The organism is Flagellimonas onchidii, from assembly GCF_004804315.1.
Taxonomy (GTDB): Bacteria; Bacteroidota; Bacteroidia; order Flavobacteriales; family Flavobacteriaceae; genus Flagellimonas; species Flagellimonas onchidii.
The window spans coordinates 344,433-402,103 of the sequence record NZ_SRXX01000002.1 but is presented as its reverse complement, the minus strand read 5'-3'; the positions used below and the strand labels follow the sequence as shown (position 1 = coordinate 402,103).

The following is a 57,671-nucleotide window of genomic DNA, read 5'->3' as shown; positions in this document are numbered from 1 at the left end:
GTTTTTCATCACTGATTGAGATTTTTTGTTCATCAGTTTGTTGTATTATGGTTTCTTGCGGACCTAGTTCTTTTATTGGAAGCACAATTTGAAAACATGAACCAACACCAACCTCACTTGTAACCGTGATTTGGGCATTATGAGCATCAAGTATCTTTTTCACGATCATAAGCCCAAGCCCAGTACTTTTCTCGCCTGCTGTGGATTTAACCGACGTTTGCGCAAAAGGATTGAATAGGATATCAATTTCGTTGTCAGGAATGCCCTGTCCTTCATCTGTGATTGAAATTACCAAATCACCTTTTTTCACAACAGCTTCAAGAAATATTTTGGTGTCTTTATGTGAGAATTTGACAGCATTACTAATCAAGTTATTGAGTACTTGGCTCATTTTATTTCTATCAAAGGCTGCTTTAAGGTCGTCTACTTTAATTTTTTTGACCAGTTCGATACTTTTTTTATTTGCAAAGACTTGATTGAATTTGATGTTGGATTCCAAAAATGAATTTACCCCAACCATCTCTTCAATCAATTCAATATTTCCAGATTCCATTTTGCTTATGTCAAGAAAATCGTTGACTAGGTTCTGGGCAAATTTGGTTGACACCACGATGTTTTCCAGTTCTTGGATTTTAGAGGAATCTTTTAAAGTCGGTTTTAGTTCCGTGAGCAATGATTTGGAATAAAATTCGATAATCGCCAATGGATTCCTTATATCATGGGCAGCTATTCCCAAAAACTTGTTTTTAAGATTGTTCAAAGCTTCGAGTTCTTGGTTTTGATGCTCCAGTGCTTTCTTTTGATTATAAAGAGTCACAAAAATATCGACCTTGGCGGATACAATGTCTGGGTCCAGAGGTTTGTATAGATAGTCCACCGCTCCCTCGGAATAACCTTTGATGACATATTGTTTCTCCTTATTTATTGCCGTGGCAAATATTACAGGAACATGTTGGTTTTCTTTTTTACTCCTGAAAATCTCAATGAACTCAAAGCCATTCATTTCTGGCATTTGAACATCGGTAATCACCAAAGCAAACTCGTTGGCCCTTGCTAATTTTAAGGCTTCATTGCCACTTGTTGCGGAAATTATTTCCCGATCTTCCTTTTCAATGATCTGTTCTAGGGAGTACAGGTTCTCGACAAGGTCATCAACAATAAGAATTTTGGCTTTGTCCATTTTAAAAATATTTTGCAACTGTGTTATGGATTTGGTTGGTTGGCACTATGTGATCTACTTTTCCCAGTGCCTCAATAGCGGCGTTGGGCATTGATTGGGCGAAGGCTTCTGAAGGGTCTTGAACAATGATTATCCCTTTTCTTTTTTGTACCCAGCGCACCCCGTCGGCGCCATCAGAATTTGCACCACTGACGATTATGGCAATAAGTCTATCCTTTAGATGATATGAGAACGATTCTAAGGAAACGTCCGCCGAAGGTCTTGAAAACTTAACTTTTTCACTAAGATCAAGGCTCAGGGTCATTTCTTTTTCCAGCATGCAATGGTAACCTGCGGGAACCATATAAATGGTTCCTTTTTCCAGATTTGTTCCATGTTCCACGGTCATAACTTTTACATTTATTTTTTTATCCAAGTATTTAGCTAGATGGTCCTGAACATCAACCTTTCTATGCAATACAACTACAATGGCAACTCCCATATCGGGTTCAAGGGACAACAGAAAATGCTCCAACACGTTTATTGCACCAGCCGAACCGCAAAAGAGTACCACTTTGAATGATTTCCGGTTATCTTTTTTTTCTGTATATCTTGAGTTTACCATTGATTATTTCCAATTCGTTTAAAATAGGTGAGAAGACCGCACTTTCCTTAGCTCCCAAAATCAAAAATCCGCGTGGAGCCAAACTGTCAACGAACAAGCGTAAAACTCGATTTTGCTGCTCTGATGTTAGATATATAAAAACATTACGACACATAATCACTTGCATTTGATTAAAGGAAGTGCCATTTACCAAGTTATGTTTTGAAAAAAGCATGTTTTGACCCAGCTCTTTGTTCATTTTGATTTTGCCATAGTGTGCTACATAATAATCTGATAGGGAAAATTCACCACCTGACCTTAAATAGTTTTTTGAGTATTCCTTGATTTCCTTCAACTCATAAATTCCTTTTTTTGCCTTGGACAAGGCTTCAGAATTAATATCGGTGCAATATTGAACTGACCTTTTCAGAAGTCCCTGTTCTTTTAAAAGTATAGCAAGGCTCAGGGGTTCTTCACCTGTAGAGCATCCGGCGTGCCAAATGTTGATTCTTGGGTAAGTTTCCAAAATTGAGAATACCTCTTCTTTCAAAAATTTGAAAACTTCAAAATCACGAAACATTTCTGTGGTGTTCACCGTAATTTCATTTAAGAGGTAATCATCGCTCACGCCATGGTTTGCCAAAACATATTTGAAAGATGTGAACGAATCACAGGTATTGAGTTTCATCAATCGCAACACTCTTCTTCTCAACGATTCTTGTGCGTATCCCGAAAAATCAAGACCGTACAAATTATTGGTGATTTGAATAAAATCTGCCAATTCGGTTTCTGTTATTTCCAGTAGTGCTTCCATTAATTATATAACCATACTTTTAATAGGGACAATAGTTTTTCTACATCCAAAGGCTTGGACATATAGTCGCTCACACCTGCTTCCAAACATTTCTCACGATCTCCTTTCATAGCTTTGGCAGTCAAAGCAATAATCGGAAGCTTTGTATTCCCCATGTCCCTGATTTTCTTGGTTGCCTCATAACCATCCATTACGGGCATCATTATGTCCATTAATACGGCATCAAACTCCCCATTTTGCACTTCTTCAACTGCTTCGGCCCCATTGGTTGCAACAGTTACCTGTACTTGTTCGGCTTCCAGAACCGTTTCCAATGCATAGATATTTCGCATATCATCGTCCACAATTAGGATTCGTTTTCCTTTGATGATATCTTCTGAATTAAATTCCTTTGGAGGTAAAACAGGATATTCTGTTTGTGTAGAATTGAGCATGTTCAAGAAAAGTTCGGTTTCCTCAGAAAGACGATCATAAGATTTGTTGGTCTTTAATACCACAGAGGTGTCCTTGTGGCGCTCAATTTGTTTCAACTCTTTTTTGGTCAATTCCCGACCTGTAAAGACAATGACCGGAGTTTCTTTTTTCTGTGTTTTTAATTCACTCAATAATTCAATTCCGTCTACATCTGGCAGGCCTAGGTCTAGAACAACCAAATCAGGTTGCTCATTTTTGAACAACTTTCGGGCATCTTTGGCGTTTTTAGCCGCTACTGCTTCCAAGCTCTTACTTTTTACCATTTCTTGAAGCGCTTGGTTGTTAGATTCATCGTCTTCGATAATAAGGACCTTCTTTACATCTGCTCCATCGGTCTTTTTTGATATCATGGAGAATGTATGTTCTAAGGTTTCGAGGGCAATGGGTTTTATCAAGTATTCAACAGCCCCCATTTCCAGTCCCAATTTGGTTTTATCCACTCCGGACATAATATGAACTGGAATATGAGCATGTTCTTCGCTTGCTTTTAATTTTTTGAGTACCGTCCAGCCATCCATTACAGGAAGCTGCATATCTAAAATGATGGCACTCGGATGGTATTCTTCAACATGTTCAAGGGCTTTATCCCCTTGATCCGTAACTAATACTTTAAAACCATTTTCCCGAGCTTGATCTAAAAGCACTTTCGCAAACTGTAGATCGTCCTCTACAACCAATAGGATTGTGTCATCCTTTTTGAGTTGGTCACGATCATCCGCGATGACTGCTTCAAGTTTTTTACCCTTTGGATTGGAATCCGTTTTGGTTTCCTCTACTTGTGACGTACTTTCCTTTTTAGAATCAGTGGTTTCCTCGGTTTCCATTTCGTTTTCGACCTTGTGTTCTTGTTGAATCGCTTCTGAGCTATCGAATGGAACGTACAAGGTAAAGGTGGAGCCTTTTTCCAATTCGCTTTCAACAAAGATTTCACCTCCTAAGAGCTTTACCAGTTCTTTGGAGATACTCAGGCCAAGTCCGGTTCCGCCATATTTTCTTTGGGTAGTTCCATCTTCCTGTACAAAGGCCTCGAAAATGGAACTTAGTTTTTCTGGCGCTATACCGATACCCGTATCTGTAACGGAAATCTGGAGTACACTTTCATTTTTGAGCAATGAAGGATTTGTGAATTTTGGAAGAGTTTTACTGTTCTTGAAATCCAATGTCACAGTACCTTTCTGACCTGTAAACTTAAAGGCATTGCTCAGTAAGTTTTTGATGACCTGATTTAAACGTTGTTTATCTGTGACAAATGTTTTTGGCAGTGAGTTGTCGACGTTTAAAACAAAATTCACTCCTTTATCCTCGGCAATGGCCATAAAAGCCTTTTTGCTTTCCTCTGCGTACCCAAACAAGTCCTGAGTTTCAATTTCCAGTTCAATTTTACCTGATTCCACTTTGGCCAGATCGAGTACTTCATTGATCAAACTGAGAAGGTCTTCTCCTGATTTATTTATGATTTGAGCGAACTCTATCTGCTTGTCAGTGAGGTTATCGGATTTATTGTCTTTCAACAGTTTTGAAAGTATAATGACGCTGTTTAAAGGAGTTCTAAGCTCGTGTGACATATTGGCCAAGAACTCGGATTTGTACTTTCCGCTTTTCTCAAGTTCTTCAGTTTTGATGACCAAAGCGGCTTGGGCTTGTTCCAAAGCGGCATTTTTTTCCACCATGTCCAAATGTTGTTCCTCAAGTTGTTGGGCCTTCTCTTCTAACAGTACATTGGCCTTTTCCAGTTCTTCTTGTTGTTGGCGCAATTCTTCTTCAGATGCTTGTAATTGGTTGGCCTGTTTGGTCAACTCTTCATTGGAGACCCTAAGTTCTTCCTCCTGGGCTTCAACAATTTCCTTTTGTTTTTGGACCTCAAACTGAATTTGTTTTTGTTCTGTAATGTCTACAGCTATTTTTAAAATTTTGTATGGACTTCCACATGGGGCAAGTATTGGATTGTATGATCCTTGAATCCATACGGGTTGTCTATCCTTTCTTCGTCTTTCAAATTCTCCTTGCTCAAACTTGCCATTTTTGAGTTCTTTCCAGAAATTCTTGTATTCCTCCGATTTGGCATAGTTGTTTCCTACAAATATTTTATGATGTTTACCCTTGATTTCTTCTAGGGTAAAACCCATTAAATCTAGAAACAAATCGTTGGCTGTAAGTACATGTCCATCCAAATCAAATTCAATTGCCGCATTTGACCGGTTTATAGCAGAAATTTGATTGTTTACCTCCACGGATAATTCCTCCGTTTTAACTCTTTCAACAACACCTTTTATGATAATGCCAATTGATGAGAATATTTCGGTGATAAACTCATGTTGAGCTTCATTGAACTTGTCCACCGTGCCAAATTCCATAACACCAATAACTTCTTTATTGTGTTTAATTGGTATTATAGCTATTTCATTAGGAGGTGTTTTTCCGCAACTGGAGTTAATTCCTAGGTAGTCTTCCGGAATTTCATTTAGGTAAAGTATCTCTCCTTCAAGTGCACATTGACCTGCTAATCCTTCCCCTATTTTCAAGCTAACGGGTAATTCTTTTGTGTTTTTAAAGGCATAACTCCCGTACAATTTCAATTCGTCCGAATCGTCTTCGAAAAGATGTTCAGCCAAATAAAAAGTACCGACAGATGCTTTAAGTAGTTTGCTGATTACACCACTCAATATTGTGGTAAGAGCGGTTATATCTTGCACGCCCTTTATAGAATCATATACTTGTGAAACCGAAGTTTTAACCCAGGTTTGTCTTTCGATTTCTACAGTTCTGTTTTCAATTTCTTTTTGTTGTTGAATTTCTTCAGTGAGATCTCGAAACACCCCCGTCCATATTTTAGTGTCATTTACATGGACTTCGGTGATGGACAAATGAGCGGGGAATAGGGTTCCATCTTTTCTTTGACATGTAACTTTTTGATTCTTGCTGGTATGTTGGATTTTTTCCAATCCTTCATTGTATACTTCAGATGGATTAGACAAAAGCATACCGATATTTTTACTTCTGATTTCTTTGAACTCATATTGAAATAGCTTCTCAGCTGTTCTATTATAGGATAAGATGGTCCAATCTTGTTTTAAGGTTACTATGCCATCTGAGGCATCTTTAAGAATGGCTTTGTTTTTGGCGTCATTTTGCAGGAGGCGTTGTCCTGCATAAAACATTTTAGTAATACTTCTATAAGCATAGGTTCCGGTAACTAATATAGAGACCAGCAGAAAAGACGCCACTATCCAGGTTGATGTGGTAAATGAGTCTTGACTCAACCATAAGATTAAGGTAGATAAAAGTATGAAGGCCGATAGGGAAGAACCCACAATCAAACCGACAGATTTTTTTAGCCTTTCTTGAGAGGAAATTGCTTTGTGCATGGAATACGTATTTAATGCTATTGTTTTTATTTTTCATATGTGTCTCGTAGTCCAATATGCTAGCAGAAACGGATGTATAATGTTATGTCATAATAGTATTATTTAAATGTAGGTTTTTACCTACAACGAAAAATATAGAGAATTTGTATGCCTCTACCCAAAATTTTAAACTTTTAAGAAACCTATTAACTATAGAAGAATGGATGATTGGATTGTAATTACGAAAAAAGAACGAAAACCTTTGCGAAAATTTTTCGCTAAAATCAAATCAATTTAAATAATTGATTTTCAGTAATTTAAAATAATGTTTGAATATGTGCTATTATTCATGAGGCTTTGTTGTTCGATTGATTTCTTTAACCAAACTATCATTTGGGTCTAACATTCTTTACATTTGAGTAAGTCCAATAACTTAGAAATCAATGTATTATTTAGGTATAGATTTGGGAAGCTCATCCGTGAAAGTAGCCCTTGTTGAAAAGTCTACAGGAAAAAGCATTGAGGTGGTCCAGAAACCTGAAAAAGAAATGGTCATTCACTCACCGCAAAAGGGATGGGCAGAACAAGCGCCAGAAGATTGGTGGAAATATATATGCGATGGTATCAAACAACTAAAAACCAACCATAATATTTCCAAAAAAAATATAGAAGGAATTGGCATAGCCTATCAAATGCACGGTCTTGTGCTACTTGACGAGAACGGAACTCCTTTACGAAAATCGATAATTTGGTGCGATAGCAGAGCTGTAAAAACTGGAAATACGGCGTATGATCAAATTGGAACTCGAAAATGTGATGAACACTTATTGAATTCTCCCGCCAACTTTACAGCGTCCAAACTAAAATGGGTTAAGGAGAATGAGCCGGAAATATTTGATAAAATCCATAAAGTCATGCTACCGGGGGATTTTATCGCGTATAAATTATCTGGAATGATGAATACTACTATTTCTGGATTGTCTGAAGGCGTTTTTTGGGATTTTATCAATGATGAAGTTTCGAAGGATGTTTTAAACTATTATGGTTTTAAAAAAGATTTAATTCCGGATGTTGTGGATACATTCGCCAATCAGGGAGAGCTTTCTAAGACTGGAGCCAACGAAAGTGGACTTTTGGAGGGCACACCTGTTTTATATAGAGCTGGGGATCAACCTAACAACGCTTTGTCCTTAAATGTCTTCAACCCTGGAGAGATAGCCGCTACCGGAGGAACTTCTGGAGTAGTTTATGCAATCACGGATAATCTTTCGGTAAAAGAAACTTCACGGATAAACAACTTTGCCCATGTCAATTATGCCATTGGCAAGACAAGAAATATAGGAAAACTACTTTGTATAAACGGAGCAGGTATACAATATAGATGGCTGTTAAATAATCTTCAGGCTTCCTCCTACAAAGAAATGAATCAACTGGCCAACGAGATAGAGATTGGATCAGATGGTTTATGCGTCATTCCCTTTGGGAATGGAGCTGAACGTATGCTTTTAAACAAAGATGTCGGAACGCGAATCGTTAACTTGGATTTGAACCGCCATTCCAAAGCCCATGCTTGTAGGGCAACCCTAGAAGGTATTGCATTTGCTTTTGTATATGGAATGGAAATCATGGAGTCGGATGGTATGGACTCTAAGATAATTCGTGCGGGGAATGATAATCTGTTTAGGTCAGGAATTTTTGCAAAAACCATTGCGACCTTGACCCAAAAAGAAATTGAAATATATAATACGACCGGGGCAATTGGAGCCGCAAGAGCTTGTGCAATTACGTTGGAAGGATTCGAAACCTTTTCAAAATTTATGAAAAATGATTATGTAAAAACCTATAAGCCTTTAGAGGATGTTACATCTTATAAAAAAGCGTACAATAACTGGAAACAAGAACTTGAGCTAATCATAAACAATAGTTAATCATGACACTTATTGGAGATAAAGAATTTTTTAAAGGAATCGGAGAAATCAAATATGAAGGCCGGGATTCGGACAACCCTTTGGCATTCAAGTACTATAATCCAGACCAAGTTGTTGCTGGAAAACCCATGCGAGAACATTTTAAGTTTGCCATGGCGTATTGGCATACCTTATGCGGAACCGGGGGTGATCCTTTTGGGCCAGGAACCAAAAATTTTCCATGGGTAACAAGCACGGACCCCATAAAGGCCGCGCAGGAAAAAGCGGATGCAGCCTTTGAATTTATGACAAAAATGGGCTTTGAGTATTATTGTTTCCATGACTATGATTTAGTGGATGAAGCAGATACTTTGGCAGAATCCGAAAACCGTATTCAAAACATAGTTGAATATCTGCAACAAAAACAGAAGGCCTCTGGGGTCAAGTTACTTTGGGGGACATCCAATTGTTTCTCGCATCCCCGATACATGAATGGAGCTGCCTCCAATCCAGACTTTAATGTTGTGGCGCGAGCAGGAGCACAAGTAAAGATTGCTTTGGATGCAACCATAGCCCTTGGTGGGGAAAACTATGTTTTTTGGGGAGGCCGTGAAGGGTACATGTCTTTGTTGAACACAGATATGAAACGGGAACAGGACCATATTGGTCGTTTTTTAAACATGGCAAAAGACTATGCCAGAGGACAAGGGTTTACGGGAACTTTCTTTATTGAACCAAAACCTATGGAACCTACAAAACACCAATACGACTTTGATGCCGCTACTTCTATAAATACGATTAGGGAATATGGACTGGAGAATGACTTTAAACTGAATATAGAAGTCAATCACGCTACATTGGCCCAACATACTTTTCAGCATGAGCTGCAGGTTGCCGCTAATGCCGGAATGTTAGGAAGTATTGATGCAAATAGGGGAGATTACCAAAATGGATGGGATACGGACCAGTTCCCCAATAACGTTCTTGAAACGGCCGAAGCTATGCTTGTATTTCTTAAATCAGAAGGACTCCAGGGTGGAGGGATCAACTTTGATGCTAAAACAAGAAGAAACTCAACCGATTTGGAAGATATCTTTTTAGCCCATATTGGAGGTGCTGATACTTTCGCAAGAGCTCTTTTGGTTGCAGACATGGTATTGAAGGAATCACCATACCAATCTCTTTTGAATAAAAGATACGCATCTTTTGACTCGGGAAAAGGAGCAGAATTCTCAAGTGGTAAATTAGCATTGATGGATTTGTATGATTATGCAAGTGAACAGGAAGAGCCTGAACAAATAAGTGGCAAACAAGAATTGTTCGAGAACATTTTGAATCAATATACCTAAGAAGTTTTTATGGAATCAATTTTGGAAACAGCCGATTGGTGGGTGTTGGCTGCCTATCTTTTGGCACTTATAGGAGTAGCAGTTTGGGTAGTGCTTCAGAAGAATAAAAACACTGAAGATTATTTTTTAGCTGGACGAAATGTAGGTTAGTTTGTGATAGGGGCTTCTATTTTTGCTTCCAATATTGGCTCGGAACATGTTGTGGGGTTGGCCGGAACAGGAGCTGAATCGGGGATGCCCATGGCTCATTATGAGTTGCACGCTTGGATTGTATTACTCTTAGGGTGGCTGTTTTTGCCATTCTATTTCCGCAGCAAGGCCTTTACCATGCCAGAGTTTCTGGAAAAACGATTTGACAGTCGATCAAGATGGTTCCTTTCCGTTTTTTCATTGGTGGGTCATGTGATTACCAAAGTATCCGTGACCATATATGCAGGGGGCATCGTAGTTTCCGAACTTTTGGGAATTCCATTTTGGTATGGTGCCATAGGTATCGTTGTTTTCACAGGAGCTTATACAGTTATCGGCGGTATGAAGGCTGTCATTTATACCGAAACCTTACAAACCGTTATTCTAATTGCTGGATCGCTGATTATTACTTATTTGGGATTGCAAGAAGTTGGAGGGTGGCAAGAACTTCGTTTAACCGCTGGAAGCGAACATTTTAATATGTGGCGACCTATTTCCGACCCCGATTTCCCTTGGACAGGAATGCTGATTGGGGGCACTATTGTGGGGGTATGGTACTGGTGTACCGATCAATATATTGTACAACGCACATTAGCGGCCAATAACATAAAAATAGGCAGAAGAGGTGCCATTTTTGGGGCCTATCTTAAACTGCTGCCCATTTTTATCTTTTTGATTCCTGGAATTATTGCCTTTGCTCTTGCAAAGCAAGGCGTACTGACTTATGAAAGAAGCGACGAGGTTTTTCCAGTTTTAGTGAAAACACTGCTCCCGGTTGGGCTTAAAGGCTTGGTTGCTGGTGGGTTGATGGCTGCATTGATGAGTTCCTTAGCTTCCGTTTTTAACTCATGCTCCACAATTTTTACCATAGATATCTATAAAAAGCTAAGACCATTCACGGAGGAAGTCAAATTGCTCAGAATAGGTAAGATTGCTACCTCAATTGTGGTTGTTTTGGGAATTATCTGGATTCCTATAATGGAAAAAATAGGGGGAGGCGTACTTTATCAATATTTACAAAGTGTTCAATCCTACATAGCACCGCCCATTACAGCGGTCTTTTTACTTGGGATTATATGGAAAAGGGTAAATTCCAAGGCGGCCATAGTTACGCTGTTCTCTGGTTTGGTGGTGGCAGCATTGCGAATTCTGGCTGAAATTTATCAAGAGGAACTATCAGGGGCTCTTTTATCCTTCGCAACTATAAACTTTGCCCATATGGCCATTTTCATGTTCATTTTCTCGGTCACAATTTGTGTTGGGGTAAGCTTGGCGACTAACCCGCCTGATTATTCTTTAATCAAGGGATTAACCTTTGGAACATTATCAGAAGAAGATAAACAACTAAATAAAGAAAGCATAACAATGATTGATATAGTACTTTCGTTGGCCCTTGTTGCTGTTGTTGTGTTTATCCTTTCTTACTTTACTGGATAAAAACGCGTTTTTGGATTGTAAAATCAAATGGTTATGAAAAAATTGACGTTGAAAGATATTGCTTCGCACTTCGGAGTATCCATATCCACCGTTTCAAAATCATTAAAAGACAGTCCGGAAATCAGTAAAAAAGTTAAGCTAAAAATAAGAAGGTATGCAAAAGAGCATCACTACAAGCCCAATCGTGTTGCTCTTAATCTATTGAGTAACAGCACAAAAACCATCGGAGTAATCGTCCCGAATATATTAAATTACTTTTTCACTCAAGTTTTTTATGGAATAGAGCAATCCGCCAATGCTAGGGGGTACAATATAATAAGTTGTATTTCAGACGAATCGTATAAAAAAGAACTTCAAACAGTTGAGTTATTGGGGTCTGGCATTGTAGATGGGTTTATTTTATCACTATCGGAAGAAACCCAAGCCAAAGATAATGTTAAACATATTAAGAATATCATGGAAAGCCGGATTCCTATGGTACTGTTTGACAGGGTGACAGACAAAATCAATTGCGATAAAATAGTGGTTGATGATTTTGAGGCAGGATATAACACCACCCAATTCTTGTTGAAAACTGGATGCAAAAAAATAGCTATCATCTCTGCCATTTATAACTTAAGTGTAGGACGTTTACGGGTAGAAGGATATAAAAGAGCATTGGAGGAAAGAGGTATGGTCTATGACGAAAAAAACGTGGTGAAGGTGGGTAAAAATGATGACCTTCAGCTTTTAATTTCACTTTTACTGGATAATAATGATGTGGATGCTATTATAGCCTTGGATGAGATTACGGCAGTAGACACATTGAATATTTTAAAACTAAAAGGGGTAGATGTCCCTGGTAAAATATCCATAGTGGGGTTTACTAACGGAAGATTGTCTAAATACGTGTCACCTGCATTGACCATGGTAAGTCAACATGGCAAATACATCGGAGAACTCGCAGCCAATATTCTTATAGATCGCATTGAATACGATGGGGAGATGTCTTATACTACTAAGTTGGTAAAAACCAGTCTCATTGAGCGGGATTCTACTAAAAAGATGGGTTAACTTTCGATTATCTTTATCGATAACAATTTGTAATTACCTTATTTTTTTATTCCTTCGACCCTTAAAATCTTTGGTATGACCTTGTTTGTAGATATGGACGAAGTACTGGCAGATACTTATTTGACCCACTTGGACCTATATGAAGAAAAATATGGCGTACGGCTAGATCTCGCCAATTGTAAGGGTAAGGAAGCTTGGGAAAGCGTGCCTAGTGAACATCATGATGAAGTTATGAAACATGCTTGGCAGGTTGGTTTTTTCAGAGATTTGAAACTTGTCGAAGGAAGCCAAGAGGTAATGGCCGAACTCGATAAAAAATATGAGGTATATATTGCTTCAGCGGCTATGCAATTTCCCAATTCACTAAAGGAAAAATCGGATTGGCTGGATGAATTTTTTCCTTTTATTCCTTGGCAGAGAAGAATATTGTGCGGACATAAATACATATTGAAAGGGGATATTCTGATTGATGACCGAGCTTATAATTTGGAGAGTTTTGATGGGCGTTCCATTATGTTTACTTCCCCGCATAATATGAACATGAACGGATTTGAACGCGCAAATACTTGGGACGAAATCGCAGATAAACTTTTGTAACTTGGGGCATGCGATTATTTAGGATGTTCAAAGTCTTCACTCTTTTCATAATATTTTTTTTATTGGAGGGGTGTACTGCCCAATCTCGACTTATAGAGGATGAGGTCAGGACAGTAAATAAAGAAGACCTAAAATACTACCTGTATTATCCCCAAGGATATGACTCGGAAACAGATAAAGACTTCGGTCTGCTACTTTTTCTTCATGGAGGTGGCGAGTCTGGTGGGAATTTGGAGGAAATCAAGGAAAATGGCCCTCCGAAATTGTTGGTAGAAGGTAAGCAATTTCCATTTTTGGTTTTAGCTCCGCAGAATCCCCACAAGAAGAAGTGGTGGAATACCGTGGCAGTCATGACATTATTGGATACTGTAATTCGGTCCAATCGAGTAGATAAAAAAAGAATATACTTAACAGGGTTGAGTAGGGGAGGAAGTGCAGCCTGGGAGCTTTCCACCCAATACCCCGATAGATTTGCCGCTATGGCAGTTGTCTGTGGAATGGCACCCTTACCTTATGCTCATTGGATTGATAAAAAAATGCCGATTTGGGTGTTTCATGGAGATGAAGATGAAGTGATTTCTGTGGAAGAATCCGATAAGATGGTGGCTAAACTGAAACAGATGAACTACAATGTGAAATATACCAGATACGAAGGAGTTGGACATAATTCGTGGAGTAGGGCATACACCAATGATTCACTGTATACATGGTTCAACAAGCAAAAACAGGATTGATGAAAAAGTTATTTTTGGTCATTTTAACAGTGATTTTTTGCTCCTGTAAGCAAAAAGCTGACAAACCTGTTAATGCCGCTGCAGCTGTTACAAAATCCATTGATGAAGTAGTTGCGGATAGCATCTCCGTAGAACCTGTACATAAAAGAGTTTTAAAATCATTTGAAGGTTTGGCAGATACAACTTTCGTAAGATTGGCCGACTATTCGGATGACTTTGTCTACGATATGAGATATGCCACAGAAAACAACTTTTTAAAGGCAAAGGTGTATGATTGTGCCGAATGTTATACTCGTGTAAAAACTGCAAAAGCACTCATAGAGGCCAACAAGGCCTTTATGGGCAAAGGGACAAAAATTAAGTTTTTTGATTGTTATCGCCCAAATTCAGTACAGTATAAAATGTGGGAAATCGTGCCTAATCCCCAATATGTGGCAAATCCGATCAAGGGATCAATACATAATAAAGGTGGAGCCGTTGACATCACATTGGTAGACTTGGATGGCAATGAATTGCATATGGGAACAGATTTCGATTTTTTTGGGAAAAAGGCATATCACGATAATTTGGATTTACCGCAAAACATTCTCGATAACAGAAAATTGTTAAAAGAAACTATGGAAGCTTTTGGGTTTTGGTCTATCAGAACGGAATGGTGGCACTATAATCTATCGGCAGCTTCCAATGATAAAGTTGCCAATTTTAGATGGGATTGTGAAGATTAAACTTTTTTACAAATCAATACGATCAACTTATCATTTAAATCTGTAGTGAAAAAAAGATAATTCTCCCCTCCATCTTTGATTTTATGTTTTTTACGAATTTCTGAAATCGACATTGGAAAATTTCGAGTAGTTATGTTGGCCTTTTCAATTTTTAAGTTCTTCAAAACTTTTTTGGAATAAGAAAGAGAAGTCTCAATTTGAAACCTTCTTCCAGGAAAATCAATTAATTCGGTTGAGGTGTATAAGTGTGAGTTCTGATGTAACTTTTTAATACCAAATGCTCTTGCAATGGACTTAAAAGCTCCGGATTTAAGTATGGCAGCATTAGGCTCATACAAGAAGGTTTCTGGTGAAGCAAATTCAGATGTGAGTTTGTGCTCATCTTCAAGCTGAAAATCAAAAACTTCTTCCCCTTTCTCTACTAAATTGACAGCCTTGACCTGTATATCTCCTTCAAATTCTAGCTCCATTACAAATAGTACTTCTTTGACTTCATTCCGTATTGCTACCACATGGATTTCTTTTACATAGTCAAGTTCTTTTAATCCCTGGGAAATATCAAAAAGGGGAGAAGTCTTGACAAGTACATTGGCAGTTTTTTCAAAAATTGTGGAAAGTGATTCCGTTAAATCTGGGATACAATCCTTGAGTAAAAAAACTTTTCCTTTGCTATCGTTTCGGCGTGAAGGATCAATATAGACCCAATCAAATTTTTGACTGGATTTTTTTAAATAGCCAATACCATCTTCAGAAAAACAATGAATGTTTTCTCGTCCCATAACTTCAAAATTATGATGGGCGATATCACTTAAATTATTGTTGATGTCGCAATGGAAAACTTTATCGACTTTTTTTGAAAAGTAATAGCTGTCAACTCCAAAACCTCCCGTCGCATCTAATAGTGTTTTTCCGCTTACAAGTTTTGCTTTATAACATGCCGTTTGTTCTGAACTGGTTTGCTCAATGTTCAGTTTATTTGGGTAATAAATACCAGAAGAATTAAACCAAGTTGCGAGCTTTTCTTTGCACTTTTTTTTGGCTTCGAGCTGCTCGGCAAGTTCCTTTTGGGAAATACCTTCAAAAATCGGTTTTTTTAATAAAACTGACACGATGTCAGTACTCCAATTTTTATTTATAAAATCTTGTACACCAGTATTTAATATCAATTTATTCAAACTGATACTATAAGTTTTTTGTAAGCTTTTTCACAACGGAATTTTCTGCTAAAAACTCCTTTAAAATAACCTTTATGGCCGTGTATGCCGGTACAGCAACTACCATTCCAACAACCCCAAAAATGAGTCCCGCAATTATAATCACCAGAAAAATTTCCAAGGGATGAGATTTCACACTTTTTGAAAAAATAAAGGGCTGCGAAAAGAAGTTGTCAATCAATTGACCGATGACCAAACCAATTAAAACATAGGTGGCCTTTGGTAAAATAACCGTGCTGAAATCCGCCCCTAAATAACTCGTCATTGTAAGTGTCACCATAATCACACCTCCTATAATCGGACCGATGTAGGGAATGATGTTAAACAGTGCGCAAAGGAATGCGATGACTATGGCATTTTCAACACCGACAATCAGTAAGGCAATTGTATAAATTACAAATAAAATGAAAAGTTGAAGTAAGATTCCGGCAAAATATCTCGAAAGCAATCCATTAATTTTGTCAACTGATTTTACCAAGTTACTTTCTTTATTATCCGGAACAAAAACGAGCATACCATTTTGAAACAGTTTGCTATCCTTCAAAAAGAAAAATGAGATGAACAGCACTGAGAAGAGACCAATGCTGAAATTGCTCAGAATATTCAAAAATGAATTAAGGAAGTTGGGTATAAACCCAAGATCAAGCCCTTCCAAAACATTTTTTTCCAGGTTGGAATCGTGAATCAGGTCGTTGACCTTATCCGTTGAAGCTCCAAAGTATTCCAAAATCTGTAGGTATAAGGTGTTGACATCGGCCTTTAAAGCTTCGATGTCCAACAGCGAAAGATTCTTACTCTGTTCAGAAATAAGCGGGATAAAAAGCGCAAGAATACCTAAGAATATGCTGAGCATAAAGACCATTGCCGCCATCACCGCCAAGGTATCTGGAAATTTTAATTTTCTTTTTAGAAAAATAACAATGGGTCTGCCAAGCAATGCAATTACGGCGGCTATTGCAAGATAGGCCAATACGGACTGTATCTTTAGTAAAAAATACCCTAAAAGAACCACGCCTGTAATTATGGCTACAGCTCTCAGTATTCCGTTGGATATTACTTTTGAATTCATAGGTTAGTTTTTAAAAACATATTCTACAATATTAGCACCCATTTGCAATGCCTTTAATCTTACTTCTTCTGGGTCATTATGAACCGAAGGGTCTTCCCATCCATCACCAAGATCACTTTCAAAAGTAAACAATAAGAGTAATCTTCCCTTGTCAAAAATCCCTAGGGCTTGTGGCCTTTTACCGTCATGTTCGTGTATTTTCGGAAGCCCTTCGGGGAAAGAAAAATGCTGGTTGAAAATAGGATGGTCCGTTCCGAGTTCTTCCAGTTTTTTTTCTGGAAAAACTTTTTCCAACTCTCTTTTCAAATAGGGTTCCATTCCATAATTGTCATCCACATGTAAAAATCCTCCGGAAAGAAGGTAGGTTCGCAAGTTTTGAGCTTCTTCATCCGAAAAGAAAACATTTCCATGCCCAGTCATGTGAAGATAAGGGTATTGGAAAATAGAGACACTCCCGACTTCCACTGTTTCTGGCGCTTCATTGATTCTAGTATCGATATTACTATTGCAGAATTCGATTAGATTAGGTAGAGCAGTTGGGTTGGAATACCAATCTCCCCCACCTCCATATTTTAAAATGGCTATCTGCTGCGCATCGCAATGGCCAATCACAAAAAAAGTTAAAAAACAGCCCAAAAGGGTAAGTTGTCTCATGCCGATACGAATAACTAAGAAGTCAAAAGTACAGTATTCATGATTAAAAAAATCTTAATTCCTTCGTTTGTATTTTTTGGAATGTCCTTGGTGGCACTTTATACTGCTAGGGCAGAAGATAAAGTGGAGATGGAAAAGAAAGTTGAAAGTGGGAGCTATGAACCTGTGGTGGTACTAGAGCTTTTTACCTCTCAAGGGTGTTCAAGTTGCCCACCGGCCGATGTGTTGTTGGAAAAAGCAAAGAAACAATACCCCGAGGAAATCTTTGCGTTGTCATATCATGTTGATTACTGGAATTATATTGGTTGGGAAGATCCCTATAGCAAGTCGGTCTACACAAAAAAACAGACATATTACAATAGAAAGTTCAAATACCGAAGCAATTATACCCCGGAATTGGTTGTAAATGGCAAGGAGCATTTTGTCGGATCCAACGGTGCGAAACTTATTGCTAAAATTTCTGAATATGGAGATAAAAAAACGGACAACAAAGTTGCGTTTAAAAATATAATTGCCACAGATTCCCGCGTTTCTTTTGATTTTGACGTGGAAGGGAGCTTGAAAGATAAGCAGCTTCGGACGGTTCTGGTTTTGGATGAACGCACCACAGTTGTGAAAAGAGGTGAAAATAGAAACCGAACTTTAAGGAACAGCAATATTGTGGTTACTGAAAAGTATGTGCCCTTAAAATCGCCTAGCGGAAAATCTTCAATTGAAATTCCAAATATTGTGTCAAAGAAAGACCGTTTAACGCTAATGATTTTAGTTGAAGGAGACAACCTTGACATTACCGCTGCCGCAAAAGCCTCAGTGAAACTTTAATTGTTGATAATGGAAACGGTGGTGCAGGCCACAACGGCAGCGGTTTCTGTTCTTAAGCGGGTGTTGCCCAATGCAACGGGAACATACCCTTTCTCCAGAGCAAGAGCAATTTCTGAAATGCTAAAATCGCCTTCGGGGCCAATAAGAATGGTAACGTCTTTGTCGGCCGCTACGCGTCGCTTGAACTCCATTTTTTCTCCTTCACCGCAATGGGCTATAAAATTTAACCCCTTCGTTTGCTGTTCCAAGTATTGTTTGAAGGAAATTGGAGGATTCAGTTTAGGCAAAAAAGTTTGAAGAGACTGTTTCATCGCTGATTGCAACACTCTTTGCATCCGTTCCAATTTTAGGGTCTTTCTTTCGGAATGTTCACAAATTATAGGTGTGATTTCATCCACGCCAATCTCGGTGGCCTTTTCCAAAAACCATTCATAGCGGTCGTTCATTTTGGTGGGAGCAACCACCAAATGCAGTTTGTAACGCTTAGGAATGCTCTTATCTTCAGAAATAATCTGGGCCTTACACTTTCTAATATCGGCAACAAGTATTTCTGCCTCAAAAAGATAACCCTGACCATTGGTGATATACAATATGTCACCTTCTTTTTTGCGAAGCACCTTAATAATGTGTTTGCTCTCCTCTGCCGAGAAAAAAAATTGCTTAAAACTGTTGTCTAAAGATGGGTTGTAGAAAAGTTGCATTTATTTTAATTTACTTTTTGCATGTTCCAGCCCCAGTTCTATCCAGTTTTGAAGTTGTTCTTCGGTTTTAAAACCTTCAGGGGAAACAAATATGAACTCTTTCATGGGTTTGCCGGTAAAATCCATGGGTCGAACAAATTCCTGCTTCAAAATAGCGGGCATTTTTGAATCAACAACCCTAACCATTAAATCATCTTTTACCGGGCCAACAGTCATTTTTCCTTGAAATAGGAAGGCAACGCCTCCAAACATTTTCTTTTCGGTAAAGTCTTCAGGAAAAAGAGTTATTGCTTGTCGAATTCGTTTCGCCAATTCTTCGTTATAAGCCATACTCCAAAGTTAAAGATTCAAGGCTAAAAATAAGGTTCAAATTCAAAGCTCTTGGTAATGAGTTAACTCCCAATGGCGTAGCGAGCTTTTGCTGCCACCTTTTGGTCGGTGAACTTTCCTTCGAGAAACTTTAAGTATCCCACAATGCCAATCATGCCTGCATTGTCGGTGCAATATGAAAACTTGGGAATATAAGTGGTCCAACCCATGGTTTCTTCAGCTTCTTTAAGTCGAGCCCTGATTCCCGAATTTGCAGCAACCCCACCGCCAATAGCAACTTGTTTTATTCCGGTCTGTTTCACCGCAAGCTTTAGCTTGTCCATCAAAATCTCCAGAATGGTATGTTGTACAGAGGCACATATATCCTTTATATTGGTAGCAACAAAATCCGGATCTTTCTGGGTTTCACGTTGAAGGAAATACAAAATACTTGTTTTTAACCCGCTAAAACTGAAATTAAGGCCATGAACCTTAGGTTTGGGAAAGGGGTACGCATTAGGGTTTCCTTCTTTTGCATGTTTATCAACTAAAGGACCACCTGGATAGGGAAGGCCCATTAATTTGGCACTTTTGTCAAAGGCTTCTCCCACGGCATCATCCAAAGTTTCGCCCAGCACTTCCATATTAAAATAATCATTGACCTTTACAATTTGGGTATGTCCGCCACTAATGGTCATTCCCAAAAAAGGGAAGCGGGGTGCGGTCATGCTTTCATCTTCTATAAAATGGGCCAATATGTGGGCCTCCATATGATTTACTTCGATTAGGGGAATATCAAGACCCAAAGCCAATGATTTAGCAAAAGAGGTTCCCACAAGTAGAGATCCCATTAGACCAGGACCTCTGGTAAAGGCTATGGCCGATAGTTGTTTTTTGTCGATATTTGCTTTGGCCAAGGCTTGATGTACTACTGGAACAATATTTTGTTGATGCGCCCTAGAAGCCAATTCTGGAACAACACCTCCATATTGTTTGTGTATTTCTTGTGTGGCCACCACATTACTCAATACTTTTGTATTGCACAAAACGGCTGCAGAGGTATCGTCACAAGAAGATTCTATTGCAAGGATGTAATTTTTTTTGGATGCCACTGATTTTGGAACAAAAATTGGTCGAGCAAAGGTAAAACATAAAGCCCTATCAGAAAACTTCGGAAAATACTACTTCGTCTACTGTTGGCAATTTTGCTGATAATGGTCTTGGGCTCACTAATACTTTCCCTTCCGGTTGTGCAAACCAAGATGGCTCGGTATGCTACTGAATCACTGAATGAAGAATTTGGCACCAATATTCATATTGATCGTTTGGGATTGTCCCTTTTTAACCTGAATACAGGTATTAAGGGTATTTATGTTGAGGATTATAAAAAAGATACTTTAGTCTATATCAGAAAGCTTTCAACCTCCATTTTAAACGTTCGAAATATGATAAATGGAAAAATGGAATTTGGAGGTATTGACGTTGATGGACTGTTCTTTAATCTGAAAACCTATAAAGGTGAAAGAGATACCAATTTAGATGTGTTCGTTGACAAACTGGATGATGGTCAACCAAGGGCACCTGGGACACCGCCATTTTTTATGTCTTCGGATGAGATCCAGATTTCCGAAGGAAGGTTTAAGCTTTCAGATGAAAACTTGGAAACAGTAGAGGCGTTGAATTTTAACAATCTCGAAGTTTTGGCGTCTGAATTTCAGGTTTTGGGACCCGATGTTTCCCTTAACATTGAGGATTTATCACTCATGAGCAAAAGAGGCCTTGCCCTTGAAAAGCTTTCCACAAATTTTAAGTATACCAAACAGCAAATGCGGTTTGACTCATTAAGAATCAAAACCAAAGAATCGGTGTTAAAGGGAGATATGACCTTTAGTTATAATCGCGAGGATTTGGCAGAATTTATTGATCGTGTTCAAATTGAAGCGGATTTCGACGAATCTAGTATTGCATCAAATGAAATTAACCACTTTTATGATGAGTTTGGTAAGAATAAGCAGTTTTCCTTATCAGGAAGTTTCAGTGGGGTACTTAATCAGCTAAAGGCTGAAAATCTTTTTATTCAATCTGAGAATACGGGTATACGAGGCGATTTCGAATTTTATAATATGTTCAGCAAAGAGGCTCCATTTGTAGTGAGGTCTGAGATGAAGAATCTTAGCTCGAGCTATTATCAGTTAAGGTCTATTTTGCCCAATATTCTTGGCGAAAATATCCCCCCATCCCTACAAAAGTTGGGGCAGTTTACTATTCGAGGTGATGCTGAAGTGACAGAAACCTCTCTAGATGTGCAAATCAACCTGAATACAGGCTTGGGAGATAGTTATGCGGATCTTCAAATGACCAATGTCAATAACAATGATGACGCATCGTACATTGGATTTATTTCCCTTATTGATTTTAATTTGGGAAGTTTTGTGGAAGAAGATCAATTGGGGTTGGTCACATTGGATGTGAATGTAGAAGGAAAAGGTTTTATAGCTGAATACCTGAACACAGAGGTTATTGGAGAAGTGTATGAGTTGGAATACAATGACTACACCTATAAGAACTTTAGGGTTTCTGGAATATTGAAAGATCAACTTTTTGATGGATCCTTGGTGAGCAATGACGAAAATTTCAAGTTTGACTTTAAAGGGCTTGCAGATTTTGGATCTGATGAGAACAAATTCAACTTTATCGCTTCGGTTGATCATGCTGATTTGAAAAAGCTCAATTTCATAAGTGATAGCGTTTCCATTTTCAAGGGAAATTTGAATATGGATATAGAGGGCAGTACACTTGATAATATTATTGGTCAAGTCCGATTTTCGAACACTACGTATCAAAATATAAACCAGACCTATTACTTTGAAGATTTTGCTGTTTCTTCTTCGTTTAACAGAGATACGGTAAGAACCATTGAAATAAACTCACCCGATATCATTACAGGTTATGCCGAAGGGAAGTTTAAGGTCAATGAGCTTGGTAGACTGATTCAAAATTCAATCGGAAGTATTTATACCAATTATAAACCCTATGAAATATCGGAAGGTCAAGAACTCAACTTTAACTTTAAAATTTATAACAAGATTGTTGATGTATTCTTCCCAGAAGTGATTTTTGGACCTAATACCTTTATTAGGGGTAATATTGTTTCAGACGAAGGAGACTTTAAGCTTACATTCAAATCGCCTAGTATCAAAGCTTATGGGAATGAGCTGGATAATATAGAACTGAAAATCGATAATAAGAACCCACTCTTTAACACTTTCGTTTCGGTAGACGACATGTCAACCATCTATTATGACGTAAAAGATTTCAACTTGATCAATACGACCTTGAAAGACACATTGTTCTTTAGAACCGAATTTAAAGGAGGAAGAGGATATGACGATCGCTACAATTTGAACTTTTATCACACTTTCAATAAAGAAAACAAATCCGTAATCGGTCTTAAAAAATCAGATATCAACTTTAAGGGCAACACTTGGGTCCTTAACAAGGATGCAAATAATAAAAACAAAGTCATTATAAATAGGACCTTGGATAGTATCCGGATTGAAGATGTTGTTATGGACAATGAAAACCGAGAGCAAATTCGGTTAAGGGGTGAACTGGCCGATTCAACCTATAAAGATCTTGACCTTCAATTTAAGATTGTATCCTTAAACAAAATTACCCCAGCAGTGGATAGCCTAAAGTTGGACGGTTCCATCGATGGTTTCTTGAATATTTTACAAAAAGACGGCAAGTACCTACCAACATCTAGCCTGAATATTGTTGATTTTAGTGTTAATGATAGGCGTTTAGGCGATTTGGAAATAGGAATTTTTGGAAACAACGACCTTACCCAGTTTGGGGTGAGTACATGGCTCAACCAAAATGGTAACGAGATCATGAGTGTAAACGGGAAAGTCACAAATGTAAACAACAACCGCGAGCTTGATTTGGCGGCTAATTTTACTGGCTTTGATTTGGAGCCCTTTAGCCCTTTGGGAGAAGATGTCATTTCCAATATCAGGGGTAAATTGGATGGTTTTGCAAAAATAACAGGGCCTGTTTCCAACCCGTCGATAAATGGTACCCTTAGTTTGAATGACGCTGGCATGGGTATTCATGAAATTAATGTAGATTATGATTTTGCCCCATACTCAAGAGTTCGTCTATTTGATCAGACTTTTTATTTTGAGAACATACGCCTTTCTGACGTAGCTGAGGGAACAAAGGCGACCTTGGATGGCACAATTAATCATACGGGTTTTGGTGATTGGTCTCTGGATTTGGATGTCGATACCAAGAACAATCGTTTTATGATTTTGAATACAGGGTACGAAGAAGAAGCGCTCTACTATGGTACTGGCTTCATTAATGGTACAGGTAGTATTTATGGCTCAACCGATGCTCTCAATATTTCTGTAGATGCTACCACAGCAAAGGGAACTTCGCTAAAGATTCCTTTGAGCGACGTTACAAGTGTTGGTGATTATTCTTTTATCAATTTTATTGAAAAAGGAAGCACCCAATCTTTTGATTCTGAGCGTACATTGCAAGACTATCAAGGATTGGAAATGGCTTTTGACTTAGCAGTTACCCCAGATGCCGAGGTAGAAATCGTAGTAGACCAAAATACAGGCAGTTCTTTAAAGGGAACGGGAGAGGGAATTTTGCTGATAGAAATCAATACCAATGGTAAGTTCAACATGTATGGTGAGTTTGTCGCGGTCACGGGAGAGTACAATTTCAAGTATGGGGGGGTAATCGACAAAAAGTTTAAGGTACGTCCAGGTGGGAACATTATTTGGGAAAGAGATCCTTTGGCAGCGCAGCTTGACTTGGAAGCGGTCTATTCGCTTAATGCCAACCCGGCCCCTCTTTTGGACAATCAGGGCTATAGAGGTCGAATTGCCACAGAGGTGGTAGTTCGTCTAGATGGAGAGTTGGAAAACCCCAATATCGCTTTTGATATTGATTTTCCAGGAGCCAATTCTGTAATTCAATCAGAGTTGGAGTATAGACTACAAGACCCCACGGTCAAGGAACGGAATGCCTTTTTTCTTCTTGCACAGGGCACTTTTGCCGACGAGACGGGAATCAATCAACAAGCGGTAACAGGAAATTTGATACAAACAGCCTCTGGGTTGCTCAATCAAATTTTAGCTGGGGATAATGATAAATTCAATTTGGGTCTTTCGTATGAACAAGGCTATATAGATCCCAATGCTGATGTTCAAACCGAAAACAGAATAGGGGTTACTGTTTCTACTCAGATTTCTGACCGCGTTTTGGTAAACGGTAGGGTAGGGGTTCCAGTAGGTGGAGTTTCTGAAACGGTTGTTGCCGGAGATGTGGAAGTTCAGGTTTTGCTGAATGATGAGGGGACTTTGAGTGCCAAGATATTCAACCGAGAAAATCAAATCCAACAATTTTTACTGGAAAGACAGGGGTATACCCAGGGTGTGGGTCTTTCATATCAGGTAGACTTTAACAGTTTCAAAGAATTGATGCAGCAGATTTTTAAGAAAAAACAAAAAGAAAAAACACAGATTCCGACCGTTCCTGAACAATCGACCGAGGTGATGGGAAAGGACAGTTTAATCCGATTTATCCCTAAGAAAAACACAATCAAAAAATAGGCCTCCTAAAATTACATTTTTCACAATTTTCCCCTATTAATTTTACGAAAACGTTTGCGAAAACCATTGAAAATAAATTAGTTAATAAGTCATTCATAAATTAAATAAAGTTTCCTAGTTTTGGGCTCTTAAAATTTTGAATGGCGAAGGAAATTAAGAAAATAGCAGTGTTTACTTCCGGTGGAGATTCTCCAGGAATGAATGCCGGAATCCGTTCTGTGGTTCGAGCTTGTGCATATTTGAAAATTGAATGTGTAGGTATATATAGAGGATACCAAGGAATGATTGAAGGCGACTTTGCCCCAATGGATGCACGTAGCGTAAATAATATTATCAATAAGGGAGGTACGATTTTAAAATCTGCCCGATGCGAAGAATTTAGAACAGCGGAAGGACGCAAAAAGGCACATGACCAATTGGTCAATGCAGGAATTGATGCTTTTGTGGTCATCGGGGGCAATGGAAGCTTTACCGGTGCTTTGTTGTTCAACGAGGAGTATAACTTTCCAGTAATGGGTATGCCCGGTACCATTGACAATGATATATTGGGCACGACATATACCATAGGTTTTGACACAGCAATAAACACCGTTGTCGAGGCAATTGATAAAATCAGGGATACGGCAAGTTCCCATAACAGGCTGTTCTTTGTTGAGGTCATGGGAAGAGATGTGGGACACATTGCCCTAAATTCTGGAGTTGGTGCTGGAGCGGAGGAAATTCTTATTCCCGAGCAAAACCTAGGTCTTGAGCGTTTGTTGGAATCTTTAAAGCGCAGTAAGAAATCAGGAAAATCTTCCAGTATTGTCATTGTTGCTGAAGGCGATAAAACGGGTAAAAACGTTTTCGAACTCAAAGAATATGTTGAGGAGCATTTGCCAATCTATGATGTAAGGGTATCAGTGCTTGGTCATATGCAACGCGGTGGTAACCCAACTTGTTTTGATAGGGTTTTGGCTAGTAGAATGGGAGTGAAGGCTGTAGAGAGCCTTTTGGAAGGAAAATCCAATTACATGGTGGGTATTAGAGATAACAACCTTATACTCACCCCTATAGCAGAAGCAATAAAAGCGCATACAGATATTGACGAGGAGCTCATTAGGGTTTCTGATATAATGACTACATAATAAAAATCAAATACAGTAAAATGTCAAATTTAAAAATTGGAATCAACGGATTCGGTAGAATAGGAAGATTGGTGTTCAGGGCCACGGTAAAAAGAGACAATGTGGATGTTGTTGCAATCAACGATTTGTTGGATGTAGAGCATCTTGCATATTTATTGGAATACGATTCCGTTCATGGGAAGTTCGATGGAACTATAGAGGTAAAGGGCGGTAACTTGGTAGTGAATGGAAAAACCATTAGGATTACCTCCGAGCGTGACCCAAAGAATTTGAAGTGGGATGAAGTTGGTGCCGATATTGTAGCTGAATGTACTGGTATTTTCACCACTTTGGAAACTGCTCAGTATCACATAGATGGTGGAGCTAAAAAAGTGGTTATTTCTGCACCTTCTAAAGATGCCCCGATGTTTGTAATGGGGGTTAACCATGATGAGGCCAAGGCTTCTGACAATATTATTTCCAATGCGTCATGTACTACCAATTGCTTAGCTCCGATAGCCAAAGTGTTGAATGACAAATTTGGAATTGAGGAAGGATTGATGACAACGGTTCATGCTACAACTGCAACTCAGATGACAGTTGATGCACCTTCAAGAAAAGACTTTAGAGGTGGACGAAGCGCTTTGTTGAACATTATTCCTGCATCCACTGGGGCTGCTAAGGCAGTAACCAAGGTGATTCCGGAATTAAACGGAAAACTGACCGGTATGGCATTTAGGGTTCCAACTGCTGATGTATCTGTAGTAGATTTGACAGTACGTTTGGAAAAAGAAACTTCATACGATGAAATCAAGAAGGCATTTAAAGATGCTTCAGAAGGTGATTTAAAAGGTGTTTTGGGATATACTGACGAAGCGGTTGTTTCACAAGACTTCGTAGGAGATACACAAACAAGTATTTTCGACGCGGGTGCCGGAATCGAACTGAATTCTAAGTTTTTCAAAGTTGTATCCTGGTATGATAATGAAACAGGATACTCCAATAAATTAGTGGACTTGGCAGAATACGTGGCAAGTTTGTAATTTATTTTTCTAGTGATAAAATAAATCCCGAAGAGAACTTGGTTTCTCTTCGGGATTCAACCTAAAACTTGATTTATGATATTGATTGTTGACAGCGGGGCAACAAAATCTGATTGGATTGCCCTCGATGATAAAGGAGAAAAATTATTTCTTACCCAAACTTTGGGATTAAGCCCCGAAGTGCTTACCAGAGAAGTGATTGAAGATCGTTTGGCCAACAATTTTGAACTCTCTCAAAATAGAGAGGAAGTAAATCAGCTATATTTTTACGGTGCCGGTTGTGGTACGGATCGAATGAAAAAGTTTTTAAAAGAGATTTTTAAAGATTTTTTTCCCAATGCCAAGACTGAGGTTCGAGAAGATACCTTTGCTGCAATCTATGCAACCACACAAATTGGACATCAAGGAATCGTTTGTATTCTTGGTACCGGTTCCAACTGTAGTTATTATGACGGCCATCAATTATTTCAGAAGGTAACATCCTTGGGTTATATATTGATGGACGATGGAAGCGGTAATTTCTTCGGAAGAAAGTTACTTAGGGACTATTATTTCCATAAAATGCCATCTGATTTAGGAATCAAGTTTGCAAAGGAATATAACTTGGATGCCGACGTCATCAAGGAAAATCTTTACAAGCAACCCAATCCCAATACCTATTTGGCAACTTTTGCCAGATTTATTATTGAAAATAAGGAGCATCCTTATTGTCAAGGTGTAATAGATAAAGGTTTGCAGCAATTTGTGAACAACTATATTATGCAGTTTGAGCTGGCGACCAAAGTGCCTATTAGCTTCGTGGGAAGTATAGCTCACTTTCTAAGGGATGAATTGGCCGTTATCTTGGAGCGCAATGACCTTATTTTAGGTGTCATCAGACAACGACCCATAGAAGGCCTTGTCGAATTCCATAAAAAGACTATTTAACAGCAATCATAGAGATTTCCACATTGACAAACTTTGGAAGATTGGCAACTTCCACAGTTTCTCTTGCTGGAGCGGTTTCTGCATCGAAATACTCTCCATAAACTTCATTTATTTGGGAAAACTGGTGCATATCTTTGATGAAAATGGAGGTTTTGATCACATTTTCAAAAGTCATTCCGGCTTCTTCCAGAATAGCACTTAAGTTCTCCATAGACTGTTTGGTTTCCTTTTTAATATCTCCTTCAACTAAGGAACCAGTGGATGGGTCAATAGGAATTTGCCCCGAAATATACAAGGTATCCTTGATTAAAACGGCTTGATTATATGGGCCTATTGGAGCTGGGGCCTTTGATGTGTTGATTATTTTTTTCATAGGTGAAAAGGTAAGAATAAAATGAACTACCTTCTAAAAGGTTGACTCCTATTTTCCCATTTAAGGTCACTAAGAATAGAACTTTTTATCCCAATAAAAAAGTACCATCGTTCAAATCTTCCGAAAGGAGTCCAATCAAAACTAAGGCGAAAACTATCCAAATCCCTTTTAAAGTTAAAACGGGTGTCGGTAAACCCCTTGTTTTTAAAGTCATATCCTGAGTTAAAGCCTACTTCCCATTTGGGTGTAAGTTCAATGCTTCCGGAAAACATCAAAGAGTGATTTGTTATTTCACTTTGTCGGTTACTGTTATTGTATGAAGCCACATAGGTGAGGCGCATATCCCAAGGGGTTTTGTTTGCGTAGTTTTCACTTTCGGTTTCATCATCTTCATCTTCGTCAGGACGTCCTCGGCCTCTATCAAAAAAAGAGTCATCATCTCTCCCTTGATCAAGCTCAAAAGGATTGGCACCATAATCCGGATCTTGGGAATCTTCATCCTGCTCATTATTTCCACCTCCTTTTTTAAACATCTCACTGTTTAGCGAAAACCCGGTATTTATCCTTGCAGATGTCAATCGAACCAAACCGCCTCCATTTTTAATATTAAAAGTGTTTATACGTCTACCGTTATTATCAATCGCGTAGGGGTCAAAAGAAGCTGAAAAGTTTATCGGAACATTTTTGATGATTTGCGTTGCACCACTTAAGTTAATCGGACTCAATTTCAAGGAATCACGTTCAAAATTGTAGTTTGCACTTAAGGTGAGGTTACTTAGGATACTTACCTTTTTAGGTTCTGTGGCTGTCGAATCTTTATCTCGCACCTTTGCTTCAAGCGTATTTTGAATGGAAAAACTAAGTGAATTACTCTTTCCTAAAGAAGGTCTTCCATAAATACTGGTCTCAAAGGGCGTGTATTGTACTTCATCTCCATCACCATCCGTATATGTCTCATAAAATTGCTCGAAAGATGGGGCATAAGAGTAACTTATGGATGGTCTCATTACGTGCCTTATAGCTTGAATTTTTTTATCCTCCCCAAAATTAAATGTACCATACAAAACAGTTCCCAGGCTAGCTCCTAAGTTATATCTGTTGAACCTATCAAAACCAGGGATGGTATCCGTAACCGCAGCTTGTTCAACCTCATCAAACCTTCTGCGAACCGTTTCAAGTGTCCAGACATCCTCATAACTTCCATTTAGCGAAACACTTAAATATTTAGCCACTTTGAAGTTTGTGCTTAATGGAATTCTATGTCGGGCACCAACTCGCGCCTCATCAAACATTTTACTGGTAAAGAAATCCTCCTCAGTTGTTGTAATGCTATTTTGAGCGTTAACATCATATTGAAAGTTGATATTCTGTATTATTCCCTTTTTTATGCCGTCTCTTTTGGCAAAAGGAAAGATACGTTCCATGCTGGCCTGAAGTGTTGGAAGGGACATATTTATAGCCTGAGTCCTTGAATTCTGTGAGTGTGTAAGCGTTAAACTTGCATTGACCGACGGATAGGCTGGAAAAGTTTTTGAATAACTTATGGAGGATGCAAATGTATTGGTTTGTGAGTTGTTCCTGTTCACCTGGTTCAAAGAATTGGTAAAGAACTGACTGCTACCTAGGTTCACAGAAGCTGAAAATCTGGAATTTGGATTGGATTTCGGGTCTTGTGTATGTTGAATTCGTATGTTGTAATTACTGGTGCGGCTAAAATCATCAAATCCTTTTTGACTTCTAATAAGGTTTTCGTAACTGAAATTTATATTCCCTCGAAATTTATAGCGTTTGGTATAAATAGATTGCCCTCTAAAACCATAACTGCCATTAGTGTAGAAATCTCCAGTAACACTTACATCCACATAATCGCTAATGGGCAAATAGTATCCTCCGTTCTGAATAAAATATCCTCTTTGGGGATCATTTCCGAAAGTAGGGAATATCAATCCTGCGACTCGTCCGGTGGTAAGTGGGAAATAGGCAAATGGCAATGCAATAGGTGTAGGTACATCAACTATATAAATGTTACTGAAGCCTGCAATGATTTTCTTTTTTGGGACAAATTTGGCCTTGCGAACTCTTATATAATAATCTGGGTCTACAGTATCTTTTGAGGTGGTGAGCTTCCCTTCGCTTAAAAAGTAAACCGAATCGTTCTCTTTTTTGGTGATTTCCGCATAAACCTTCATGGCATCGGAGCCTAATTGACCTAAACCGGCCTGCTGCTCCGTACGTGAATTCCAGATCAACGCCTTTTGTGTGTCAAAATTAAAACGGATAGAGTCGGGACGTACCTCATTGGAACCCTGTTTAAAGTACGGGAGCTGGGAGTAAATACCCGTAGAATCTTTTAACCTTCCTGCATACACCTCGTTTTTAATGTAATCCATTACGATTACACCAGCTTTGAGTTCGGTATCTTGATAATAAATTTCAGCTTCGTTGTACAAGTAAATCTTGTTGTCCTTTTGACTTAGCTTTACATAATCTTTTGCTTTGTATTTAATTTTATCAAGTAGTAAAGGCTGTTTTCCTTGAACAGAATCCAACTCCGTTGAGTCCCTAACTATAGAGTCATTTAAAATGTTCGGAGGTATCAAAGGAGCTTTGATGGAGTCCTCTACCATCTTGATTGGTAAAGGCTTGATAAGATCCTCTTGGGCTGCAAGTTCTGCCATACTGCCAAGGAGAATAAATAGGAACACTAAAAGATGTTTGTTTGATTGCAACGCTATAAATCCTATTTTTGTGGAAGTTTGGCTCAGTTTTTGGGCTCAAACTTACATATATTTTTTGTTCCGATTATTGAGGATTACAATATTTTTAACCTTCAAGGGATACTATAATTACGCAGTTCTTATGAAAAAAAGTCAGTTAGGTTTTTTTATTTTCTTCATCGTGGTCCTGCCCCTGACTTCGTTTACCAAAAATAATACCGAAATACCACCTAAAGATAAATTTGTTGTTGTTTTAGATGCTGGTCATGGCGGACACGATCCTGGAAACCTCGGAAATGGATATCTTGAAAAAAACATAGCATTGAATATTGTTTTGAAGGCAGGTGAGGAACTGGAAAAGAATCCCAATGTTAAAGTTATCTATACTCGGAAGGATGACACTTTTGTTAACTTATTTAAAAGAGGCGAAATTGCTAATCAGGCTAATGCGGATCTCTTTGTTTCTGTTCATTGCGACTCGCATAACTCCAATGCCTACGGCGCAGGTACTTTTGTTTTAGGATTGCACGCTAACCGACAGAATTTTGAAGTGGCCAAAAAGGAAAACTCTGTTATCTACTTGGAAGATAATTATGAGCAAAAATATGCTGAGTATGATATCAACTCCCCTGAATCTGTAATCGGATTAACCATTATGCAAGAAGAATTTTTGGATCAAAGTATTATGCTCGGGAAGAAATTGCAAGATAATTTCACAAAAAAACTAAGCCGTAAAGACCGAAAAGTAAAGCAAGCAGGTTTTATTGTATTACATCAAACCTTTATGCCCAGCGTTTTAATTGAAGCAGGTTTTTTGACTAATAAGAACGAGGGAAGTTATTTAAATTCTGCTAAAGGTCAACGAGAAATGGGTAAAGCAATAGCTGAAGCCATTATTGCTTATAAAGATGATATTGCTTCAGGTTTGGATTTGGATTCGACTCCTGTTGTAATAGAAGATTCCTCTGGTGCGCTTCATACGACTACGAAAGGTGAACAAAATGTGCAAGAAGAAGAAAAACCAGTTGCAAAACAGCCAACAAAGGTTGTGTCCTCGGAAAGCAAGCCAAAAACCAAACCCGCTCCCAAAAGTGATGTGGTTTTTAAAGTACAGTTAATGGCAAGTGCAAAGAACATTCCTCTGAAAGCTGAGAATTTTAAGGGTTTGAACATGATTTCCAAAGAGCCTTATAAAAACTTATACAGGTACATGTACGGAAATGCCACTTCGCATGCCGAGGCAAAAAGACTGAAATCAAGAGCAGATGCCAAAGGTTATACTACCTCCTATATCGTCGCATACAAAAAAGGAGTTAGAGTATCTTTAAAGGAAGTCCTTAAATAGGATTGATAACTTAAGCCCTTTGTTAAAAATATTCCTAATTTTGTTAGGAACTGAAAACCGAATCTTTTGAAACTATCCAGGGAAATCAAGACTGGGATTATCGTGCTCTCCGGGATTTTAGCATTTATTTTTGGATTGAGCTACTTAAAATCTTCATCTATTTTTGAAAATACCAAAATCCTATACGCGGTTTATGATCACGTAGGAGGAATTCAATCTGGAACACAGGTCACCATTAACGGAGTGGTTGTGGGCAATGTAACTGGCATTAAATTCAAAGATGATAGATTTCAATCGGTAGTTACCTTTTCGGTTGATGAAGGATATGAATTCTCCAAAAATAGCAGTGCAGAAATTTATGATACAGGTATAATTGGAGGAAAAGGTGTGCAGATTCATCCCGTTTTTGATGGTGCTCCTATGGCGAAGTCCGGTGACACATTAAAATCGAGCACCAAACCAGGGATTACGGCTTTAGTGCAAGAAAAGTTGACCCCCCTGCAATTAAAGGTAGAAGGAGCGGTTTCACATGCGGATTCATTGTTGATGAATGTGAATGATGTTTTGGATGACCGCACAAGGGTTGAATTACGGCAAAGCATTGCCGGGTTAAATGAAATGATCAGTTCATTCAAGTCCAGTGCGGATAAACTTAATATACTTTTAGAAGCCAATAAGGGGCAATTGGATCGTTCTTTAAAAAATGTGGACAAGATTACTGCCAACTTTGCAACGCTATCAGATTCTTTGGCGAACTCTGGTTTGGCGGGAACGGTGGCCAATTTTCAAAAAACGGTTAGCCGCTTGAATGCTGTTCTGGGCAAAATTGAGCAAGGAGAAGGTTCTTTGGGTAAATTGGCAAATGATGATGAGCTTTATAAAAATTTGACAGAGGCCTCAAGACAGCTGGAACTGTTATTACAAGACTTTAGGCTTAATCCAAAAAGGTATGTCAATGTTTCGGTGTTTGGGAAAAAGCAGAAAGATTACGAGTTGCCGGAGAACGACCCAGCTGAACAAAACCAGAATTGATTTATGCAATATCTTTCCAATATTCTTTTTGTAATTGTCCTAATTGCAGGGATAGGCTTCTTTTCCAAGAATGTAAAAAAGTTATCAAGAAACATTAAGTTGGGAAAAGATGCTGATGTTAGTGATAACAAATCCGAGCGTTGGAAAAATATGGCCAAAATAGCTTTAGGTCAGACCAAAATGGTTGTTAGACCCGTAGCAGGCCTGATGCATATTCTGGTTTATGTTGGCTTTATAATTATTAATATTGAAGTACTTGAAATTATCATAGATGGTATTTTGGGTACTCATCGCATATTTGCTCCCTTGGGAGTGTTTTATGATTTCTTGATAGGCTCGTTCGAAGTACTGGCTTTATTGGTCATAGTTGCTGTTGTAATCTTTTGGATTAGACGAAACGTAATCAAGCTGCAACGTTTTATCAAGCCAGAAATGAAAGGATGGCCCAAAAAAGACGGAAACATGATTCTATATATAGAATTCGTGCTGATGTTACTGTTTTTGACCATGAATGCAGCAGATTTTCAATTACAGCAATTGGATGCCCCGCATTATACCAAAGCAGGAGCTTTTCCAATTAGTCAATTTTTGATTCCCCTTTTCGATGGAATGACAACTTCAACACTTGTTATTATCGAAAGAACAGCTTGGTGGCTACATATCGTAGGGATTTTGGCCTTTTTAAACTACCTGTATTATTCAAAGCATTTACACATCATACTTGCATTTCCAAATACCTATTACGGGAAAGTAAAGCCACAAGGACAGTTCAATAACCTTGAAGCTGTTACCAATGAGGTCAAGTTAATGCTTGACCCATCGGCGGATCCCTTTGCCGCTCCTGCAGATGATGCTCCCGAACCAGAAAAATTTGGAGCGTCAGATGTTATGGATTTGAACTGGGTGCAACTCCTGAACGCATATACTTGCACCGAATGCGGAAGATGTACCTCAGAATGTCCCGCCAACCAAACAGGGAAGAAGCTGTCGCCTAGAAAAATAATGATGGACACCCGCGACCGATTGGAGGAAGTCGGCAAAAACATCGATGCCAATAAGGGTGAATTTGTGCCAGATGGAAAACAACTTTTGGATGACTACATCTCACGTGAAGAACTTTGGGCCTGCACCACCTGTAATGCCTGTGTTCAGGCTTGTCCAGTAAGTATAGATCCCTTGTCCATAATTGTGGAAATGAGACGGTTTTTGGTGATGGAGCAATCTGCAGCGCCAACGGAATTGAATAACATGATGTCCAACATCGAAAATAATGGTGCACCATGGCCATACAACCAAATGGATCGTCTAAACTGGGTAAACGAATAATCTAGAGCTATGAGTGAACAACTTACAGTAAAGACCATAGAAGAATTTATGGCTCAAGGTACCCAACCCGAGATTTTATTTTGGGTGGGTTCGGCTGGCAGCTATGATGATCGGGCAAAAAAGATTTCCCGGGCGTTTGTGAAGATATTAAACAAGGCCAACGTGGATTTTGCTGTTCTGGGACCTGAAGAAAGCTGTACTGGTGATGTTGCCAAACGTGCGGGGAACGAATTTTTGTTTCAAATGCAGGCCATGATGAATATCGAGGTTTTGAACGGCTACGAAATAAAACGTATTGTAACCTGCGACCCACACTCCTTTAATACATTGAAAAACGAATACCCCGGTTTGGGTGGAAACTATGAAGTCATCCATCATACCCAATATATCAAAGAATTGATTGATAAAGGGCGTTTATCTTTTGAAGGTCAAGAATATAAAGGAAAACGGATTACCTTTCACGATCCGTGTTACTTAGGAAGGGCCAATTCGGTTTACGATGCCCCAAGAGAGGTACTTCAAAAGACGAATGCGGATATCATTGAGATGAAACGCCATAAAAAAACAGCACTTTGTTGCGGGGCAGGAGGCGCACAAATGTTCAAGGAACCTGAAAAAGGGGATATGGACATTAATGTAATGCGTACAAAAGATGCTTTGGAAACCAATCCCCATATCATTGCAACGGGATGCCCTTATTGCAATACGATGATGACAGATGGAATTAAGGCTCACGAGAAAGAGGACAGTGTGACCGTTTTGGACGTTGCTGAATTGATTGCCAATTCTTTAGATGTGTAATGTTATAGGGAGTTTTTACGTCTATTGTTTCAAACCACTTCACTAATAATCAATCATAATGAAAACGAAGTATGCTATTTATGTATTGTTCCTTTTGACGATGCTATCCTGTAAAGAAGAATGGGAACTGAAGCAAAATGTTATTTTTTATAGTTCTTTTGATAAGGGCACGACAGCAGAAGTGGCCACTGGCGATTCAAAAATATATACGGCCGAAAGTTTCGATAAAAAAGATAATGAAGAGAAAGGGGTTAAGAGCGATAATGTCCGTATTGCAGAAGGAAAAGGATTGGTGGGTGATGCCCTAGGTTTTTTTGCGAAGGGTGATGAGATTATATTTTACAAAGCAAAAAACAACGTTGCCTATAACAAAGACCAATGGAGTTTGGCAGTTTCTTTTTGGCTGCAAATAGACCCGGACAAAGATTTGGTGACCAAATACTGTGACCCCATCCAGATTACGGATGCAAAGTACAACGATGCAGCGCTATGGGTCGATTTTAATGACAAATCTCCCCGGGATTTCAGATTGGGAGTGATCGGTGATAATGATGCATGGTATATCAAGGACAGTGATGAGGCTCCTATATTGGAAAAACGTCTGGTGACGGTAAACAACCCTTCTTTTGGACATGGTAAATGGACGCATGTTGTGATGAACATATCAAAGTTGAACACTGATTTGGCAAAACATGAACTATTTGTTGATGGCGAATTTAAAGGTGAAGTTTCGGACATTAATGATCCGTTTACCTGGGACGAGGAAAAAGCAAGAATAATGTTGGGTATCAATTACATTGGATTGATGGATGAGCTGGCCATTTTTAACAAGGTATTGACGCAGGAAGAAATAAGGCGTGTTTTTGATGCCAAAGGAGGTTTAAAGGAATTATTGAATTAAACAATAAAAGGAGAAGATGTTAGTGGATTTTTTAAAATTACCGGATAACGCTCGAATTTGGATTTATCAATCAAATAGAGGTTTTTCTGATTTGGAGCTGGAAGAAATAAAACATGCTTTGTCCGACTTCCTAAATGAATGGACGGCCCATGGTAGTGATTTAAGCGCAGGTTTTGAGATTAAATACAATAGATTTATCATTATTGGGTTGGACCAAACCAATGCAAGTGCTTCTGGTTGCTCAATAGATGCTTCCGTTCATTTTATACAACAATTGGAGCAACAGTACAATGTGAACTTGATGGATCGCATGAATGTATCCTTCAAACAAGGGGAACATGTTGCATACAAATCCCTAAAGGATTTCAAAAAAATGGCTAAGGATAAAGCCATTTCAAAAAACACTATTGTTTTCAATAATCTTGTAACGAATAAATTGGAATATCAAGAGCATTGGGAAGTACCTGCCAGTGAAAGTTGGCATTCACGATTCGTCTAGCAACCCCTTTTTTAAAGCTCCTTTCTTTTTTTCTAAAGGGAAAGACATCTACTAATGGTGGATGTAAATCATTAAAACGCATTCATGTCCTTTTAGTTATGCCCAATAACTGAACAGCCCTCTTATTTTTGTATCTGGTAAATAATGTATGGCGCGATGAATATCCAGATGAGCGCCAAGACCCAAACACGTCCTTGTAAAATGTTGTAATCATTTAGAAGCTTATCCCAAGAGTGCCCTGCAACATAATGTCCAAATAAAAATTCAAAAATCACCGTTAGGAATAGCCATATTAAACCAATCAATATTGCCTGATTGGCAGACATTGGAGGCCATATCTTAAATAATATCCAAACGTAGACGCCAAATAACAGGATCATGCTTGCAGTAGACATTTGGTGAGCCCGAAGCTCGTTTAAATAACTTGCTAAAAATTTCTCACGAAATAACCCGTTGGCAATTGCAATAAAAATAAGCGGGAACCAAGCTAGTATATGTTTCCACATTTATTTAAGTTTTTATTGGTGACACATCTTAACTATTAATTGATAAATGTACTCAACATGATATTGATTTTTAATGACTTTTGTCAATACTAGGCACTACGGGGTATCTTTTTTAAAGTTTCTTGTTTCCTGCAAACGATGTTTTAAAATAATTCTGGAAGTATGAAAAACTATGCTTACAGGATAGGGTGGTCTTAGAAAATCCTTAATTTATCCCAATAATTGTGCGTTCTTCGATGAAATGCAATATTTTTAAGCGTTGTAAGTTCAGGTCTCAGATAAGATTTTATGAGGATAAACAATTACTTTCCCCTTTTTTTACTGGTTTTTTGGAGTGTCAAGGGTCAACATAACCCGCTGATCACAAAGGATTCTTTGGCCCAACAAAATTGGGTTGAGGAAAAATATAATGCAATGTCCGTTGAAGAACGGATTGGGCAATTGATGATGGTTAGCATTGCCTCCAATCAAGCTAAATCCGCTTCCGATAAGATTAAAGATTTGATTCGGGAACACCATATTGGGGGAGTGGTATTTTTGCCCGGTGGTCCTGGCAGGCAAGCAAAGCTTACCAATGAATTCCAATCGATTTCCAAAACACCCTTAATGATTGCCTTGGACGCTGAATGGGGATTGGCGATGCGATTGGATTCTACCTATGCCTTTCCCTGGAACATGACATTGGGAGCAATTCAGGATAGTTCAATTATTGAAGAGGTGGGACTTCAGGTGGGGAAACATGCCAAAAGGCTAGGGGTACACATTAATTTTGCCCCAGACCTTGATGTAAACAATAACCCAAAAAATCCTATTATTGGCAACCGTTCTTTTGGTGAAGACCCTAAAAATGTGGCCCAAAAGGGAATGGCCTTTCTACGAGGCATGGAAAAAGCGGGGATTTTGTCATCTGGGAAACACTTTCCAGGTCATGGCGATACCGCAACAGATTCCCATAAATCGTTGCCAATAATCAGTTCTACGAGACAGCGAATGGATTCCATCGAACTTTATCCTTTTCAAAAATTGATTGATAGTGGCCTGACGTCTGTTATGGTAGCTCACTTAGATGTACCCAATTTAGAAATTAGGGAAGGCTTGCCGTCCACACTTTCCGAACAGATTATTTCTGGAATCTTAAAAGAAGAAATGGGCTTTGAGGGATTGATTTTCACCGATGCCCTAAATATGAAAGCTGTTTCTCAATTTGCGCCTGAAGGTGAGGTTGAGCTCGAAGCTTTTAAAGCAGGGAACGATATGCTTTTGATGCCAGATAATGTCCTAAAAGCTAAAGAAAAACTGGTTGATGCCTATAACAATGGTGTTATTTCTGAAACGCGTTTGGCACATTCGGTCAAGAAAATATTGATGGCCAAGTATAAGGCTGGATTGAATAATTACCAGCCAATTGATATGGAAAACCTTTATGAAGACCTAAATGGAGTCGAAAATGACGTAATCTATGAAAAGGCCATTGAGAATGCCATTACAGTGGTGAAAAACAATTTTTCCTTACTTCCGATAAAAAAGTTGGAAAACAAAAAGATAGCCTATGTAGAATTTGGGGATGATTCTGGGGAAGTGTTTTTCAATACACTAAATCAATATGCAAGGGTTACACGAGTTAAAGCCAAAGATGTAGCAGCATATAAAAGTGCTTTGGCAGATTTCAATTTGGTGATTATAGGATTTCACAAGAGCAACAAAAACCCATGGAAATCCTCTAAGTTCTCAAAAAACGAGCTTTTTTGGCTTCGAGAAATTGCGAACCTTAGAACTAGCAATACTGTTTTAACTGTCTTTGCAAAGCCCTATGCGCTTTTAGACATCCCTGACTTTAAGACGGTAGATGGACTGGTTGTGGCATATCAAAACAGCAAAATTGCACAAGAATCAGCTGCTGAGGTGATTTTTGGAGCTATTGGAACAAAAGGTAAACTACCTGTTTCAGCACATTCAGAATTTCCGGTAAATACGGGCTTGGATCTTAAACCATTACATCGTTTGGGGTACAGTTTTCCAGAACGTGTGGGATTAAGTTCTTCGCGATTGGCAGTTGTAGATACTTTGGTTAAGGCCGGGTTGGATTCATTAATGTTTCCAGGAGCACAGGTTTTGATTGCCAAAAAAGGTAAGGTTATTTATAATAAAAACTTTGGAAAACCAACATATACTTCTGAAGAAAGCATCACTGAAGAACATATTTACGATTTGGCATCTTTGACCAAAATTCTATCTACCTTACCCCTGATCATGAAAATGGAGGAAGAAGGTAAGATTGCTTTAAACAATACCTTCAAAGAACTTATACCTCAATATGATTCTACCGAAATAAAAGACGTTACGGTGCTTAAGGCACTATCACATTATGGACGATTGCCTGCATGGATTGCCTTTTACATAGATACTTTGACAAAAAATCGAAAACCATCCAATGCATTTTATAGGAATGCCCCAACTGACGGTTTTTCGTATAAAGTTGCTGAAAACCTGTATTTGACAGATGCATACAAAGATTCCATTTATAATCGTATTGGAAGGCAAAGTTTGAAATCCAATAGGTATCGATATAGTGATGTCCCTTATTATGTATTTAAGAAATATATTGAAGAGACCTACGGTAATTCCTTGGACGAATTGATCAAAAGCTTCTTAATTGAACCTATGGGACTTAATCATATGGGATTCAATCCACTGGAAAGGTTTTCGAAAGAGGAAATTGTTCCCTCTGAAGAAGACAATTACTTTAGATATCAAACCGTACAAGGTTATGTTCACGACATGGGAGCTGCCATGCAAGGCGGAGTAGGGGGGCATGCAGGTTTGTTTGGCAATGCCACGGACGTAGCCAAAATCATGCAAATGTACTTACAAGGAGGAATCTATGGAGGGAAAAGGTTTTTGGATGATCGAACCATAAAAAAATTCAATACCTGCTACTTCTGCCACAAAAACGTGCGTAGGGGAGTTGGTTTCGACAAACCTCAATTAGAGGAAAAAGGTCCCACCTGTGGTTGTGTTTCGCGTAAGAGCTTTGGCCATAGCGGATTTACCGGAACGTATACTTGGGCAGACCCTGAAGAAGAGTTGGTTTATGTGTTTTTGTCCAACAGAACTTACCCTTCATCCAGTAATACCTTGCTGATCAAATCTGGGTTGAGAACTAGAATTCAGCAAGCGATTTATGATTCCATTATAAATTAGGCTTAAAATATTGCCTTAGATTTGCCTATATGAAGATAGCTATAGTTTGTTACCCTACATTTGGGGGTAGTGGTGTTGTGGCGACCGAATTGGGCATCGCCTTGGCCGAAAGAGGGCATGAAGTTCATTTTGTAACCTATAAACAACCTGTAAGATTGGGACTTCTTGGAAATAACATTCATTTCCATGAGGTTCATGTTCCAGAGTATCCCTTGTTTCATTATCAACCGTATGAATTGGCTTTATCCAGTAAATTGGTAGATACCATTCGGTTGTATGGTATCGAACTACTGCATGTTCACTACGCAATACCCCATGCATATGCTGGTTATATGGCAAAAAAGATGCTTCAGGAAGAGGGAATTTTCATTCCGATGATTACCACTCTGCACGGAACAGATATCACTTTGGTGGGCAAGCATCCCTTTTATAAGCCCGCAGTGAATTTCAGCATAAACAAATCAGATGTGGTAACCTCTGTTTCTGAGGGATTGAAGCAAAGCACATTGGAAATCTTTGATATCGAAAAGGAAATTGAGGTTATCCCCAATTTTATTGACTCATCAAAATACCAACCCAATTATGCCGACTGTCAACGTTCATTGATGGCTAATGAAGATGAACGTATCATTACGCATATTAGTAACTTTAGAAAAGTCAAGAACATTCCTGATGTGATTCATGTCTTTTATAGAGTACAGCAGGAAATACCTGCTAAGCTTATAATGGTAGGAGAGGGTCCTGAAAAAGAGTACGCAGAACAGCTGTGTGACGACCTTGATATAAAGGATAAAGTTGTTTTCTTGGGCAATAGCAACGAAATAGATAGGATACTGTGCTTTTCAGATTTGTTCTTGTTACCATCAAAATCCGAAAGTTTTGGTTTGGCAGCGTTGGAAGCCATGATTAATAGGGTTCCTGTAATATCCAGTAATACCGGTGGTATTCCTGAGGTTAACAAAGATGGGGTGTCAGGTTATTTGGCTGATGTTGGTGATGTTGCAGAAATGGCAGAAAAAGCATTATATATATTGTCCGACAATGTAGTACTTGAACAATTCAAAGAAAATGCGCACGAGGTAGCCTCCAAGTTCGACATCTTAAACATTTTACCGCTCTATGAAGAAGTATATGAAAAGGCCTATAAATCGAGATTTAAAAATACTTTTTGATTAATGAGGTATATTTTGATCATATCCTTTATCTGTTTAATATCTTGTAAAGCTCAGCATGATGCGAAAACAATGGCTACAGAAAACAGTGATATGGAATTAATTGCCGCGGATGATTATAGTGGGGTTCTAGATTATGAAGCCTCGATAATTTCGGATACCAAGGCCTTGAGAAAATTCTATTCCAGAATTAACAAAACCCGAAAACCGGGGTTACCGGTACCAGATGTAGATTTTTCCAAAAACATGATTCTAGCAGTCTGTACCGGAGAGCATAAAGGAGAAAAAGAACCTTTACTGCGAAAAACGGAAGAGGAAAATAATGTGTTGATTACCATCGAACTAAATGAAAATAGAGATGGGTCAAAAAGCAGGAAAACCCTCACTGTTTACCCATTTTATCTCTATAAACTGCCCATTACTTCAAAAAAGGTAAGTATTCAAAAATTGGGATTTTAACCAATACGGATTTTACCATTTTTACTTCTTATCGAAAATAAGAGCACTTCAAAGTACAAAGCCAACAATTTAAGAGGGTTAAAATTAGATTTGTGTAGGAAAGAACCTCAAATCTTATTAGCATGATACGCCTAAAGCCTCTTATAGCGGTACTTGTTTTATTAACTTCCCTTAGTTCTACAGGACAAGAAGTACAGTTGACAAAAAAAGATAGCATTGTAAAAAGCTATTGGTTGGTCAGTTTAGGAACAAATTTCGTTGATGATTCTGGAGATGCCTTTGGTAGTCTATTCGACTTTAGTGACGGATGGCATTGGCATACAGTACCTCACCCCTCACGCGCCAGTATAGGTCGTTACTTTGAGAACGGTCTTGGTTTGGAAGCAGTTGCCACCTATAATAAATATAAAGAAGGGAAAATTGTGGATGGAGAAGCTATCCCAGCTGATGTAGATTATTATGGGCTGGACTTTAGGATTAGCTATGATTTAAATATGATTTTAGGTGAAACAGGTTTCTTTGATCCTTATGTAGGGGTCGGAGCAGGATATACCGATGCCAATAATCAGGGTCGAGGAACTTATAATGCTTTAGCGGGATTCAGAACTTGGTTTTCTGATCATTGGGGATTGGATTTTAGCACCACTGGTAAATGGGCCATGAATACGGAAAATGCAACAAATCATATTCAGCATGCACTCGGTGTAGCATATAGATTTAATGTCAAAAAAGGATTATCCAGAAAAGGCGAGGAAAAACTAGCACTGTTAGAAGAACAGCAGCGTATACAAGATTCAATTGCGGCCAAACAAAAGGCCGATGAGGAGGCTCGTTTGTTGGCTGAGAGATTGGAAAAAGAAAAAGAAACAGCACGATTGGCTGCAGCAGAAAAGGCAAAAAAGGAAGCTGAAGAGGCTAGACTTGCTAAAATTAGAAACGAGATTGATAAATTATCTAATGTCTATTTCAAACTTAACTCGTCATATTTAACTGCTAATGACAAAGAAGTTTTGGACAAATTAGTTGGTATAATGGAAAATACTCCTAGTTTGGTTATTAAGGTAAGTGCCCATACAGATTCACGAGGTACAAAAAAGTACAACCAATGGCTATCTGAAAGACGAGCTGAAAGAACGATGAACTATATCTTGTCCAAGGGCATCACCCAAGACAGAATAAAAAATGATGCATTTGGTGAGACAAGATTGACCAACGAGTGTGAAGATGGCGTTAACTGCCCGGAGGAGAAACATGGAAAGAATAGAAGGTCGGAGTTTGTAATTGTCAAACTTAACTAAAAGTATTACTAATGTCCAGTACATTTGTTACGATGCCAGTCAACCATAGATAACACTTTTGATGCTATATGAGAAAACAAGTATTTGGTAAAATAGTACTTCTTCTTCTTCTTCTGTTTATTTTTTCGTCCTCTATTTATTCTCAGTACGACAAGGTAGTGGTTGTAGGCGCTTCAATAATGGAACAGGTATATGGAAGGGACTTAAATACACCAAATTCAGCAAGGACGACAGAATGGAAGGCGAGCGGTGTTGATGTAGATGTATATGGATATGGATTTGGGGGTTCAAACATAAATGACATCATTAGCGTTTTGGAAACTGCTATGAATACCCATACCTCCAATACCCTGTTTATGGTACATATTGGAGGAAACAATGTTACCGATACAAGACCTTATAATACTGCGACAGCAACACAACTTCAAAATATTAGTGATGATTATGACGCACTGATTACGGCTATCGGGCAAACTCGGAAAGAGGATGTAATTATTATGCCAATTACGTTTCGAACCTATGATATTGCAGAAGATATTTATAACAACGAATCGTTGGGAAGTTTACCATATAATCAGGACATTTTGATTCCAAAAATATTGGCCAACACACCTTCCCAAATCAATATAGATGGTAATCCCATAGTTGATTTATACAATTTCACGAGAACAAATTACCTAACATATTTTGATGTAGGCGCAGCTGGTTTTGACGGAGTACACCCCTCTGTTTTGGGAGAGGATTTACTTTCAGAGTTTATGAGGACTAGGGCAGCATATTTTATTAATGGTGGAGCTGTTCCAGACCCATTGACAACAAATATTGCTGTTACGGGAGTGAATTTATCCTCAAACATGGTAAGCTTGATAACGGGAGAATCTGTTTCATTGACTGCAACTGTAGTCCCGAACAATGCTACCAATCAATCGCTAGTATGGACGAGTGATAATTTATCGGTAGCTACTGTAAACAACGGATTAGTAAGTACAATTTCATCTGGATCGGCTACCATAACTGTTACAACAGATGATGGCGGCTATTCCGATACGGTACTTATAAGTGTTTATGATGATACCGATGGCGACGGGGTTGCCGACAATTTGGAGGCTTCAGCGGCAGAGGCCCTTGACCCCTGTCTTCCCGTGCAGGCAGCCGGCTATACGGGCTACGATGCCGCCAACGCGATATGGGCAGCGGCAGATTGTGATGGCGATGGCCTGATCAATAGCGTTGAAGTTACCAACGGGACGGATCCCTATCTACTGGTCGATACCGACGGTGATGGCATTGATGATGACAACGAGACCAATGACGGTACGGACTTGAACGACCCCTGCGACCCTGTCCAAGGTGCGGGCTATACGGGTTATGATTCCGCCAATGCCATATGGGCGGCGGCCGATTGTGATGGCGATGGGGTTGTCAATGGCGATGAGGCCACCAATGGGACGGATCCTTACCAAGCCTCTGGTGATACCGACGGCGATGGTATTGATGATGACAACGAGACCAATGACGGTACGGATCTGAACGACCCCTGTGACCCTGTCCAAAGTGCTGGCTATACGGGCTATGATTCCGCCAATGCCATATGGGCAGTGGCCGATTGTGATGGTGACAGCCTTTCTAATAGAGATGAGTATGAGAGTGGGACTGACCCATATGAATACACCATTCAGAATGACGAAGACAATGATGGTATTACAAATGAAAATGACAATTGTCCAACAACGTACAATCCGGGACAAGAAGATTTTGACCAAGATGGTATCGGAGATGCTTGTGACTTAGATATTGATAACGATGGAGTACCCAACGAAGAGGATATTTGTGAAGATACTTCTAACGGCGCTATAGTGGATACTGATGGTTGTGAGATTTCTTTGGGAGCCGAAAACTTTAAAGTAAAGACTATCGGCACATCCTGTGTGGGTAGTGAAAATGCCCAAATAGAAGTAAGTGCAGAAAAAACTATGAACTACGTTGCTGTTCTTACAAATAGTAATGGAGGTGAAGCTGGGAATGTTGAATTTACTAAAGATTTGTTCTTTAATGACTTACCTGCTGATAGTTACACATTATGCATCAGCATAAAGAATGTCAGCGGTTACGAGCAATGCTACAACTTGATTGTTTCGGAACCAGAACCTCTTGGTGTAGAGTTGAATATGACTGGATTAGAAAATCAGGTAGACATGGAGCTTTCCGGCTCTGATTCCTATACAATTGAACTAAACGGAAAGGTTTATGAAACTACCGAAAACAAGGTTACGTTAACCCTTAGTACCACTATTGAGAACAAGATTAAAATAAGCACCGACCTAATCTGTCAAGGTACTTTTGAGAAGGTTATTGTCCTAGGTAAGAAGGGTTATGTTTATCCTAATCCAATTGATGACAAAGATTTAACTGTTTATGTTGGCGGGCAGGCCTACGAAAAAGTTCAATTGAATGTTTTTGATATAAATGGGACTAGGGCAATAAGCCAAAATTTGGAATCTGACAGTCAAGGATATGTAAAGATAAATGTTGCTCAACTATCTAAAGGGGTTTATTTTTTAGTTGTAACCACCTTAAATTCAATAACTCATTACAAAATCATTAAAAAATGAATTTGGAAACGATATATTTATTAACCGAAAAATTTTGTTAAAACTAATAGCCAGATGATTTATTCGATTTTTAAAAAAAAGCAATTTGTTCTAACTACCTTTCTCTTACTTATTATAGGTACTAGTGCATTTGCCCAAACAGCAAATACCGAAGACTATGATGGTGATGGAATCCTTAATAATGCGGATTCTGACGATGATAACGACGGTATTTTGGACATTAATGAATATGATTGTACAGCTTCAGATCTTATCTGGGGAGTTCCTGTGTGGACTGGAACCGGTGACCCTGGTGACGAGGCTGAGATAAACGTAACTACCACTATTAACGCTACCGAAGTAACAGTTACCAATACTGGTACTGATTTTGTTGGTAACCCTGGACTTGACGTAACTGAAGGTACTGGATTTAATGGTACAGATGGATTGCTTATCAATGCGTTGGCAGACGAATTGATAGGAACTAGTATAGTTTATACCATAAGTTTTGATAGACCCGTTACAGGACTAAGTTTTTCGGTTGTAGATATAGATTTGAATACTGACCCAACAAATGATTTTATTGATCAAGTAACAGTAACCGCCTCTAATGAGTCGCAAAATATTGCTCTTGTCAATGGCACAGATTATACGGTTCCAAATCCAGCTTTTGTTAGTGATTTAGGAGGTGGCGTATTTCAAGGACTTCAATTGGTTCCTTTTAGCAATACCACAGATGGAGATGTTATTTTTAACATTGGGCAGCCGGTTGATCAAATTGTTATTGAGTTCACGAATGCAGATGCAACTTCCTTTTCGGAGTTTACTGCAATATTGATTTCTGACCTTTCATGGTCATGTGCATATAGGGATAACGATAATGATACTTTGGCCGATCATTTTGATAGCGATAGTGATGCCGATACTTGTCCCGATGCTTTAGAAGGAGATGGTGGTTTCACATTGGGCGATTTAGATGCCCAAGATAGTTTAGGTGATACGGTAGATTTAAATGGTATTCCAACAATTGCCGGTGCTGGACAAGCGGATGTAAGCAGTATAAATGCCTCGGTAACTTCTAATGAATGCGATGACGATGGAGATGGTGTAATAAATATAACGGATGGAGCAAATTCTTTAGACCCCTGTCTTCCCGTGCAGGCAGCCGGCTATACGGGCTACGATGCCGCCAACGCGATATGGGCAGCCGGGGACTGTGATGGGGACACGATATTGAACGGTGACGAGGTTACCAATGCCACAGATCCTTATAACACGGACACAGATGGCGACGGGGTTGCCGACAATTTGGAGGCTTTAGCGGCAGAGGCCCTTGACCCCTGTCTTCCCGTGCAGGCAGCCGGCTATACGGGCTACGATTCCGCCAACGCGATATGGGCAGCGGCAGATTGTGATGGCGATGGCCTGATCAATAGCATTGAAGTTACCAACGGGACGGATCCCTATCTACTGGTCGATACCGACGGTGATGGCATTGATGATGACAACGAGACCAATGACGGTACGGACCTGAACGACCCCTGCGACCCTGCCCAAAGTGCTGGCTATACGGGCTATGATTCCGCCAATGCCATCTGGGCGGCGGCCGATTGTGATAGCGATGGGGTGGTCAACGGCGACGAGGCCACCAACGGCACGGATCCTTACCAAGCCTCTGGTGATACTGACGGCGATGGCATTGATGATAACAACGAAGTAAATAACGGCACGGATCTGAACGATCCCTGTGACCCTGTCCAAAGTGCTGGCTATACGGGCTATGATTCTGCCAATGCCATATGGGCAGCGGCCGATTGTGATGGCGATGGGGTGGTCAATGGCGACGAGGACACCAATGGTACTGATCCTTACCAAGCCTCTGGTGATACCGATGGCGATGGCATTGATGATGATAATGAGACCAATGATGGTACGGACTTGAACGACCCCTGCGACCCTGTCCAAGGTGCGGGCTACACGGGCTATGATTCAGCCAATGCCATATGGGCGGCGGCCGATTGCGATGGCGATGGGGTTGTCAATGGCGACGAGGACACCAATGGGACTGACCCCTATGAACCATCAAGTGACACCGATGGTGATGGTATTGATGATGATTTAGAAGCAAACAACGGTACGGATCCGAACGACCCTTGCGACCCTGTTCAAAGTGTGGGCTACACGGGCTATGATTCCGCCAATGCCATATGGGCAGCGGCCGATTGTGATGGTGATGGCCTTACAAACAGTGAAGAATTGACGTTAGGAACGGAAGTCTATAATGCTGATACCGATGGTGATACTATTAATGATGGCCAAGAGGTTTCTGATGGAACTAATCCTTTTGAAGATTGTGATTCTGTAGGAGGAACGCCACTTCCTGATTCATTCTGTGACAGAGATAACGATGGTTTGAGCGATGAAGATGAAACTAATTTAGGAACTGATCCGGATAACCCAGATTCAGATGGCGATACTATTCAGGATGGCGAAGAGGTTTCTGATAATACTGACCCATTGGATCCTTGTGATTCAGATGGTGGAACACCACCACAAGGTACAATCTGTGGAGTTGAAATTGGAAATTCAATTATTACTCCTGATGGAGACGGTACCAATGACTTCTTCAGAATAGATAACATTGAATTGTTTTCAAATAACAGTGTGGAAATAATCAATCGATGGGGTACACCAGTATTTAAGACAGAAAACTATGATAACAATTCCAATGCTTTTAGAGGAATTGCAAATACGGGAACCTCGTTGAATAAAGGAAATGTACTTCCTGCAGGAGTATACTTCTACATCATAAAATATGTTGATGAGGGAGAACGTAGAAACGCCACAGGATATTTATATATCAATCAATAAAAAAACTTAAGATATACTTACAATGAAGAAATCCATAATAATTGCAATAGTAGCGGCCGTGGGCATGATTAAGTTAGCTACTGCCCAACAAGACCCACAGTATACGCAGTATATGTTGAACACCATTGTCGTAAATCCCGCTTATGCTGGAGCAGGAAATGTTTTAAGTATTGCGGCTTTACATCGATCACAGTGGATAGGTCTGGATGGTGCCCCTGAAACCCAAACGCTGAGCATACAGAGTCCCTTGTCAGAAAGATTAGGGATAGGTTTATCTGTTGTTAATGATAATATAGGGGACGGTACGGTACAGGAAACTTATTTTGATTTGGCCCTTTCATATACCATTCCGGCTTCTCAGTATGGTAGCTTGGCCTTTGGTTTGAATGTCGGAGGAGACTTCTTGAATGTAGACTTTACACGCCTAGTAAATTATGGCGTTGAGACGAATTTACCTAATATTGATAGTAAGTTCTCGCCAAATGTAGGAGTAGGGGTATATTATTATCAAGAAAAATTCTATGCTGGTCTTTCTGTTCCAAGTCTTCTAGAAACGGAGCATTTTGATAATTCGGCGAATGGCACCTCTTTTCTTGCTAAGGAAAGAATGAATTTTTATCTAATTTCCGGCTACCAATTTGACTTGAATTCCGACCTTGTATTGAACCCTGGTTTTTTGTTGAAGGCAGTAAGTGGGGGACCTCTTCAGTTTGATTTGACCACAAAACTCACTTTTAATGATAAGTTTTCTGTTGGGGCGGCATACCGGTTGGACTCTGCGGTCAGCGCTCTCTTCGGGGTGAAATTTGCGGAAAAATTCTTGGTAGGACTGGCTTATGATGTTGAAACTACAACATTGGGAAGCAACCAATTCAATGATGGTTCTTTCGAAGTCTTTTTAAGGTACGATTTTATAAATAGATTGAACAGGCGGAATGTAACCGGACGTTTTTATTAAGGTTAATAGTTTAGATTCTTAAGAGCTTCGATATAAGCCTTATTGTCCAATTATTGGACAATAAGGTTTTTTTGTGGCATTTTTAAAGGTATGGTATTCGATTTGGATGTTTTTGAGAAGCCATTATATTGAATGGATTACTTCTAAAAAGAAATCTGCAGGCCTAATACATTTTATTTAAAATGTATGAACCGAGAACTTACCTCCAAATAAAAAATACTTAAAAGTACTCGGGATATTCTTGGCAATGATTGTAATGTTGATTTTAATGGGAAATAAGTTCTCAAAGTATATGGTATTTGGCCCCCTTTATTACTCCTACTAATACTTTCTTTGGCCTAGTACGTCTTTGGTTACTGCTTATTTACAGTTTACCGGTTTCTTTTCGGTCTTAACGTAATCCGCTATAAACTGGGCAATCAGTTCCCTTCCGTGGTTGTTCCAATGCCAATCGTAAATTAGGGTAACCGGCTTTGATGTACTTTCGAACGTTGAAGCAAAATCGATATACTGGATGCCATTATCATCACAATAATCTAAAAATAGTTTACTGGTTTTTCTTGAATCCAATAATATTACGGTTTTACATTTGGCAAAACCGTATAGTTTAACAAGGCTTTTGAAATTTTTCAAATACTCCTGATCTAGGTCAAGGGATATATTAGATTCCTCTATCTTTCCTTTTGTTATTTCCAAATCGTCGGTGGTATCTTCAAAATCCTGACCTCCAACCAGTTTCTTTATAGGTTCTAGAACCCCAATTTTGGACCCATAAGCCAAAAGCTTTATATTATCTCTTATTTTGAATACCATAGATGATAACATGGCTATACGCCCAAAATTTGGCTCGTACTCACCTCTTTCCAAATCACTTTCGTAATTTAAGTAGATAATGATTTTATCTATAAGCTCAAAATCTTCTTTATAAGCATGAATCAAGTGCATCTGATTGGCCAAATCATAACCTGCATATCCATATTCATATACTTCAACACTATCCAAGATTTTTTCTATTTTCTTTCCGGTGGAGTCATAATAATCCTGATGAAAGCCTTCAATAAATGAATCTCCGATAATTGCTATTTCATATTTTGCCTTAGATGGCGTGAATTCCCTATGCGAATTAAACCCGGCATCATTTATATTAAATTCGGAAAAATTTTGATTTCTATTACCCGTTACTGTATAACCATTGTGACCTGGAACACGTTTTTCAACATTTAGTTCGTCAATGAAACGCGGAGGATCTTCGGTATATAGATGGAAAACCCTTACCAATACCTCCAAAACCAAAAGGACAAGGAAGGTATACCATACTATTTTTATAAAGAACTTTTTCATATCCCTAAAATTGAAAGTAGATAAATGACCTGTTTACACCATCATCGTAAAATAGAAACATGGTCAAAATAACTACAGTATATAATAAGAAACGCACAATTTTTGATTTGAACTTGAACGGATTTCGCTCATCCTTTCGAATCAAATACTCATAAACCACAAAAAGGGCCAGCAAGATGTAAAAGTCCACCATTCGATAACCCATAGGGTGAGTATAGGGCTCGTATGTAAAGTTGGATGCGATTCTGCTCATATATTGAAAGGAATCTGTAAGCGTAGGGGACCTAAAGAAAATTCTTGAAAAGGTAACCAGTGCAAAGGTTAAGAGCACCTGAAGGATTTCAATTGGGGTAGGGAAGAGGGTTTTTTCCCCTACAACATTATCAGCATACATTCGGTTTCTCCCCATCAAAAAAACAGGAATATAAAATAAAGCATGAAGTCCTCCCCAGAAGATAAAGGTCCAGTTTGCTCCATGCCAAAAACCACTCACTAGAAAAATCACAATAATGTTTCTTACTGACTTGGCCTTGCTTACCCGAGAACCACCCATGGGTATATAAAGGTAGTGCCTAAACCAGGTTGACAGGGAAACATGCCATCGTTGCCAATACTCGGCCACATTCCTGGAAAAATTTGGAAATTTAAAATTGGACATAAGTTCAATACCAAAAAGTTTGGCAGTACCTATGGCAATATCCGAATATCCACTAAAATCCCCGTACACTTGAAAACTGAACAAACAAACACCAAGAACAAGGGTGGAAGCTGGATAAGTACCATAATTGGCAAAAATATCGTCTACAATTGGGGCAAGGGAATCTGCTATGACCATCTTTTTAAAAAGGCCCCATAGAATAAGTTTTATACCTCCAGTGGCTTGGGCATAGTTAAAGGAGCGTCTATTGACGATTTGTGACAATAGATTAGAGGCCCTTTCGATTGGCCCTGCAACCAATTGCGGAAAGAACGAAACAAATGAGGTAAAAGCAATGAAATTCCTGCTAGGAGTTAGTTTTTTGTAGTAAATGTCAAAGGAATATGACATGGTTTGAAAGGTGTAAAAAGAGATTCCGACAGGAAGAATCACATTTAAAGTCCATGTACTTTTTATCTCGTAACCCATGGTCGAGAACATGTCGATAAAAGAATTGACAAAGAAATTACTGTATTTGAAATATCCCAGCATTCCAATATTGAAAGCCATGCTTACCCATAGCCAATATCTAGCCTTTTTTTTGGCATCTATATTCTGATAAATCTTCTGACCAACAAAAAAATCGACAACTGTACTCAAGAAAATCAGTAAAAGAAACCGCCAATCCCACCAGCCATAAAAGATATAACTGGCAAAAATCAAGAAAATGTTTTGAATGGTGACATCTTTTTTGAAAGCAAACCAGTAAAGGCAAAATACCAAAGGAAGAAAAAAGAGAAATTCTATCGAATTAAATAACATGTATTATTTATTTACAGGATTGATTAGAACAGCTCTTTGAGCCTTTTTACCTTTTAATACATATAAATCCTTTGAAGAGGAGTGGTATAATGATACATCATCTGAACATTCTTGAGTCAGAAAAAGAAAATCATTAATGATTTGTTTGGTAATTGCAAGATTTTTTTGTCCTAGATCGATTTGTTCCAATGTTTCTTCAAGGGGAATGGTTATTTTTTCAAATGTATATGTTGAATCTAAGCGAACTGTTTCGGGTTCTTTTTTTAGTTTCTTTTTGAGGTTATTCCAATGGGTATTGACCCCCTTGGAAATAAGAAACGCTAAAATACTTGATCTGTTGCCTTTAAAGTTCGCGTAGAGATAACCAACGATAGAATATTTGGGATATAATATATGGTGGTGAAATTGGTATTTTCCATTGGACCATTGCCTTTTATAGCCCATGTCTCCCCAGCCCATTTCAAATCGCTGATAACCGTTGTTGATGCACCACTCTAGTTGTTTATAAATTTCTACTTGTCCAAGACTAAATTTGGCATAGTCAATATCGTATGAAGAAATATAACTGAACAAAATGGTGTCGTAGTTATAATTGAAAGAGATTTCGATAGGTTCGCTCCGGTCGTATATAACAAATATGGATGCTTTTCCCTGTTTCATTAATTCAAATGAGGAGGAAAGTACTTTATCCCAACTTGCTATGTTTTCACTCTCCTGACCTCTTTGCTCAAATCTTTTTATAATCATAGCCTTTAGCCTACTCATCAAAAACAGATATTCTTCATTTGTTATCTCTTTTTGATACATTTTATAGCTTATGTCAAAACAGGTTTCCAATCTTCTGATTGCACGGTTGATGGTCTTACGCCTACTTTTGAGGTGGGCTCGCAGATAATCTTCAACACAAGAGAAGTCATTGATTAGTATCGAATATCCGTTTACGGAAGAAAAAATTCGTTCAGTCCATTTTTTGGAATCCGAAATAACGGTTTTTACATAATCGGGCACATATGTAAAGGAATAAATTCCGTTTTTGGAACTTAATTTCGAAGTACGACCAATTAGATTGTTGTTTGAATCATCGGAAAGACCAACATAGGAATATGGCTGGGCAATAACGTCTTGTTTCAAATACAAGTCAGTGAGGAAGGTTAAACATTCGGTATTGCTAGAAGCCATTTTTGGTGATGCTTAGTTCAGATGATTCACTATTGAAATTGCCTTGGTTTTACCTAAAACGGCATACGTTTCTTGTTTGTCACATAGCTTGAGCACCTTAATATTTTTAGCGTGTTCAACATATCGATATTGAAAATCATAAACTAAAGGTCTTAACCAAAGATTTGGTTCTAAATGAATGTTGATTTCGGTAAAGGCCAAACCATTAATTTCATCATGATTTACCTCCTGCTGCTCTATCCTCGGTTTCGTATCCGATTTTTCTGTGCCAATCCTACTTTTAACGTTTTTCTTTCCTCTTTCTTTTTTGGACTTCCAATAATCTTTGAATTTGTACAACAGAACTCTTATGGGAACCAATACCCTATGTATTACTGATTTTGGGTCGTAAAAAATATGATGTCCATATCGATATACCTTATTGCTCCATACATGCTTGTAAGGTAGATCCCCCCACATAAAGTCAAAAACTTGGTAATTATTATCAATGCACCACTCCAGATGTTTCATGATGTCAATATTTCCCAAACCGAATTTTGAGTAATTGATATCATAGGAACTGATAGCACTGTTCAGCACATCTTGGTAATGGTAATTTAGACAAATATCAATGGGATCCGATTGATTATAGATGACGTGAAGAGAAGCCTTTTTTTCCAGAATCATGGAATAGGTTTTTTTTCTCATTTCATCTAGGTTGATTGTTGGGTCAAATTCATCTCCCCGTTGTTCAAACCGCTGCTTTATAAATTGCTGCATTGTATTGAACAAGTATTCGTAATTGCCTTCTTCGATTTCCCCAAAATAAACTTCATAGTTAATGTCAAAACAACTTTCAAGTCGTTTTAAGGGCCTTTTTAAACGTGTTAGCTTACGTTTTGACCCCATTTTGGACATAATGTACTCATCTACAGAGGAAAAACCGCTCAAGTCGATATAATAACCGTTGAATCTTTGGATTTGAAGAAGTTTAAGAGGTTTGCCAAGTGAACGGGGTAGTGGGGTCAGGAATTCAGGAATGCATTTAACTTCTGTAATACCTGAGAACATTGATTCATCCGATAAGTGCAAGTTGTTTACCTCTTGTTGTTCTATGCGATCATTTTGAACAGAACTATATATTGGAGGTATGCTTCCTTTTTCGAACAAGTCAAGAGCAAAATTGTAGTTTACGATTTTGGTAATTCCCATTTCAATTTTGTTTAGATGGTTAGCTTTACACCCGTTTTGGTATCTAGCCCTTCCAAGAGGAACAAATTGGTTGTTTCCCCCACTTTAAAAACCTTAAGGTTTTTTTCTTTTTCCTGGTTTAGATATAAAAAATCGTAACAAATATTTTTTAACACGGTAAACTCTGCAGCATTTATATCTATAACCTGCTTGTTTTTACTTGTATGTTGATCATCCCATTCTACATAGGAGTAATTGATACTTTCCTTTTTTTTGTTTTTTAACGAATAGGTAAATCGATGTAAACTTTCATTGAGTTTTTTCTCTCTTAAATACTGCTTGAGTTCGAAAAAGCTTTTTAGAGCGAAGGATATAAGTTGCGCTTTTGGTGATTTTTTGTCATATAGAATATGATAATGAAAATCGAATTTTTTGTTTGACCATCTTGTTTTGTAATCAAAATAACCTTTGGAAAAATCAAGAACTGGCCAGTTGTTTTTCAGACACCACTCAATTAAATACATGATCTTTATACTTCCAAGATGAAATTTGGCATAATCAGTATCAAAAACGGTAATGGCGTCGAATACCCTTTTTTCAGATAAATAGGCCAATGTGATACTGATAGGTTCATTGTTGTTGTACAATACAAATAATGCAGCTTTTTTTTGAAGTATCATAGGATAGGCCACATCTTTATAAAAGTTCCATTCTTGGTAATCCAAGTTATTGTTGCTTATTTGCTTTTCCGCAAAACGTTTTTCAAGAAGTAACTTAAACTGGTCAAAAGTAGAGTTGAATTCTGTCTCGGACATTTCTCCATAATGCGCTTTAAATGAGATTTCGAAGCATTCTTCAAGACGTTTTTTGTATTTACGCAGTTTATATCGGCTACTTTTTTTGAAGGTTTTGGACATATAATCACCCAACGTGCCGTATGCTTCCAGCTCTATCAAGAATCCAGGATACTGCTTTACCGAATAGAGCCCCATTGTACCATTTGAAGTGACTTCTTCTTTTCTGGAATAGCCCATAACATCATAGACAAGGAAGGTTTTTCCCTTTTCCTTTTTTCCGCAATGGGAATCCAATTCATAATCCAGTCCTTTGGTCAAGTTTTTTCCGGAATTGATATACAGGCCAGGGATTTTGGATTGGTAGAATGAAAGATTTTTAGCAAAATTGAAAGTATGAATCTTTTTGTCCGGCAAGAAATGTCTTGACCAAAAAGAAACAAAAGTAGTTGAGGTGAATGGGTTGGATTTAATCATACTATACTATTGATTATACACCATTGCATCTATATAATGGGAAAAAGTCTCCTTTGGTACCATTATTACTTTTTTCTATCAGTTTTTCGTAAATCTCTGGTTGAACAACCAGTTTCCAAACATAGAAGTCGTTCATATCTTTTGAGAAAGACGATTTAAATTGAAGAAGGGTATCATTTGCGCTGGCCAGCCCTCCGCCAAGATTGAAACAAGATAATCCCATTTGGGTCGCCTTAATTCTCATTTCATCTATCAAGAGTTTAGTGGGCATCAGTGGCAGATACTCACTTTTGGTTCCAGATAAGTGGTAATGGACCACGGAGTTTTTGTATATGAACAAACTGGCACCAATTACTTCATTGGTTTCATTATGCACTGCCAAGAGCGTTTCCGTTTCAAAACCGTTGCTTTTGGCAAGTACCTTGAAATATTGATTATCAAAATAATACATGGGTTTGGCATTGACCCGATCCATGTTTTCATGATAGATTTTCACAAAATCCTCAAACTCTTCATCGGTGGTAGCTTTTTTAACCTTGCAATATCTTCTAGCCTTATTGAGTTGCCCTTTTAATCTTCTAGCAAATTCTCTTCGTTGTAATTCAACGCTTTTTTTAAGGTCTATGGTAACTACCGGTCCTTTTTTTTCAATGCTTCCAATAAGCCCCAGAACCTTATGCTGTAAAGGCAAAAAAGGATTGAGTCTTGAAAATACAGCAATGATTTTGTTGGAAATAAAATATTCTAGAAGTTCGCCTTCGAAATGTTTGTTGTCAAAGTCAATGGAAATGTTTTTGTAAAGTGGTCCCGCGTATCCATAAACTGAGGTGGCATCAAAAAAAGTGGAGCCAGGGATTTTTCTTATGAGCAGGGGTAGGCCGATAATACATTCTCGATGGATATATTTTAACAATATAGGCCTATCTCCACCTTTTGAAATCATATGATAGTCGAAGGTGTGATACAAATCTGACTCCTCAAAGCTTGAGATAAAGTCGTCCCAGTATTTTTTTTCCTCAATAGTTTGAATCATTTAGGACAAGAGATTTTTTAACCCTATAAGGATTACTTAGATTGATATTTTTTGACAACTGGGGGAAACTGGTTTTACTGGTCATTTTAGAAGGTGTTTTCAATGTGCTTTAAAAATTCCTCATTAACTGGGAGAAAACAATCTTTTAAATCTAAGACTTAAAAAAAGAAGAGTTTTATTGTTTAAGATTGGTACGATGACCATATTATAAATTGGACCGGTTTTTTTGTTTCCTATTCCTCCTATTTTTCGGTCTATTGGATATACTTCTAACTCATTTAATTGCTTCAATATTTTTTTAAGAACC

46 protein-coding genes (2 of these 46 cut by a window edge) are annotated in these 57,671 nt (G+C 38.6%); 26 read left to right on the top strand and 20 right to left on the bottom strand.

Features of this window, described 5'->3' with window-relative positions:
- The 4 genes in view from E4661_RS03825 to E4661_RS03810 are tightly spaced (at most 16 nt apart) and all read right to left on the bottom strand, a layout consistent with a single transcriptional unit that may run on beyond the window.
- Positions 1–1,180, bottom strand: partial view of a hybrid sensor histidine kinase/response regulator gene (locus E4661_RS03825; protein ID WP_136465492.1) — the 5' portion only. It extends 365 nt beyond the left edge of the window; only the first 1,180 of its 1,545 coding nucleotides appear in the window; its start codon is at positions 1,178–1,180; the stop codon falls past the left edge of the window.
- 1 nt (position 1,181) lies between these two features.
- Positions 1,182–1,733, bottom strand: coding sequence for a chemotaxis protein CheB (locus E4661_RS03820; RefSeq protein WP_168796322.1), 552 nt, complete (start codon positions 1,731–1,733; stop codon positions 1,182–1,184).
- Between the two features lie 16 nt (positions 1,734–1,749).
- Positions 1,750–2,577 carry a CheR family methyltransferase gene (locus tag E4661_RS03815; RefSeq protein WP_136465490.1) on the bottom strand — a complete coding sequence of 276 codons (828 nt, stop codon included), beginning with the start codon at positions 2,575–2,577 and terminating at the stop codon, positions 1,750–1,752.
- A complete protein-coding gene (locus tag E4661_RS03810) occupies positions 2,577–6,416 on the bottom strand; it encodes a response regulator (RefSeq protein ID WP_136465489.1) in 3,840 nt (1,279 codons plus the stop codon). The genes E4661_RS03815 and E4661_RS03810 overlap by 1 nt, the downstream gene beginning before the upstream one ends.
- 422 nt (positions 6,417–6,838) lie before the next feature.
- Here E4661_RS03810 and E4661_RS03805 point away from each other — a divergent pair, with 422 nt between their 5' ends.
- From E4661_RS03805 to E4661_RS03775, 8 genes are all read left to right on the top strand, one after another.
- Entirely contained in the window at positions 6,839–8,323 is a 1,485-nt protein-coding gene (locus E4661_RS03805; protein ID WP_136465488.1) for a xylulokinase, read from the top strand.
- Between the two features lie 2 nt (positions 8,324–8,325).
- The gene (gene xylA, locus E4661_RS03800) at positions 8,326–9,651 is read left to right on the top strand and encodes a xylose isomerase (protein WP_136465487.1); all 1,326 of its coding nucleotides are present in this window, start codon (positions 8,326–8,328) and stop codon (positions 9,649–9,651) included.
- A 9-nt stretch (positions 9,652–9,660) separates the two neighbouring features.
- Positions 9,661–9,801 (top strand): hypothetical protein, encoded by a 141-nt coding sequence (locus E4661_RS19605; RefSeq protein WP_313779100.1) that lies wholly within the window; start codon positions 9,661–9,663, stop codon positions 9,799–9,801.
- Between the two features lie 3 nt (positions 9,802–9,804).
- Positions 9,805–11,277 (top strand): sodium:solute symporter, encoded by a 1,473-nt coding sequence (locus E4661_RS03795; protein ID WP_313779098.1) that lies wholly within the window; start codon positions 9,805–9,807, stop codon positions 11,275–11,277.
- 33 nt (positions 11,278–11,310) lie between these two features.
- Complete coding sequence (locus E4661_RS03790; protein ID WP_136465486.1) at positions 11,311–12,330, top strand: LacI family DNA-binding transcriptional regulator; 1,020 nt, start codon at positions 11,311–11,313, stop codon at positions 12,328–12,330.
- A gap of 75 nt (positions 12,331–12,405) precedes the next feature.
- Positions 12,406–12,927, top strand: coding sequence for a 5' nucleotidase, NT5C type (locus tag E4661_RS03785; protein WP_136465485.1), 522 nt, complete (start codon positions 12,406–12,408; stop codon positions 12,925–12,927).
- A 62-nt stretch (positions 12,928–12,989) separates the two neighbouring features.
- Positions 12,990–13,661 (top strand): carboxylesterase family protein, encoded by a 672-nt coding sequence (locus tag E4661_RS03780; RefSeq protein WP_240751404.1) that lies wholly within the window; start codon positions 12,990–12,992, stop codon positions 13,659–13,661.
- The gene (locus E4661_RS03775) at positions 13,661–14,386 is read left to right on the top strand and encodes a M15 family metallopeptidase (protein ID WP_136465484.1); all 726 of its coding nucleotides are present in this window, start codon (positions 13,661–13,663) and stop codon (positions 14,384–14,386) included. The genes E4661_RS03780 and E4661_RS03775 overlap by 1 nt, the downstream gene beginning before the upstream one ends.
- Here E4661_RS03775 and E4661_RS03770 read toward each other — a convergent pair.
- The 3 genes from E4661_RS03770 to E4661_RS03760 all read right to left on the bottom strand — a co-directional run bounded on the left by E4661_RS03770 (position 14,383) and on the right by E4661_RS03760 (position 17,323).
- A complete protein-coding gene (locus E4661_RS03770) occupies positions 14,383–15,495 on the bottom strand; it encodes a THUMP-like domain-containing protein (RefSeq protein WP_313779093.1) in 1,113 nt (370 codons plus the stop codon). The two genes, E4661_RS03775 and E4661_RS03770, sit on opposite strands and share 4 nt — an antisense overlap.
- 73 nt (positions 15,496–15,568) lie before the next feature.
- On the bottom strand, positions 15,569–16,669 hold the full coding sequence (locus tag E4661_RS03765; protein ID WP_136465482.1) for an AI-2E family transporter: 1,101 nt from the start codon (positions 16,667–16,669) through the stop codon (positions 15,569–15,571).
- A gap of 3 nt (positions 16,670–16,672) precedes the next feature.
- Positions 16,673–17,323: a DUF4159 domain-containing protein gene (locus E4661_RS03760; protein WP_136465481.1), complete on the bottom strand. Its 651-nt coding sequence runs from the start codon at positions 17,321–17,323 to the stop codon at positions 16,673–16,675.
- 39 nt (positions 17,324–17,362) lie between these two features.
- On the opposite strand from E4661_RS03760, the gene E4661_RS03755 reads away from it, so the two are divergent.
- On the top strand, positions 17,363–18,145 hold the full coding sequence (locus E4661_RS03755; protein WP_136465480.1) for a DUF1223 domain-containing protein: 783 nt from the start codon (positions 17,363–17,365) through the stop codon (positions 18,143–18,145).
- On the opposite strand, the gene E4661_RS03750 is transcribed toward E4661_RS03755, so the two are convergent.
- The 3 genes from E4661_RS03750 to tsaD form a co-directional block, all read right to left on the bottom strand.
- Positions 18,142–18,846 (bottom strand): 16S rRNA (uracil(1498)-N(3))-methyltransferase, encoded by a 705-nt coding sequence (locus E4661_RS03750; RefSeq protein ID WP_136465479.1) that lies wholly within the window; start codon positions 18,844–18,846, stop codon positions 18,142–18,144. The genes E4661_RS03755 and E4661_RS03750 overlap by 4 nt on opposite strands.
- Positions 18,847–19,176, bottom strand: coding sequence for a TfoX/Sxy family protein (locus E4661_RS03745; protein WP_136465478.1), 330 nt, complete (start codon positions 19,174–19,176; stop codon positions 18,847–18,849).
- Positions 19,177–19,238: 62 nt separating this feature from the next.
- The gene (tsaD, locus tag E4661_RS03740; RefSeq protein WP_136465477.1) at positions 19,239–20,267 is read right to left on the bottom strand and encodes a tRNA (adenosine(37)-N6)-threonylcarbamoyltransferase complex transferase subunit TsaD; all 1,029 of its coding nucleotides are present in this window, start codon (positions 20,265–20,267) and stop codon (positions 19,239–19,241) included.
- 150 nt (positions 20,268–20,417) lie between these two features.
- Here tsaD and E4661_RS03735 point away from each other — a divergent pair, with 150 nt between their 5' ends.
- The 4 genes from E4661_RS03735 to E4661_RS03720 all read left to right on the top strand — a co-directional run bounded on the left by E4661_RS03735 (position 20,418) and on the right by E4661_RS03720 (position 27,861).
- Positions 20,418–24,785: a translocation/assembly module TamB domain-containing protein gene (locus E4661_RS03735; protein WP_240751403.1), complete on the top strand. Its 4,368-nt coding sequence runs from the start codon at positions 20,418–20,420 to the stop codon at positions 24,783–24,785.
- A 140-nt stretch (positions 24,786–24,925) separates the two neighbouring features.
- On the top strand, positions 24,926–25,912 hold the full coding sequence (gene pfkA, locus E4661_RS03730; RefSeq protein WP_136465475.1) for a 6-phosphofructokinase: 987 nt from the start codon (positions 24,926–24,928) through the stop codon (positions 25,910–25,912).
- Positions 25,913–25,932: 20 nt separating this feature from the next.
- A complete protein-coding gene (gene gap / locus E4661_RS03725; protein WP_136465474.1) occupies positions 25,933–26,934 on the top strand; it encodes a type I glyceraldehyde-3-phosphate dehydrogenase in 1,002 nt (333 codons plus the stop codon).
- A gap of 75 nt (positions 26,935–27,009) precedes the next feature.
- Positions 27,010–27,861 carry an N-acetylglucosamine kinase gene (locus tag E4661_RS03720; protein WP_136465473.1) on the top strand — a complete coding sequence of 284 codons (852 nt, stop codon included), beginning with the start codon at positions 27,010–27,012 and terminating at the stop codon, positions 27,859–27,861.
- Here E4661_RS03720 and E4661_RS03715 read toward each other — a convergent pair.
- On the bottom strand, positions 27,854–28,234 hold the full coding sequence (locus E4661_RS03715) for a RidA family protein (RefSeq protein ID WP_136465472.1): 381 nt from the start codon (positions 28,232–28,234) through the stop codon (positions 27,854–27,856). The two genes, E4661_RS03720 and E4661_RS03715, sit on opposite strands and share 8 nt — an antisense overlap.
- A 26-nt stretch (positions 28,235–28,260) precedes the next feature.
- Positions 28,261–30,912 carry a putative LPS assembly protein LptD gene (locus E4661_RS03710; RefSeq protein ID WP_240751402.1) on the bottom strand — a complete coding sequence of 884 codons (2,652 nt, stop codon included), beginning with the start codon at positions 30,910–30,912 and terminating at the stop codon, positions 28,261–28,263.
- A gap of 181 nt (positions 30,913–31,093) precedes the next feature.
- On the opposite strand from E4661_RS03710, the gene E4661_RS03705 reads away from it, so the two are divergent.
- From E4661_RS03705 to E4661_RS03680, 6 genes are all read left to right on the top strand, one after another.
- On the top strand, positions 31,094–32,296 hold the full coding sequence (locus tag E4661_RS03705; protein WP_136465470.1) for an N-acetylmuramoyl-L-alanine amidase: 1,203 nt from the start codon (positions 31,094–31,096) through the stop codon (positions 32,294–32,296).
- 66 nt (positions 32,297–32,362) lie between these two features.
- Complete coding sequence (locus E4661_RS03700; protein ID WP_136465469.1) at positions 32,363–33,328, top strand: MlaD family protein; 966 nt, start codon at positions 32,363–32,365, stop codon at positions 33,326–33,328.
- A 3-nt stretch (positions 33,329–33,331) separates the two neighbouring features.
- Entirely contained in the window at positions 33,332–34,654 is a 1,323-nt protein-coding gene (locus tag E4661_RS03695) for a 4Fe-4S dicluster domain-containing protein (protein ID WP_136465468.1), read from the top strand.
- 9 nt (positions 34,655–34,663) lie between these two features.
- Complete coding sequence (locus tag E4661_RS03690; protein ID WP_136465467.1) at positions 34,664–35,455, top strand: (Fe-S)-binding protein; 792 nt, start codon at positions 34,664–34,666, stop codon at positions 35,453–35,455.
- Between the two features lie 58 nt (positions 35,456–35,513).
- Positions 35,514–36,356 carry a LamG domain-containing protein gene (locus tag E4661_RS03685; protein ID WP_136465466.1) on the top strand — a complete coding sequence of 281 codons (843 nt, stop codon included), beginning with the start codon at positions 35,514–35,516 and terminating at the stop codon, positions 36,354–36,356.
- 16 nt (positions 36,357–36,372) lie between these two features.
- Entirely contained in the window at positions 36,373–36,855 is a 483-nt protein-coding gene (locus tag E4661_RS03680) for an ABC transporter ATPase (RefSeq protein ID WP_136465465.1), read from the top strand.
- 122 nt (positions 36,856–36,977) lie between these two features.
- On the opposite strand, the gene E4661_RS03675 is transcribed toward E4661_RS03680, so the two are convergent.
- Positions 36,978–37,361 (bottom strand): hypothetical protein, encoded by a 384-nt coding sequence (locus tag E4661_RS03675; protein WP_136465464.1) that lies wholly within the window; start codon positions 37,359–37,361, stop codon positions 36,978–36,980.
- A gap of 288 nt (positions 37,362–37,649) precedes the next feature.
- On the opposite strand from E4661_RS03675, the gene E4661_RS03670 reads away from it, so the two are divergent.
- The 7 genes from E4661_RS03670 (at position 37,650) to E4661_RS03640 (ending at position 49,911) form a co-directional block, all read left to right on the top strand.
- A complete protein-coding gene (locus tag E4661_RS03670) occupies positions 37,650–40,562 on the top strand; it encodes a glycoside hydrolase family 3 N-terminal domain-containing protein (RefSeq protein ID WP_136465463.1) in 2,913 nt (970 codons plus the stop codon).
- Between the two features lie 29 nt (positions 40,563–40,591).
- Entirely contained in the window at positions 40,592–41,734 is a 1,143-nt protein-coding gene (gene bshA / locus E4661_RS03665) for an N-acetyl-alpha-D-glucosaminyl L-malate synthase BshA (protein WP_136465462.1), read from the top strand.
- A gap of 72 nt (positions 41,735–41,806) precedes the next feature.
- Positions 41,807–42,193 carry a hypothetical protein gene (locus E4661_RS03660; protein WP_136465461.1) on the top strand — a complete coding sequence of 129 codons (387 nt, stop codon included), beginning with the start codon at positions 41,807–41,809 and terminating at the stop codon, positions 42,191–42,193.
- Positions 42,194–42,315: 122 nt separating this feature from the next.
- The gene (locus E4661_RS03655; RefSeq protein WP_136465460.1) at positions 42,316–43,491 is read left to right on the top strand and encodes an OmpA family protein; all 1,176 of its coding nucleotides are present in this window, start codon (positions 42,316–42,318) and stop codon (positions 43,489–43,491) included.
- A gap of 68 nt (positions 43,492–43,559) precedes the next feature.
- Entirely contained in the window at positions 43,560–46,103 is a 2,544-nt protein-coding gene (locus E4661_RS03650) for an Ig-like domain-containing protein (RefSeq protein WP_136465459.1), read from the top strand.
- 54 nt (positions 46,104–46,157) lie between these two features.
- Positions 46,158–48,953, top strand: coding sequence for a T9SS type B sorting domain-containing protein (locus E4661_RS03645; RefSeq protein ID WP_136465458.1), 2,796 nt, complete (start codon positions 46,158–46,160; stop codon positions 48,951–48,953).
- Positions 48,954–48,975: 22 nt separating this feature from the next.
- Entirely contained in the window at positions 48,976–49,911 is a 936-nt protein-coding gene (locus tag E4661_RS03640) for a PorP/SprF family type IX secretion system membrane protein (RefSeq protein WP_136465457.1), read from the top strand.
- A 360-nt stretch (positions 49,912–50,271) separates the two neighbouring features.
- Here E4661_RS03640 and E4661_RS03635 read toward each other — a convergent pair whose 3' ends face one another.
- The 7 genes from E4661_RS03635 to E4661_RS03605 all read right to left on the bottom strand — a co-directional run.
- Positions 50,272–51,252 carry a hypothetical protein gene (locus tag E4661_RS03635; protein WP_136465456.1) on the bottom strand — a complete coding sequence of 327 codons (981 nt, stop codon included), beginning with the start codon at positions 51,250–51,252 and terminating at the stop codon, positions 50,272–50,274.
- A gap of 4 nt (positions 51,253–51,256) precedes the next feature.
- Positions 51,257–52,711, bottom strand: coding sequence for an MBOAT family O-acyltransferase (locus tag E4661_RS03630; RefSeq protein WP_136465455.1), 1,455 nt, complete (start codon positions 52,709–52,711; stop codon positions 51,257–51,259).
- A 3-nt stretch (positions 52,712–52,714) separates the two neighbouring features.
- A complete protein-coding gene (locus E4661_RS03625) occupies positions 52,715–53,890 on the bottom strand; it encodes a GNAT family N-acetyltransferase (protein WP_136465454.1) in 1,176 nt (391 codons plus the stop codon).
- Positions 53,891–53,902: 12 nt separating this feature from the next.
- Positions 53,903–55,081, bottom strand: coding sequence for a GNAT family N-acetyltransferase (locus E4661_RS03620; RefSeq protein ID WP_136465453.1), 1,179 nt, complete (start codon positions 55,079–55,081; stop codon positions 53,903–53,905).
- A gap of 11 nt (positions 55,082–55,092) precedes the next feature.
- On the bottom strand, positions 55,093–56,331 hold the full coding sequence (locus tag E4661_RS03615; protein WP_136465452.1) for a GNAT family N-acetyltransferase: 1,239 nt from the start codon (positions 56,329–56,331) through the stop codon (positions 55,093–55,095).
- Between the two features lie 13 nt (positions 56,332–56,344).
- Positions 56,345–57,364: a peptidoglycan bridge formation glycyltransferase FemA/FemB family protein gene (locus E4661_RS03610; RefSeq protein ID WP_136465451.1), complete on the bottom strand. Its 1,020-nt coding sequence runs from the start codon at positions 57,362–57,364 to the stop codon at positions 56,345–56,347.
- Between the two features lie 123 nt (positions 57,365–57,487).
- Positions 57,488–57,671 carry the final stretch of a glycosyltransferase gene (locus E4661_RS03605; protein ID WP_136465450.1) on the bottom strand. It continues 845 nt past the right edge of the window, so the window shows 184 of its 1,029 coding nt (coding positions 846–1,029); its start codon lies beyond the right edge, outside the window; its stop codon occupies positions 57,488–57,490.

Bases quoted from the DNA above. Each gene is read 5' to 3' on its own strand.
- E4661_RS03720 (WP_136465473.1), top strand. From the start codon at position 27,010: ATGATATTGATTGTTGACAGCGGGGCAACAAAATCTGATTGGATTGCC.
- E4661_RS03815 (WP_136465490.1), bottom strand. From the start codon at position 2,577: ATGGAAGCACTACTGGAAATAACAGAAACCGAATTGGCAGATTTTATT.
- E4661_RS03695 (WP_136465468.1), top strand. From the start codon at position 33,332: ATGCAATATCTTTCCAATATTCTTTTTGTAATTGTCCTAATTGCAGGG.
- E4661_RS03790 (WP_136465486.1), top strand. From the start codon at position 11,311: ATGAAAAAATTGACGTTGAAAGATATTGCTTCGCACTTCGGAGTATCC.
- pfkA (WP_136465475.1), top strand. From the start codon at position 24,926: ATGGCGAAGGAAATTAAGAAAATAGCAGTGTTTACTTCCGGTGGAGAT.
- E4661_RS03785 (WP_136465485.1), top strand. From the start codon at position 12,406: ATGACCTTGTTTGTAGATATGGACGAAGTACTGGCAGATACTTATTTG.
- E4661_RS03690 (WP_136465467.1), top strand. From the start codon at position 34,664: ATGAGTGAACAACTTACAGTAAAGACCATAGAAGAATTTATGGCTCAA.
- E4661_RS03635 (WP_136465456.1), bottom strand. From the start codon at position 51,252: ATGAAAAAGTTCTTTATAAAAATAGTATGGTATACCTTCCTTGTCCTT.
- E4661_RS03710 (WP_240751402.1), bottom strand. From the start codon at position 30,912: ATGGCAGAACTTGCAGCCCAAGAGGATCTTATCAAGCCTTTACCAATC.
- E4661_RS03765 (WP_136465482.1), bottom strand. From the start codon at position 16,669: ATGAATTCAAAAGTAATATCCAACGGAATACTGAGAGCTGTAGCCATA.
- xylA (WP_136465487.1), top strand. From the start codon at position 8,326: ATGACACTTATTGGAGATAAAGAATTTTTTAAAGGAATCGGAGAAATC.
- E4661_RS03620 (WP_136465453.1), bottom strand. From the start codon at position 55,081: ATGGGAATTACCAAAATCGTAAACTACAATTTTGCTCTTGACTTGTTC.
- E4661_RS03715 (WP_136465472.1), bottom strand. From the start codon at position 28,234: ATGAAAAAAATAATCAACACATCAAAGGCCCCAGCTCCAATAGGCCCA.
- E4661_RS03760 (WP_136465481.1), bottom strand. From the start codon at position 17,323: ATGAGACAACTTACCCTTTTGGGCTGTTTTTTAACTTTTTTTGTGATT.
- E4661_RS03660 (WP_136465461.1), top strand. From the start codon at position 41,807: ATGGCTACAGAAAACAGTGATATGGAATTAATTGCCGCGGATGATTAT.
- E4661_RS19605 (WP_313779100.1), top strand. From the start codon at position 9,661: ATGGAATCAATTTTGGAAACAGCCGATTGGTGGGTGTTGGCTGCCTAT.
- bshA (WP_136465462.1), top strand. From the start codon at position 40,592: ATGAAGATAGCTATAGTTTGTTACCCTACATTTGGGGGTAGTGGTGTT.
- E4661_RS03810 (WP_136465489.1), bottom strand. From the start codon at position 6,416: ATGCACAAAGCAATTTCCTCTCAAGAAAGGCTAAAAAAATCTGTCGGT.
- E4661_RS03745 (WP_136465478.1), bottom strand. From the start codon at position 19,176: ATGGCTTATAACGAAGAATTGGCGAAACGAATTCGACAAGCAATAACT.
- E4661_RS03645 (WP_136465458.1), top strand. From the start codon at position 46,158: ATGATTTATTCGATTTTTAAAAAAAAGCAATTTGTTCTAACTACCTTT.
- E4661_RS03805 (WP_136465488.1), top strand. From the start codon at position 6,839: ATGTATTATTTAGGTATAGATTTGGGAAGCTCATCCGTGAAAGTAGCC.
- E4661_RS03685 (WP_136465466.1), top strand. From the start codon at position 35,514: ATGAAAACGAAGTATGCTATTTATGTATTGTTCCTTTTGACGATGCTA.
- E4661_RS03775 (WP_136465484.1), top strand. From the start codon at position 13,661: ATGAAAAAGTTATTTTTGGTCATTTTAACAGTGATTTTTTGCTCCTGT.
- E4661_RS03625 (WP_136465454.1), bottom strand. From the start codon at position 53,890: ATGGCTTCTAGCAATACCGAATGTTTAACCTTCCTCACTGACTTGTAT.
- E4661_RS03655 (WP_136465460.1), top strand. From the start codon at position 42,316: ATGATACGCCTAAAGCCTCTTATAGCGGTACTTGTTTTATTAACTTCC.
- E4661_RS03615 (WP_136465452.1), bottom strand. From the start codon at position 56,331: ATGATTAAATCCAACCCATTCACCTCAACTACTTTTGTTTCTTTTTGG.
- E4661_RS03670 (WP_136465463.1), top strand. From the start codon at position 37,650: ATGAGGATAAACAATTACTTTCCCCTTTTTTTACTGGTTTTTTGGAGT.
- E4661_RS03680 (WP_136465465.1), top strand. From the start codon at position 36,373: ATGTTAGTGGATTTTTTAAAATTACCGGATAACGCTCGAATTTGGATT.
- E4661_RS03750 (WP_136465479.1), bottom strand. From the start codon at position 18,846: ATGCAACTTTTCTACAACCCATCTTTAGACAACAGTTTTAAGCAATTT.
- E4661_RS03650 (WP_136465459.1), top strand. From the start codon at position 43,560: ATGAGAAAACAAGTATTTGGTAAAATAGTACTTCTTCTTCTTCTTCTG.
- E4661_RS03610 (WP_136465451.1), bottom strand. From the start codon at position 57,364: ATGATTCAAACTATTGAGGAAAAAAAATACTGGGACGACTTTATCTCA.
- E4661_RS03675 (WP_136465464.1), bottom strand. From the start codon at position 37,361: ATGTGGAAACATATACTAGCTTGGTTCCCGCTTATTTTTATTGCAATT.
- E4661_RS03640 (WP_136465457.1), top strand. From the start codon at position 48,976: ATGAAGAAATCCATAATAATTGCAATAGTAGCGGCCGTGGGCATGATT.
- E4661_RS03755 (WP_136465480.1), top strand. From the start codon at position 17,363: ATGATTAAAAAAATCTTAATTCCTTCGTTTGTATTTTTTGGAATGTCC.
- E4661_RS03735 (WP_240751403.1), top strand. From the start codon at position 20,418: ATGGCTCGGTATGCTACTGAATCACTGAATGAAGAATTTGGCACCAAT.
- gap (WP_136465474.1), top strand. From the start codon at position 25,933: ATGTCAAATTTAAAAATTGGAATCAACGGATTCGGTAGAATAGGAAGA.
- E4661_RS03705 (WP_136465470.1), top strand. From the start codon at position 31,094: ATGAAAAAAAGTCAGTTAGGTTTTTTTATTTTCTTCATCGTGGTCCTG.
- E4661_RS03630 (WP_136465455.1), bottom strand. From the start codon at position 52,711: ATGTTATTTAATTCGATAGAATTTCTCTTTTTTCTTCCTTTGGTATTT.